This window comes from Priestia sp. YIM B13489 (assembly GCF_042787645.1).
Lineage (GTDB): Bacteria > Bacillota > Bacilli > Bacillales > Bacillaceae_H > Priestia > Priestia megaterium.
The window spans coordinates 1,604,882-1,662,083 of sequence record NZ_JBHZOQ010000053.1 but is presented as its reverse complement, the minus strand read 5'-3'; the positions used below and the strand labels follow the sequence as shown (position 1 = coordinate 1,662,083).

The 57,202-nt window shown below is 33.7% G+C and carries 63 protein-coding genes, 3 pseudogenes and 1 other annotated feature (2 of these 67 cut by a window edge); of the genes and pseudogenes, 27 read left to right on the top strand and 39 right to left on the bottom strand.

The annotated features are described in order from the left end of the window. The 3 genes from ytvI to ACFX4W_RS14365 form a co-directional block, all read left to right on the top strand. Positions 1-366: the 3' portion of a sporulation integral membrane protein YtvI gene (ytvI, locus tag ACFX4W_RS14375; RefSeq protein WP_013055188.1), read on the top strand. Its footprint begins 666 nt before the window's first position; the window shows 366 of its 1,032 coding nt (coding positions 667-1,032); its start codon lies beyond the left edge, outside the window; its stop codon occupies positions 364-366. A gap of 160 nt (positions 367-526) precedes the next feature. Continuing rightward, complete coding sequence (locus ACFX4W_RS14370; RefSeq protein ID WP_377559668.1) at positions 527-1,132, top strand: DedA family protein; 606 nt, start codon at positions 527-529, stop codon at positions 1,130-1,132. A gap of 24 nt (positions 1,133-1,156) precedes the next feature. After that, positions 1,157-1,948, top strand: coding sequence for an EcsC family protein (locus tag ACFX4W_RS14365; RefSeq protein WP_043978111.1), 792 nt, complete (start codon positions 1,157-1,159; stop codon positions 1,946-1,948). A 132-nt stretch (positions 1,949-2,080) separates the two neighbouring features. Here ACFX4W_RS14365 and ACFX4W_RS14360 read toward each other — a convergent pair whose 3' ends face one another. Further along, on the bottom strand, positions 2,081-3,385 hold the full coding sequence (locus ACFX4W_RS14360) for an APC family permease (RefSeq protein WP_377560538.1): 1,305 nt from the start codon (positions 3,383-3,385) through the stop codon (positions 2,081-2,083). On the opposite strand from ACFX4W_RS14360, the pseudogene ACFX4W_RS14355 reads away from it, so the two are divergent. Together ACFX4W_RS14355 and ACFX4W_RS14350 are read left to right on the top strand one after the other, a co-directional pair. After that, positions 3,326-3,472 (top strand): annotated as a pseudogene (locus tag ACFX4W_RS14355) (spore coat protein); the annotation flags it as partial. The gene ACFX4W_RS14360 and the pseudogene ACFX4W_RS14355 sit on opposite strands and share 60 nt — an antisense overlap. 126 nt (positions 3,473-3,598) lie before the next feature. Further along, on the top strand, positions 3,599-4,006 hold the full coding sequence (locus ACFX4W_RS14350) for an STAS domain-containing protein (RefSeq protein ID WP_377559667.1): 408 nt from the start codon (positions 3,599-3,601) through the stop codon (positions 4,004-4,006). Between the two features lie 171 nt (positions 4,007-4,177). Here the strand turns inward: ACFX4W_RS14350 and ACFX4W_RS14345 are convergent, their stop codons facing one another. Beyond that, complete coding sequence (locus ACFX4W_RS14345) at positions 4,178-5,278, bottom strand: type II asparaginase (protein WP_377559665.1); 1,101 nt, start codon at positions 5,276-5,278, stop codon at positions 4,178-4,180. Positions 5,279-5,658: 380 nt separating this feature from the next. Between ACFX4W_RS14345 and ACFX4W_RS14340 the strand changes: the two genes are divergently transcribed. Beyond that, complete coding sequence (locus ACFX4W_RS14340) at positions 5,659-5,997, top strand: VOC family protein (RefSeq protein ID WP_310320923.1); 339 nt, start codon at positions 5,659-5,661, stop codon at positions 5,995-5,997. A gap of 213 nt (positions 5,998-6,210) precedes the next feature. On the opposite strand, the gene ACFX4W_RS14335 is transcribed toward ACFX4W_RS14340, so the two are convergent. From ACFX4W_RS14335 to ACFX4W_RS14315, 5 genes are all read right to left on the bottom strand, one after another. Further along, the gene (locus tag ACFX4W_RS14335) at positions 6,211-6,624 is read right to left on the bottom strand and encodes a MerR family transcriptional regulator (protein WP_310320925.1); all 414 of its coding nucleotides are present in this window, start codon (positions 6,622-6,624) and stop codon (positions 6,211-6,213) included. 99 nt (positions 6,625-6,723) lie between these two features. After that, positions 6,724-7,467, bottom strand: a complete 744-nt coding sequence (locus ACFX4W_RS14330; RefSeq protein ID WP_377559661.1) for an SDR family oxidoreductase — start codon at positions 7,465-7,467, stop codon at positions 6,724-6,726. A 519-nt stretch (positions 7,468-7,986) separates the two neighbouring features. After that, a complete protein-coding gene (locus ACFX4W_RS14325) occupies positions 7,987-9,492 on the bottom strand; it encodes a CoA transferase (protein WP_377559658.1) in 1,506 nt (501 codons plus the stop codon). 39 nt (positions 9,493-9,531) lie between these two features. Further along, positions 9,532-10,500 carry a 3-hydroxyacyl-CoA dehydrogenase NAD-binding domain-containing protein gene (locus ACFX4W_RS14320; RefSeq protein WP_377559656.1) on the bottom strand — a complete coding sequence of 323 codons (969 nt, stop codon included), beginning with the start codon at positions 10,498-10,500 and terminating at the stop codon, positions 9,532-9,534. A 45-nt stretch (positions 10,501-10,545) separates the two neighbouring features. After that, positions 10,546-11,286 carry an acetoacetate decarboxylase gene (locus tag ACFX4W_RS14315; RefSeq protein ID WP_377559654.1) on the bottom strand — a complete coding sequence of 247 codons (741 nt, stop codon included), beginning with the start codon at positions 11,284-11,286 and terminating at the stop codon, positions 10,546-10,548. Between the two features lie 302 nt (positions 11,287-11,588). Between ACFX4W_RS14315 and ACFX4W_RS14310 the strand changes: the two genes are divergently transcribed. Continuing rightward, positions 11,589-12,200, top strand: coding sequence for a TetR/AcrR family transcriptional regulator (locus ACFX4W_RS14310; RefSeq protein WP_377559651.1), 612 nt, complete (start codon positions 11,589-11,591; stop codon positions 12,198-12,200). Between the two features lie 197 nt (positions 12,201-12,397). Here the strand turns inward: ACFX4W_RS14310 and ACFX4W_RS14305 are convergent, their stop codons facing one another. Next, on the bottom strand, positions 12,398-12,778 hold the full coding sequence (locus ACFX4W_RS14305) for a DoxX family protein (RefSeq protein ID WP_377559648.1): 381 nt from the start codon (positions 12,776-12,778) through the stop codon (positions 12,398-12,400). 418 nt (positions 12,779-13,196) lie between these two features. Between ACFX4W_RS14305 and ACFX4W_RS14300 the strand changes: the two genes are divergently transcribed. The 3 genes from ACFX4W_RS14300 (at position 13,197) to ACFX4W_RS14290 (ending at position 14,874) form a co-directional block, all read left to right on the top strand. Continuing rightward, entirely contained in the window at positions 13,197-13,511 is a 315-nt protein-coding gene (locus ACFX4W_RS14300; RefSeq protein WP_289522631.1) for a hypothetical protein, read from the top strand. A gap of 421 nt (positions 13,512-13,932) precedes the next feature. Next, entirely contained in the window at positions 13,933-14,313 is a 381-nt protein-coding gene (locus tag ACFX4W_RS14295) for a UPF0715 family protein (RefSeq protein ID WP_074898156.1), read from the top strand. Between the two features lie 132 nt (positions 14,314-14,445). Continuing rightward, on the top strand, positions 14,446-14,874 hold the full coding sequence (locus ACFX4W_RS14290) for a UPF0715 family protein (RefSeq protein WP_377559644.1): 429 nt from the start codon (positions 14,446-14,448) through the stop codon (positions 14,872-14,874). A 109-nt stretch (positions 14,875-14,983) separates the two neighbouring features. Here the strand turns inward: ACFX4W_RS14290 and ACFX4W_RS14285 are convergent, their stop codons facing one another. The 9 genes from ACFX4W_RS14285 to ACFX4W_RS14245 all read right to left on the bottom strand — a co-directional run bounded on the left by ACFX4W_RS14285 (position 14,984) and on the right by ACFX4W_RS14245 (position 20,880). Further along, positions 14,984-16,243, bottom strand: coding sequence for an MFS transporter (locus tag ACFX4W_RS14285; RefSeq protein ID WP_377559642.1), 1,260 nt, complete (start codon positions 16,241-16,243; stop codon positions 14,984-14,986). 82 nt (positions 16,244-16,325) lie between these two features. Beyond that, positions 16,326-16,578, bottom strand: a binding site (T-box leader). Positions 16,579-16,860: 282 nt separating this feature from the next. Continuing rightward, complete coding sequence (locus ACFX4W_RS14280) at positions 16,861-17,124, bottom strand: hypothetical protein (RefSeq protein WP_377559640.1); 264 nt, start codon at positions 17,122-17,124, stop codon at positions 16,861-16,863. A gap of 49 nt (positions 17,125-17,173) precedes the next feature. Next, a complete protein-coding gene (locus tag ACFX4W_RS14275) occupies positions 17,174-17,956 on the bottom strand; it encodes a GNAT family N-acetyltransferase (protein WP_377559638.1) in 783 nt (260 codons plus the stop codon). Between the two features lie 137 nt (positions 17,957-18,093). Next, positions 18,094-18,453, bottom strand: coding sequence for a YunG family protein (locus ACFX4W_RS14270; protein WP_377559636.1), 360 nt, complete (start codon positions 18,451-18,453; stop codon positions 18,094-18,096). 373 nt (positions 18,454-18,826) lie between these two features. Next, on the bottom strand, positions 18,827-19,138 hold the full coding sequence (locus tag ACFX4W_RS14265) for a hypothetical protein (RefSeq protein WP_377559633.1): 312 nt from the start codon (positions 19,136-19,138) through the stop codon (positions 18,827-18,829). A gap of 19 nt (positions 19,139-19,157) precedes the next feature. Then, positions 19,158-19,565, bottom strand: coding sequence for a hypothetical protein (locus ACFX4W_RS14260; protein WP_318619311.1), 408 nt, complete (start codon positions 19,563-19,565; stop codon positions 19,158-19,160). Next, positions 19,562-19,774 carry a helix-turn-helix transcriptional regulator gene (locus ACFX4W_RS14255; RefSeq protein WP_251532103.1) on the bottom strand — a complete coding sequence of 71 codons (213 nt, stop codon included), beginning with the start codon at positions 19,772-19,774 and terminating at the stop codon, positions 19,562-19,564. Before ACFX4W_RS14255 ends, ACFX4W_RS14260 begins: the two co-directional genes overlap by 4 nt. 320 nt (positions 19,775-20,094) lie before the next feature. Continuing rightward, positions 20,095-20,259, bottom strand: coding sequence for a hypothetical protein (locus tag ACFX4W_RS14250; protein WP_251532102.1), 165 nt, complete (start codon positions 20,257-20,259; stop codon positions 20,095-20,097). A 135-nt stretch (positions 20,260-20,394) separates the two neighbouring features. Then, on the bottom strand, positions 20,395-20,880 hold the full coding sequence (locus ACFX4W_RS14245) for a YrvL family regulatory protein (RefSeq protein WP_377559631.1): 486 nt from the start codon (positions 20,878-20,880) through the stop codon (positions 20,395-20,397). Between the two features lie 345 nt (positions 20,881-21,225). On the opposite strand from ACFX4W_RS14245, the gene ACFX4W_RS14240 reads away from it, so the two are divergent. Then, complete coding sequence (locus ACFX4W_RS14240; RefSeq protein ID WP_377559629.1) at positions 21,226-21,663, top strand: hypothetical protein; 438 nt, start codon at positions 21,226-21,228, stop codon at positions 21,661-21,663. Between the two features lie 84 nt (positions 21,664-21,747). Here the strand turns inward: ACFX4W_RS14240 and ACFX4W_RS14235 are convergent, their stop codons facing one another. After that, positions 21,748-22,305 (bottom strand): hypothetical protein, encoded by a 558-nt coding sequence (locus tag ACFX4W_RS14235; protein ID WP_377559628.1) that lies wholly within the window; start codon positions 22,303-22,305, stop codon positions 21,748-21,750. Between the two features lie 692 nt (positions 22,306-22,997). On the opposite strand from ACFX4W_RS14235, the gene ACFX4W_RS14230 reads away from it, so the two are divergent. After that, entirely contained in the window at positions 22,998-23,336 is a 339-nt protein-coding gene (locus ACFX4W_RS14230) for a hypothetical protein (RefSeq protein WP_377559625.1), read from the top strand. 1,505 nt (positions 23,337-24,841) lie between these two features. After that, positions 24,842-25,024, top strand: coding sequence for a hypothetical protein (locus tag ACFX4W_RS14225; protein WP_075420184.1), 183 nt, complete (start codon positions 24,842-24,844; stop codon positions 25,022-25,024). A 354-nt stretch (positions 25,025-25,378) separates the two neighbouring features. Here ACFX4W_RS14225 and ACFX4W_RS14220 read toward each other — a convergent pair whose 3' ends face one another. Then, entirely contained in the window at positions 25,379-25,960 is a 582-nt protein-coding gene (locus ACFX4W_RS14220) for a type 1 glutamine amidotransferase family protein (RefSeq protein WP_322552720.1), read from the bottom strand. Between the two features lie 464 nt (positions 25,961-26,424). Between ACFX4W_RS14220 and ACFX4W_RS14215 the strand changes: the two genes are divergently transcribed. Then, positions 26,425-26,565 (top strand): hypothetical protein, encoded by a 141-nt coding sequence (locus ACFX4W_RS14215; RefSeq protein WP_377559623.1) that lies wholly within the window; start codon positions 26,425-26,427, stop codon positions 26,563-26,565. Between the two features lie 267 nt (positions 26,566-26,832). Here ACFX4W_RS14215 and ACFX4W_RS14210 read toward each other — a convergent pair whose 3' ends face one another. Further along, complete coding sequence (locus ACFX4W_RS14210) at positions 26,833-27,273, bottom strand: YaiI/YqxD family protein (protein ID WP_377559621.1); 441 nt, start codon at positions 27,271-27,273, stop codon at positions 26,833-26,835. A 743-nt stretch (positions 27,274-28,016) separates the two neighbouring features. On the opposite strand from ACFX4W_RS14210, the gene ACFX4W_RS14205 reads away from it, so the two are divergent. After that, on the top strand, positions 28,017-28,505 hold the full coding sequence (locus ACFX4W_RS14205; RefSeq protein ID WP_322552721.1) for a CBO0543 family protein: 489 nt from the start codon (positions 28,017-28,019) through the stop codon (positions 28,503-28,505). 1 nt (position 28,506) lies between these two features. Here the strand turns inward: ACFX4W_RS14205 and ACFX4W_RS14200 are convergent, their stop codons facing one another. The 3 genes and pseudogenes from ACFX4W_RS14200 to ACFX4W_RS14190 all read right to left on the bottom strand — a co-directional run bounded on the left by ACFX4W_RS14200 (position 28,507) and on the right by ACFX4W_RS14190 (position 31,184). Further along, a complete protein-coding gene (locus ACFX4W_RS14200; RefSeq protein ID WP_377559619.1) occupies positions 28,507-28,692 on the bottom strand; it encodes a hypothetical protein in 186 nt (61 codons plus the stop codon). Between the two features lie 55 nt (positions 28,693-28,747). After that, a pseudogene (locus ACFX4W_RS14195) lies at positions 28,748-29,221 on the bottom strand (L,D-transpeptidase); the annotation flags it as partial. Between the two features lie 166 nt (positions 29,222-29,387). After that, positions 29,388-31,184: a GmrSD restriction endonuclease domain-containing protein gene (locus ACFX4W_RS14190; RefSeq protein WP_377559617.1), complete on the bottom strand. Its 1,797-nt coding sequence runs from the start codon at positions 31,182-31,184 to the stop codon at positions 29,388-29,390. A 695-nt stretch (positions 31,185-31,879) separates the two neighbouring features. Between ACFX4W_RS14190 and ACFX4W_RS14185 the strand changes: the two genes are divergently transcribed. From ACFX4W_RS14185 to ACFX4W_RS14170, 4 genes are all read left to right on the top strand, one after another. After that, positions 31,880-32,989: a SagB/ThcOx family dehydrogenase gene (locus tag ACFX4W_RS14185; protein ID WP_098580469.1), complete on the top strand. Its 1,110-nt coding sequence runs from the start codon at positions 31,880-31,882 to the stop codon at positions 32,987-32,989. 2 nt (positions 32,990-32,991) lie between these two features. Continuing rightward, positions 32,992-34,215, top strand: a complete 1,224-nt coding sequence (locus ACFX4W_RS14180) for an MFS transporter (RefSeq protein ID WP_098580470.1) — start codon at positions 32,992-32,994, stop codon at positions 34,213-34,215. 235 nt (positions 34,216-34,450) lie between these two features. Beyond that, positions 34,451-35,197, top strand: coding sequence for a hypothetical protein (locus ACFX4W_RS14175; protein WP_377559614.1), 747 nt, complete (start codon positions 34,451-34,453; stop codon positions 35,195-35,197). A gap of 154 nt (positions 35,198-35,351) precedes the next feature. Further along, complete coding sequence (locus ACFX4W_RS14170) at positions 35,352-35,750, top strand: hypothetical protein (RefSeq protein WP_098580472.1); 399 nt, start codon at positions 35,352-35,354, stop codon at positions 35,748-35,750. A gap of 526 nt (positions 35,751-36,276) precedes the next feature. On the opposite strand, the gene ACFX4W_RS14165 is transcribed toward ACFX4W_RS14170, so the two are convergent. The 11 genes from ACFX4W_RS14165 to ACFX4W_RS14115 form a co-directional block, all read right to left on the bottom strand. Continuing rightward, positions 36,277-36,837 (bottom strand): L,D-transpeptidase, encoded by a 561-nt coding sequence (locus tag ACFX4W_RS14165; protein ID WP_377559611.1) that lies wholly within the window; start codon positions 36,835-36,837, stop codon positions 36,277-36,279. Between the two features lie 289 nt (positions 36,838-37,126). Continuing rightward, entirely contained in the window at positions 37,127-37,540 is a 414-nt protein-coding gene (locus ACFX4W_RS14160; protein ID WP_377559609.1) for an NUDIX hydrolase, read from the bottom strand. A gap of 75 nt (positions 37,541-37,615) precedes the next feature. Continuing rightward, entirely contained in the window at positions 37,616-38,257 is a 642-nt protein-coding gene (locus ACFX4W_RS14155; protein WP_377559607.1) for a restriction endonuclease, read from the bottom strand. Further along, on the bottom strand, positions 38,250-39,203 hold the full coding sequence (locus ACFX4W_RS14150) for a toprim domain-containing protein (protein WP_377559604.1): 954 nt from the start codon (positions 39,201-39,203) through the stop codon (positions 38,250-38,252). The genes ACFX4W_RS14155 and ACFX4W_RS14150 overlap by 8 nt, the downstream gene beginning before the upstream one ends. A 166-nt stretch (positions 39,204-39,369) precedes the next feature. Then, the gene (locus ACFX4W_RS14145; protein WP_377559602.1) at positions 39,370-39,765 is read right to left on the bottom strand and encodes a DUF6262 family protein; all 396 of its coding nucleotides are present in this window, start codon (positions 39,763-39,765) and stop codon (positions 39,370-39,372) included. Next, complete coding sequence (locus ACFX4W_RS14140; protein WP_377559600.1) at positions 39,758-41,896, bottom strand: tyrosine-type recombinase/integrase; 2,139 nt, start codon at positions 41,894-41,896, stop codon at positions 39,758-39,760. Before ACFX4W_RS14140 ends, ACFX4W_RS14145 begins: the two co-directional genes overlap by 8 nt. A 29-nt stretch (positions 41,897-41,925) precedes the next feature. Continuing rightward, positions 41,926-43,104 (bottom strand): tyrosine-type recombinase/integrase, encoded by a 1,179-nt coding sequence (locus ACFX4W_RS14135; RefSeq protein WP_377559598.1) that lies wholly within the window; start codon positions 43,102-43,104, stop codon positions 41,926-41,928. A gap of 319 nt (positions 43,105-43,423) precedes the next feature. Continuing rightward, the gene (locus tag ACFX4W_RS14130) at positions 43,424-44,446 is read right to left on the bottom strand and encodes a guided entry of tail-anchored proteins factor 1 (protein ID WP_377559596.1); all 1,023 of its coding nucleotides are present in this window, start codon (positions 44,444-44,446) and stop codon (positions 43,424-43,426) included. 170 nt (positions 44,447-44,616) lie between these two features. After that, positions 44,617-45,138, bottom strand: coding sequence for a DinB family protein (locus ACFX4W_RS14125; RefSeq protein WP_043981750.1), 522 nt, complete (start codon positions 45,136-45,138; stop codon positions 44,617-44,619). A gap of 106 nt (positions 45,139-45,244) precedes the next feature. Next, complete coding sequence (locus tag ACFX4W_RS14120) at positions 45,245-45,481, bottom strand: hypothetical protein (protein WP_043981749.1); 237 nt, start codon at positions 45,479-45,481, stop codon at positions 45,245-45,247. A 1,482-nt stretch (positions 45,482-46,963) separates the two neighbouring features. Further along, entirely contained in the window at positions 46,964-47,944 is a 981-nt protein-coding gene (locus ACFX4W_RS14115) for an alpha/beta hydrolase (protein ID WP_377560537.1), read from the bottom strand. An 819-nt stretch (positions 47,945-48,763) separates the two neighbouring features. Here ACFX4W_RS14115 and ACFX4W_RS14110 point away from each other — a divergent pair. Both ACFX4W_RS14110 and ACFX4W_RS14105 read left to right on the top strand, forming a co-directional pair. Continuing rightward, positions 48,764-49,330, top strand: coding sequence for a hypothetical protein (locus ACFX4W_RS14110; RefSeq protein WP_043981748.1), 567 nt, complete (start codon positions 48,764-48,766; stop codon positions 49,328-49,330). Between the two features lie 534 nt (positions 49,331-49,864). Then, positions 49,865-51,166 carry a hypothetical protein gene (locus ACFX4W_RS14105; RefSeq protein WP_043981747.1) on the top strand — a complete coding sequence of 434 codons (1,302 nt, stop codon included), beginning with the start codon at positions 49,865-49,867 and terminating at the stop codon, positions 51,164-51,166. A gap of 66 nt (positions 51,167-51,232) precedes the next feature. Here the strand turns inward: ACFX4W_RS14105 and ACFX4W_RS14100 are convergent. Then, positions 51,233-51,317, bottom strand: a pseudogene (locus ACFX4W_RS14100). Positions 51,318-51,477: 160 nt separating this feature from the next. Between ACFX4W_RS14100 and ACFX4W_RS14095 the strand changes: the two are divergent. The 4 genes from ACFX4W_RS14095 (at position 51,478) to ACFX4W_RS14080 (ending at position 53,480) form a co-directional block, all read left to right on the top strand. After that, positions 51,478-52,260, top strand: coding sequence for a ParB N-terminal domain-containing protein (locus ACFX4W_RS14095; protein WP_377559591.1), 783 nt, complete (start codon positions 51,478-51,480; stop codon positions 52,258-52,260). A 43-nt stretch (positions 52,261-52,303) separates the two neighbouring features. Beyond that, on the top strand, positions 52,304-52,798 hold the full coding sequence (locus tag ACFX4W_RS14090) for an SMI1/KNR4 family protein (protein ID WP_043981745.1): 495 nt from the start codon (positions 52,304-52,306) through the stop codon (positions 52,796-52,798). Positions 52,799-52,869: 71 nt separating this feature from the next. Beyond that, the gene (locus tag ACFX4W_RS14085) at positions 52,870-53,289 is read left to right on the top strand and encodes a hypothetical protein (RefSeq protein WP_043981744.1); all 420 of its coding nucleotides are present in this window, start codon (positions 52,870-52,872) and stop codon (positions 53,287-53,289) included. 11 nt (positions 53,290-53,300) lie between these two features. Then, positions 53,301-53,480 (top strand): hypothetical protein, encoded by a 180-nt coding sequence (locus tag ACFX4W_RS14080; RefSeq protein WP_116733226.1) that lies wholly within the window; start codon positions 53,301-53,303, stop codon positions 53,478-53,480. A 237-nt stretch (positions 53,481-53,717) separates the two neighbouring features. Here ACFX4W_RS14080 and ACFX4W_RS14075 read toward each other — a convergent pair whose 3' ends face one another. From ACFX4W_RS14075 to ACFX4W_RS14065, 3 genes are all read right to left on the bottom strand, one after another. Beyond that, positions 53,718-53,849 (bottom strand): hypothetical protein, encoded by a 132-nt coding sequence (locus tag ACFX4W_RS14075; protein WP_276510979.1) that lies wholly within the window; start codon positions 53,847-53,849, stop codon positions 53,718-53,720. Between the two features lie 212 nt (positions 53,850-54,061). Further along, positions 54,062-54,226 (bottom strand): hypothetical protein, encoded by a 165-nt coding sequence (locus ACFX4W_RS14070; protein ID WP_162213431.1) that lies wholly within the window; start codon positions 54,224-54,226, stop codon positions 54,062-54,064. Beyond that, a complete protein-coding gene (locus ACFX4W_RS14065) occupies positions 54,213-54,734 on the bottom strand; it encodes a hypothetical protein (RefSeq protein WP_052500343.1) in 522 nt (173 codons plus the stop codon). Before ACFX4W_RS14065 ends, ACFX4W_RS14070 begins: the two co-directional genes overlap by 14 nt. A gap of 260 nt (positions 54,735-54,994) precedes the next feature. On the opposite strand from ACFX4W_RS14065, the gene ACFX4W_RS14060 reads away from it, so the two are divergent. Next, the gene (locus ACFX4W_RS14060; protein ID WP_043981743.1) at positions 54,995-55,222 is read left to right on the top strand and encodes a helix-turn-helix domain-containing protein; all 228 of its coding nucleotides are present in this window, start codon (positions 54,995-54,997) and stop codon (positions 55,220-55,222) included. A gap of 776 nt (positions 55,223-55,998) precedes the next feature. Then, positions 55,999-57,003, top strand: coding sequence for a DUF3231 family protein (locus tag ACFX4W_RS14055; RefSeq protein ID WP_043981742.1), 1,005 nt, complete (start codon positions 55,999-56,001; stop codon positions 57,001-57,003). A gap of 194 nt (positions 57,004-57,197) precedes the next feature. Here the strand turns inward: ACFX4W_RS14055 and ACFX4W_RS14050 are convergent, their stop codons facing one another. Beyond that, on the bottom strand, positions 57,198-57,202 hold the end of the coding sequence (locus tag ACFX4W_RS14050; protein WP_116733225.1) for an anti-repressor SinI family protein. It continues 130 nt past the right edge of the window; only the last 5 of its 135 coding nucleotides appear in the window; the start codon falls outside the window, past its right edge; its stop codon occupies positions 57,198-57,200.

Genomic DNA, 57,202 nt, shown 5'->3' with positions numbered 1-57,202 from the left:
CTTTGGCTATTAGATGTTCCGTATACCGCGCTGCTTAGCTTATTAATTGTAATTGTCGATATCTTACCAATCCTTGGGACAGGCTCGGTGCTCGTTCCATGGGGGATTTTTGCTCTTACGCAAGGGCATGACTCATTAGCAATCGGCTTATTTATTCTATTTGGAGTCATTACGGTAGTAAGACGTGTAGTAGAACCAAAAGTATTTTCTACAAATATGGGTATTTCACCTTTGGCTGCATTAGTTAGTTTGTACATTGGATTTAAACTTTTAGGCTTTGTCGGATTATTTTTAGGACCGGCTTTAGTTATTTTATACGATGCTCTTCGTAAAGTAGGTATTATTCAAATTAACTTTAAACTATAAAAGCGCTGGATAAAACTAGCGCTTTTTTTTATTGAAACTTTTGTAGTACGTAATACGTAAAGAGGGAAAGGAAAAAACTATGCCGCGTTGGTTTTTATCTATCAATCGGCTAAATTATAGTTTTGCAGTCTTAGATTTAATGACATGAGGAGGAGAATTTTTGTTAGAGTCGGTTTTACTTTCTTTAATTGAAGCGCTAAAACAGCTCTCTTCTTTTGGCGTAATTCTAGCATTAACGTTTGAGTTTGTCCCGGCAGAGCTTGTTTTACCTTTAGTAGGGTATTGGGTGTACCAAGGTGATATGAACTTGTATCTGGCTATTCTTGCAGGTACAGTAGGCGGTGTTTGTGGACCGTTGACTCTTTATGCACTGGGACGTTACGGTGGACGACCGCTGGTTTTAAAATATGGAAAATACTTTTTGGTGAAAGAAAAAGAAATTGACGCCGCCGATCGCTTTTTTAATAAGTACGGCAGCGGGGTTGCTTTTTTTGGACGCTTTATTCCAGGAGTGCGCACGGCTATCTCTTTTCCGTGCGGGATGGCAAAAATGAATGTATGGCTGTTTTCTATTTATACATTTGTGGCGATGCTTCCAGTAACGGCTATTTACGTATATTTAGGATATAAGTTAGGACCTAAGTGGAAAGAGGTGGGGCCGATTGTGTCTCAATATATGCAGCCTATTGGAATCGGAATTGTTGTTTTAATTGCACTGTTTTTTATCATTAAATATGTGCGGAATAAACAAGTAGGGCAGAGCTGATAAATCGAGGAAAAGAGTGAGGATATGTCAGAGTATGAGCAGTTAAGAGTAGAGTTACGAAAAATTGAAAAGTGGGAGAAAGACCAAAAAGGACTTTTTTTCTGGGAGCGGCTGGCTCGTTTGCCTTTTTCAGCTTTAGATAAAGTAACGCCAAAGTTCATTCATCAAAAAATAGAAAAATTATTAGATGAAATTGCTAAGTATGTTGATAATGGAGGCCAGTATTTAGCTAATACGTCTGCCACGCTAGAAAAAGCATCAGCACAATTACAAGAAAAGAAACAGCTTTCGATAGAGGATATTCAGCATTTATCTCTGCAAGAAATGGATGAATTGGCAGAGCATTTTATTGAAGTCCGAAAAAAGAATGCACAGCTTCAAGGAGCTACAACCGGTATAGGCGGGATTTTCACACTAGCTATTGATGTTCCTTTTGTATTAGGGCTTACACTTAAGACACTGCAAGAAGTGGCTGTTTCTTATGGTTACGACCCCACTGAGCAAGAGGAACGAATTTTCATGGTCAAATGCATGCAGTTTTCGTCTTCTGACATTGTAGGGAAACGTGCGATTTTAGAAGAATTAGCAAGCGGAAATCGAACGCAGAGCTTGCAGCAGCTGCAAGGGTGGAGAGAAGTGTTTCTAACCTACAGGGACAACTTGGGCTGGAAAAAGCTGTTCCAAATGATTCCTATAGCAGGAATAGTATTTGGAGCGTATATTAACAAACAAGCAATTAGCGATATAGGGGAAGTTGGAATGATGCTTTATCGTAAAAGACGTATTTTGGAAAAAGTCTCACAATCGCAAAAATAAAAAGAGACTGGTACGAAAGTATTTTAGTTGAAGAAAAATCCGAACGAGTTTGATTCTTGGTTGAGAATCAAATACGTTCGGATTTTTCCATTGGTATAGTAAATGTAGCTTTCATGTGTTAAGTCTATTTCCTTAATCAAAATGAAAAGTAGGAATGGTAATAGTATTTTTTCGTCTGGCAATCAGTAAATAAATAATTCCGATTATACTCCATACAATACCGATAAATAAGGATGTTTTTTCTAAGTTAAGCCACATAAAAAATAAAAATAAGCTGCCGAGTAAAGGCATAAGTACATATGAAATATATCCACTGAGAGATCGTTTGTTTTGTTGAATAAAATAATGGATAAAAACCGCTATGTTCACTGAACTGAACGCAATTAAAGCACCAAAATTAATTAAAGAGGTAGCTTTTTCAAGAGACAGACCTAGTGAAATTAAAGAGAGGCCACCAATAATCACTACGTTCCAAACAGGCGTCTTTGTTTTAGGGTGAATATAGCCAAAAATTCCCCGAGGCAGATAACCATCTTTCCCAATTGCATAGAGAAGTCTTGATGCACTCATATGTGAGACAAGTCCAGAAGCAATAGTTGAAGTCAAGGCCGCTGCTACAAAAATAGATTGAAAAAGCTGGCCGCCAATTTTATAAGCGATCTCCGCTGATGCACCTTCTAAATCATGAAACAAAGAGGCTGAAGGGAAAAGAAGCTGCGCAGAGTAAGAAACCGTGATAAATAAGGCGCCTCCCGTACACGCAATAATAAGAATCCCTTTAGGAATGGTTTTCTCAGGCTTAAGTGTTTCTTCGGCCATAGTGGTTACAGCATCAAATCCTAAAAAAGAAAAGCATAAAATAGCTGCTCCGTTTAATAACAGAGATATAGAGGCCGATTCACTTATAAACGGTTTAAATGATAGCTCTTGGCCTTGAGTTGTAGCACTTAAAATAATAAAGATAATAGCGACTAAAATTTGAAAAGCAACTAATAGCGTACCAAAAGAAACGGTTAAATGAACGCTGAAAATATTTATTATGGTCATGATGACAACAAAGCTGATAATCCATACGGCCTTTGGAACACCTGGAAACAGAGAGCTTAGGTAAATATTTGTCAAAAGCGCATTAATCATTGGCAGAAATAGATAATCAAGAAGAGCCGTCCATCCTACCAAAAAACCAATGCTTGGATTCATTACTTGCTGTGCGTATGTATAAGAGGAACCAGCTCCGGGAAAAGCTTTTACCATCCTTCCGTAACTAATGGCTGTAAATAAAATAGCGATCAACGTGAATGCATAAGCGCCTGAAACATGTCCATCTGTTGATTCAGTTACAATGCCAAATGTATCAAAAACGGCCATAGGTNATACGAGACACTTATTCAAATACGTAATCAGGACGAGACACGCCAACGTAGTGTGTATGAGTATGCAAAACAAAAAAACTATTATCAACCAGCTGCTCCAGCAAATCCTACTATTGTACAACAACTTAAAAATCAATTACAACAAGGATAGAAGAAACTACCTAATGGTTAGGTAGTTTCTTCTTTACTCTGTATACGATACTCATTTCTAAGTAGCATAGTCACCGTTATCCGATTATGCAAAACCATTCAACATAATAGGTTTTTATAGGTGGATATGGAAGATTATACAGATAAAATCCAATCTGCTCAGTACGCTATAGATGAACTATCTATACCTGCAGTGCGTATAACAAAAGAAATTGGTGTAATTCCTCTTGTAGGGGAGATCGATACACATAGAGCTCAAATTTTAATGGAAAATGCATTGAAACAAGGTAATACTTACAAACTAAGTTGGTTAATTATTGATCTATCTGCCGTACCTATTATTGATACCATGGTTGCAGACCAACTTTTCAAAGTAGTTGCGGCTTTAAAACTTATAGGAATAGATGTTGTATTAAGTGGCATTCGCTCTGAAATTGCGCTTACAATGGTTCAGTTAGGTGTAAATTTAAATGACATCGTCACATTCAACAGTCTTTATGGAGCATTAAACTACATAAGCTCTCGAATGCAGTAGATATGAATAAGTATTTCACATATCAAAAAATGGTTTTAAGTCGAATAGTCTTGCCTATTATGGCTTAGAACGCTGACTTTATAATTAACATTATCATTTTAATAGTTAATTTATATAAATTAACCGAAGTAAATCCTTTGCTATGATTAGCAAAGGATTCTTTTTGATTTATTAATACTCATTAAAATATTCTTGAATTTTTTTAGGATCCTTTGTTTTAGTTAAAGCAAGCATTAAGAGAATACGCGCTTTTTGGGGATTCAACGAATCAGACGTAACAAACTTATCTTTGTCATCTGAGGCTTCATGCGTCACAACCCCACTTCCTACACGACTAGATCTAGTAATAACTACTCCTTTTTTTACAGCATCCCTAGCTCCTGCTAAAGCAGCATCAGATAGTAACCCATTTCCAGCTCCTGCGACTATTATTCCTTTTGCTCCTGCCTTTACAGCTGTATCATAAAAATATCTAGAATCATTTTGATATCCATATATGATGTCTACTTGAGGAAGCTTATCAAATTTTGACACATCAAATACTGATTGTGTTGTATGCTTACGAGTGGGTTCATTATAAAATAATACCTTATCTCCAGCTATTTCTCCTACGTATCCTTGTTCTGGAGATTTAAATGTATCGGCTGCCGTTGTATGGGTTTTCGTAATATAACGAGCTGCACCGATTCGGTCGTTAAGCGCTACTAAAACTCCTTTATTTCTTGCTTCTTTGGTGGTAGAAACTTTCACTGCATTATATAAGTTTAGTGGCCCATCTGCACTTATAGCTGTAGCTGGTCTCATTGAACCAACCACAACCACAGGTTTTTCACTTTTTACTACTAAATCTAGAAAATAAGCTGTCTCTTCCAAAGTATCCGACCCGTGTGTCACTACAATCCCGTCAACATCCTTAGAGGCTAATAAAGTATTAATTCGTTTGGCTAACTTTAACAAAATGGAGTTACTCATATTTTGACTTCCGATATTTACGATTTGTTCTCCACTCACATTTGCTACTTTTTTCAGCTGAGGAACAGCCTTAATTATTGTTTTAATATCAAGAGCTCCTGATTCGTATCCAGTTGTATCCGTGCTACTCTCAGAAGAACCTGCAATGGTACCGCCAGTAGCCAAAATCTTCACGTTCGGTAAATCGTTTTCTGCTGAATTTTTTACTGTCATTTTAGAAGCATTAACAGATGATAAAGTTCCAGAAAATAATATAACGCTTGATAAAAAGGTGATTCCTAATACCTTTTTTAGTTCCATATGTATTTATCTCCTTTTATACAAAAGATATTTTCTGGTATTTTTGACAAGTTACATGTAAAATATCCTAAAACTATTTTTAAATAAATAAAGTAACTCCCCAAAGCATTAGTAGCACTAGAGTCTGTTTTCTCTGTTGCTTACCTACTATAAGAGGAGCATATCAACCAATGCCGAGGTAGCTTTTTATTTTGTTAACGAAATTAAGCACCTTAAAAGTATTGAAAATATTTTTTAAGACTTTAGTAGTAAAAATCATCTGAAAAGACACATCTCTTGATGGATCATAAAGATTAAATATCTATATAAAATATAAGGTAAATGCAAAACGTCTATTGATTAGAACAGTTTAATATACTGATTTAAGAGAGGGTCAAAAAATGAAAATTAATCACCTCAATCTAACTGTTACAGATGTACCGGCTACTCAGAATTTTTTGGAAACCTATTTTGGTTTAACATGTAGGTCAAGTAAAGGAAAAGGCTTTGCAGTAATGTTGGACAATGATGATTTTGTGCTTACTTTAATGAAGGGCAATGAAGTCCATTATCCAAAAAGTTTCCATATTGGATTTTCTCAGAAAAATGAAGAGGAAGTAAACAAAATCAATCAAAGATTGAAAGAAGGAGGATTTAACGTGGAACCTCCAAAACAATTACATCGTTATACCTTTTATGTAGAGTCACCTGGAGGATTCCTAATTGAAGTATTCTATTAACATTATCACTTTTAGGTTAATGAGAACCTCTTCCAATTGAAAGAATATATAAGAAAGATTCTATTAGTCCTCATGAATTTGGGGGCTTTTCTTATATCTATCTTTATGCTACCCAGAATGATGCAATATCAGGTTTTATAACGACGTAACAATTTTCATGGAAGGATAAAAGAAGGAAAGTGGAAAAACAATAAATAATTTTAATTAATATTTTCACTCTGAATTCATTCGATTCTCAATACTTCCTTCTCTAGGACAAACTTTACTATGATCCATATCATTGCTGTACCAGTTAATTTTATGGTCAATCATTGCTTGATAAGACATCAATTGATTTATTTTTGAATTTATGTTTTCATTTTGTTTTTTAAGCATTGATATTCGTTGATCAATTGTTTCATCACCTCGCATTACAAGAGCTACAAATTCTTTTAAATCAGCAATGGTCATACCCGTGGCTCGGAAGCAACAAATATATTTAAGCCATTCAATATCTTTAGCTTCATAAACACGTCTGCCACTTTCATTTCGCTTAATAATCGGAGTAATACCTTCTTTTTCATAATATCGCAAAGTATGAATCGATAAGCCTGTTTGATCTGATACCTCACTAATTGTATAGCTCATAGTTAATACCTCCTGTCTCTTTATTATTTATTCCATATGATTATGGAATAAAGGCCCACTTACAAAAAAGTGAGCCACAAATATCAATATCTTTCTTTATTATATTTCCTGTTTAGTTGGTCTTACAATTATTTCATTGACAGCTATATTATCTGGTTGAGAAATTGCATATAAAATCGAATTAGCAATTGCTTCCGCAGGGAGTCCAAATTCCCTAATCTGTTCTTCAATACCTTTTTTAATTTCTTGATTGGAAATGCAATTGACCAATTCTGTATCCACTGCCCCAGGTGAAATAATTGTTGTACGAATATTATTTTCTACTTCTTCTTGTCGCAGTCCTTCAGTAATGGCCCTTACAGCAAATTTCGTACCTGAATAGACAGCACTTGACGGAAAAGCTATATGTCCTGCAACAGAAGAAACATTAATAATATGCCCTTGTTTTTTTCTTCTCATATAGGGGAGAACCGCAGCAATACCATAAAGTACACCTTTTACATTTACATCAATCATTTGTTCCCATTCTGTCACTCTTTTTTCATGCAAATAAGAAAGTGGCATGAAACCAGCATTGTTAATTAGAACATCAATCTTTCCAAACTTATCTAAAGTAAAACTTGCAAGTTCTTCTACCTCTTGTTGAGAAGCAACATCCGTTACTTTATATTCAACTATACCACCTTGTTGTTCAATTTCTGACTTAAGTTTTCGTAATCGTTCCTCACGTCTTGCTGATAGTACAACTTTAGCTCCTTTATTAGCAAGTACTTTAGCAGTTGCTTCACCGATTCCACTTGAAGCTCCAGTTAAAATAACTACCTTCTCTTCAACATTTAACATTACTGATCAACCCTTTCTATTCTTAAGATGTTTCTCAGTATAATACCTAGAGTGCGCTCTAGCACAAGAGCTTTATAAAAAATTCATTTTTGCTTAAAAGCAAAATAGTCCGCCTTTAATCGGCTTAACTAGCCTTCAGGATTTTTGTTTTTTAAACGAGAAAAAATATAAAAAAACTTTTGCAATTCTAAGAACGAATTGTTATTGAATCTAACTATGCATGGTTCGCCTATGGTGAGGTCTGTCCATTATAAACAGTCCTAAAAGGTACACCTTTTTAGACTATGTAGAATCAAATAACAGAACGTCTATTTAGTTAATAAAATAAACCTTTATGTACGTATAAAAAGTATTTTACCTTTATAGACAAAATGTCACATTCAATTTTAGTTAATATAAAGTTTATCACCGGAAATGAAAAGAGAACCCACAGAATTCATCAATTCCATGGGTTCAACCTGCTAGTAAAATACAAATGCAATTTTTGATTTTTTAATAAGGCCTCTAATTAATTAGTTATCACTTAGTGATCCATTCAGGTTTGCAAGAACCACGAGGTACAAGTACAGGTTCATATTTTCCAGGAGTCTCTGACATTTCAACCTGATCGGTAACTCCACGATATAAGCCTAATGGAGTTTCAGCTTCAAATAAATCCGGTGCAATAAACTCATGTTCCTCTGACGACCCTGCCGTTTTCTTCACAAATTGCTTATCAAAGATCCCCATTGAAAGGATCCATAAAGATACACGATCTAAAGAAACACGTACACGATAGCTACCACCTTCTTTTGCTCTTCTTTCCAATGCCATTAAAGCCCCTACTTCAAGTAGCCAAGAAACAGCATAATCATTCACAATAGAAATTGGAGGTAATTTCGGATTATCAGGTGAACCTTCAAGCGCCATTACACCTGTCACACATCCAGCTGTTTGATCAAATCCATTTCGATTTGCCCAAGCACCTTCTGTTCCATGTAAATTAACCGTGCAATGAATAATACCAGGACGAATTTGAGCACAATCTTCTGCTGATAACCCATATTGTTCAAGGAATCCGTAACGACGGTTCGCAAAGAAGATATCTGCTCCTTCTAATAGTTCTTCTACTTTTTGTTTACCTTCTGCGGCTCCTAGATCAAGTGTAGTAGAACGCATGCCGACATTTGAAGTGGCATATACCATATCATGCTCCCAATCTGTTGGGCGCCAAACGTTTAAAACATCAGCTCCATGTAAAGCAAGAGCTCGTCCAAAACCGGCTCCTGCAATAACATGAGAAAGGCCTAAGGCACGAATTCCTTCTAAAGGAGTAGAAGCATGGTTAGAAAGTGGCTCTGGATCACTTTCACCAATTTTTTCAATTTCAATAAGAGGAAGCTTCGCTACTTCTTCATAAGTAGGTTCTTTCATAAATTCTTCAACTGTACGTACCACCGGCATAACAATTCCTCGTTCAGCAGCAGCTTTCTCTAATTCATCTGCATTCCATTGATGAATTGCGTTAGCTACAGCTCCACGCTCCTCTGTACAATTTAAGAATTTTAGCGTTTCATGTTTAGAGCGTGGGTATGGATTAAGTGGCATTACCCATTTTCCATCTTTTGTTTGATAGAAACTAAAATCAAAAGGGTTATAAGGATCATTAGCAACGCCAGGCGCAAACCCATTTAGTCTTTCCCATTTTCTATCATAGAAAGGCGATAATCTTCGAAGCGCTTTACGCAAGTCCATATGAATATCTTGACCTTTCCCTCCGCGCATTCTCCAAATCTTAGAAACAGCAATTGATTTTGCCACTAAGGCAATTCCTGCAGCTGATGCAAGACGTAATGTACTTAGAGTAATAGGATCTTGTCCATAAAAAGTCACCTTTCCTCCACTGTCTTCCATCGATAATCCAACATCTTTTAAAACTGTATTTAACTCTTCATAAATATCAAAGTTATCAAGATTCGTTAATTTATTTTCATTTGCTTTCACAATAGCATCAGTAAGTTTTTTAACATCTGTATTTGTGGACATCGTAATCTCTTCCTTTTTAATATAATGTAAAAACTTTATTTACTTCTCCTCATTAAGTGCACGTAGCACAGATAATTGTCGACGATCACGCTCTTCTTCAAGCTGCTTTTCAGAAATGCTTCCATAACAAGAGACAGCCTGTTCAGATAATGCTTGAATCGTAGCCTCATCCAAATGTGGCTTACCAAGGTGATCCCAAAGTGCATCCATTCCTGGTCCTAAATGCTTGAGGAAAGCAGGGAACCCTCCTTTTCCACCTCCCAGGTGGAAAGTCAAGAATGGACCACCTGCTGCCCATCGAAGGCCAATCGAACTTGTTACAATTTCATCAAGATCCTTAATCGAAACAACTCCTTCTAATACCAAATGTATAGCCTCGCGAAATAAAGCTGATTGAAGACGATTTGCTACAAATCCAGTCATTTCTTTCTTCAATACAAGCGAGTTCTTGTCTAATGCTTTATAAAAAGTCACAGCTTTTTCAACAGCATCAGCAGATGTGTTCTTTCCAGGAACAATCTCAACCAATGGAACCAGGTGCGGCGGATTAAAAGGATGTCCAATTAACATACGCTCTGGATTTTCCATTTTTTCTGCGATATCACTTGCTTTTAAACCCGAAGAAGATGATAGTAATAATGTGTCTGTGGTCACGAACTGTTCGATTTGCGCATATAACTCCTGTTTAAAGTCGATGCGTTCAGGACCATTTTCTTGTACAACTGCTGTTCCATCAAGTGCGCGTTCAAGTTTTTTCTCAATAACTAATCGATCTGTAAGGCCTTCAGTTGGAAGCCCAAGTTCACGTAATGTTGGGATAATCTGTTCGATCCCCGTATGCACAACTTCTTCTAGATCAGGGCGCACATCATTTACTCGAACCTCTAAGCCTTTTGCAAGAAAATAGGCTGTCCATGAAATTCCAATAACACCAGCGCCAATAACTGTAACAGGGTTGAATCTACGTAAATTCTCAGGTAACTGAGGACTTTTAGTTTTTATATTCATGCTCATTTCTTTCCTTTCTAATTAGGTTTGCCTTCTCTATAATGATTACTTGTTTGCCAGATAGTCGTGTACAACACTTGGAGAAGCCAAGGTAAGATCTGTAAGAATGTGAGAGGTAGACACAACCTCGCGCACAGGCAAATCTGACATTGGTGCAAGGGCATGTGCAAACAACTCTAAGCGTGCAGGACCTGACCAAGCTCCATGAATGGTGATATCTGTAATTTGACTACGGACAAGTTCACAAATTCTTGGGTATCCATCATACCCTGGCATCTTTTTGATCATATAGTTAGGCTTGCAAATTTCTTTACGAGCCTCGGATAAATCCAGAGGACAGTGTTTATAACCCATCGTCGCAGTTGCCACTCTCAAAGAACCATAGTCGAGAGTACCTACTAATGTATCGGAATCCACAAATAAACTAGGTTTACCCAACTTTTTAGGATAAGCACCTATCTCTCTTCCAGAAGCGATAGCAGGATGGCTATCTACATACATAGCATGCAGATATTCGCCTTCCTCACCGTTAAAGCTTACAGGAATTACTTGCCCACACTCTGTATAAGAACCCAATCCAGTTACATCAGGCATCTTCATAATCTCAAAACGAACGAGTGGATCCGTAATCTCTAAAGGTTCAGGTACTATTTTTCGTAAACTATCTATATCTGTGCGATATAAAATATTTAGATATTCTCGATTATGAAATCGATAAGGACCTACCGGAAATGCTGGAGCACCTAATGGTGTAGTAAACTGTTTTATTACTTCGTCTTGTTGCATGTATGCTCACCTTCCTTGTTAAATTAAAGCTTGATTTGCTATTTCCGTGGATATGCTGGTTTATTCCCACTTAAATAACCAGTAACTAGGAAATTTCACTAAAACATCATGTTGTTTAACTCTCTAAGTAAATAATGATTAACTATTTTTGAGAATTTTGTTGCTAAAACAACATTTGTCTTAAATAATTATAACAAGGGCGTTTATAATAACAAGAATCAATAAACAGTGAAATGTTGCTTAGGCAACACCTAGCTAAAATACTGTTGCAAAAATACAAAATTAATTTATGGAGGTTTATTATGGTAAACAAAAAAGTGGACCCTCGAGTACAACGTACTCAAAATCTTCTGCGAGATGCTTTGATTGAGTTAATAGATGAGAAAACGTATGAAAAAATTACGATACAAGATATTACCACCCGTGCAACAGTCAATCGTGCAACCTTTTATCGTCATTTTCTAGACAAAGACGAGTTACTAAACCAAAGCATAGATAAGATGCTCAAAGAGCTGTTTGGGGAGGCATCGAAATTTTACAGTGTAAGTAAAAATGTTGATGAATTGCAAAAATATGTAGCTTCACATATTTTTGAACATATCGCTCGACACAAGAAATTTTTTCAAGTTATGCTTATAGGAAAAGGAATTCCTAACTTTATACATTATTTAAAAGGATTTTTGTTTGAATTTTACGATCATGCAATTTCAGAAGCGAATTTAGTAGAGAATGAACTTCCTGTTGCTAAAGAGATGGTCGTTAGCTATATTTCTGCTGCTTATATCGGTGTTATTTCTTGGTGGTTAGAAAATGATATGTTAGAATCCCCCTCTTCTATGGCTCAACAAATGATCCAAATAAACACTCAAGGTCCTATTCAACTATTAAAAAAATATCAAAAATCTGAGTTATAATATAATTTTTCTCAAACAAAAAAACAGCTAAGATTCAGTCGCTTTTTCTGTTTTCAAACTGTATAAGCTATACAACTTTAGTTACTATAATGTGGATTATAAGAATCAAAAGCCCTTAGAATTAATGATTCTAAGGGCTTTTGATGGATGTGAGTTTGAAAAACAAGAATGTTTTAAATATCTATTTGTATAATCAATTATCCTTCTTTAATTATTGATTTCTGTTTTAAAATTGCTTGATTTCTTATAAATACAATAATGTTTAAAATAAGAACTACTAAAGGCATTAGAGCCATTAATCCTTGTCCAGCATTAAAAAGAGTGAATATCGCACCTATCATGATTAGCCCTAATCCTCCAGAAGCAGCTATTGCAAGTTTTGGCTTCCAATAACCAATAAATAGTCCAAATGCACCCAAGACTTCAAGAATACCAATAGTATACATAAACCCTAGTGAAAAATTGTAGACCTTTGTAAATTCCTGCACCACCGTATTATTACCTGTTAATTTCATAATTCCAGATAATAAAAAATCAATAACTAATAGTCCCTGGATAATTCTTGTAACCCACTTCATAACAGACACCTCCTATAATATTCTTTGTTAAAGTTACTTTGAAAATATATGCTAGATGATTTGTATGTATGTTGCAGACGTTTTTTATTTAAATAAGGAACTTCATCGATACTCATAGAACCTAAGTAGTAATTGTCTATATGAATAATACCTAATAATTTGAGCAAACTACCCAAGACGCCGTGAGGCATCATAAAATAACTCTCCATTCCTTACGGGTGCAGAAAAAGCCACTGATTAGGTCCAGTGGCTTTTCTTGTTTTCAGACTGTATATGCTATACAAAGTTAGTTAACATAACCACCATTTCAGGAACAAAAAAAGAATTACAGAATAGTTCCTTGTTCACTCCCCATAATCAATTAGTGTTATATGAATAGATATAATATAATAAGAACAAAAAGGGAGAAATATCCAATATGAAAAAGCGTTTTTGGAGTTGGGGAATCCTTATTGTGGTTATTATTTCTCTAGCTGTTGGTATACCTAGAATAACAAGTAATGAAGCAAGTTCTTTGAGTTCGCCAGAAGAGAAAAAGCAAGTGAAACAACTTGAAAAAGAGTTTCATCAATGGTCACTTAGACCACTGGATAAATTCATGGTGCAAGGTTATGAGGTTAAACCCAATGGACACCAGTGGGACTCAGTAAAACAAAAGTCAGTTAAAAATTACCGTGTTACCTATTACACATTTTTTGGAATCCGTTATGTAGAAGGGGAAATGGGGAGTTAGTAGAACGAGAGGTAAATTTTTATGATTGCCCTTCAGTTAACAAAAGCGTCTATTCAAATTGTTAAATGATTTTACTTTCTGGGCTTATTGTTTATGAAAATAAAGTGAGAGGACGAAAGAAAAAAATGAAGTTGTTTTATAAAATTCCAAACCTAAAGATTGATCAACTCCTTCGAATATTAAGAAAAGTATTTTATGTATCAGTAGAAGCAGTGATTATGACCATGCTTGTTATCAAATCTTTTACTGTAGCATATGAGAGTGACATCAATCTAATTTTCACACAGCTTAATGAAATAAAAGCTTCCATTGGTGGATTTGGGGTTAACAAACAATTATTTTGGTTTATTATAAAGTGTAGTATTTATACAATCATTTCATTCGATTTCTACTTATATCTCAAAAGAAAGAGAAAATTTTTATGATTAAAAAATATGTACTGACTACATTTCTATCCTCAATTTGCTTATCTTTATTGTATTTAATTACTGAATACGGAGTGGAAGATCTTGTTTCACCTGCATTGCCAGTTAGCATAATTATAAGCACAGTAGTTTACGTCATTTTATATACAGTTTTTGGACTACCTGCATCTCTGCTTTTAACTAAAAAGTTACCCAGATTCAGTATAATAAGTTTACTGTGCTATTTATTAATATCTTCTATTGTTTACTATATTTTTTATACTTTAACATATAACCTGACTTCATTTATAAAAAACTATGAGGTCTATATTTATATAGTTAGTACATCAATCGTTTATTGGTTTTGGGAAACTATTCTAGTCTCAAAACCTAGTTAGTAAAAATAAGCATTTTACCTATTTTCAAGTTGTATATACATATACATGGTTAGTTTACATAGTGGATGTTATCGGAAATAATTCCCCTTAAGTAATTGTTTCCTTTTCATTCATGCATTATAGTAACAGTACGTGCTTGACTATAGACAAGAAGGGCGTGCTCAATCATTGACATTTAAAGATTTTTTTCCATATCATATATTAACAGTCATTTGTTCTAGTGTTTCTTATGCCATATTCATGGTAATCATCGAACCTAGTTATAGAGCTATTATTGCATGTTTCATTATTCCATTTGTTACACTCATTCCTTACTCTATTGCTGCAGTACCCTTGCAGTTTCTTCTAAATAAGTGCCCAAAAAGGTTTAATATCTTTTATTTACTAATATATTGTGTCATGGCAATCGTTTTTCTTTATGTTTCTTATAAACTTGAGGGAGGGTGGTCTACACCAATATTTAATCCTAGGAGGATGATTGTGTGGGCAATCGGTGCAGGGATTACATACTGGTTGTGGGATTCTGTCATTATGCAAAAATACGAATATCCTTATTATTAAAAATTAAAGCTGACTCATTAATTAACTAATTTACATAACAGGTATTATCGGAAATAAAAAAAGGATTTCCGATTTGATATTATCTACTCTCATATAGTAAACAACAAATTTATTGAAATGAATCTTTAAGTTCGGATGAAGTAGAATAGAATTTAGCTTTTGATGATTGAACACTGCTGATAAATAGGACAATAGATACCAAAAACATTATAAATGCTCCTGAAACTACAACAAATCGTATAGATATAAGCTCAGAAGAAATACCAAAGATTGCAGTAACAACAATAATTAAAAAAGCCTCAATAAGCCCGTAAATACTTACAACTCTCCCCATCATATCAACAGGTATATTGTTTTGATAAAACGTGTAAAAACCAGTGTTAGCAAAGGCAGTAGCAAATGACAAAACAAAAACTCCTACAGCTGCTATAAAAAAGGTATTAGAAGATGTAAAAACCATATAACCTACTGCAGTTATTAAAGAGCCCATACCAATTAGCCATGAAGTAGGTGTTTTTTCAATAATTATTGCATTGGAGAGAGAACCTGCTAATACTCCTGCTCCAGCAATACTAACTAAGACTCCATATTCACCTTCAGATAAGGAAAGTATTCTGGTTGCAAAAGCAGCTTCCAATGAATCTGTAGCTGTCATCATGACTATCATCGTACTAAACAAAAGATAAATCATCATGATATATAGATATTTGCGGCTAAATCCAATAACAAGCTTCCAATCATCTTTTAATACCTTAAGAGATAATTTTGGTGTCTCTGGTATTTTTTCTACTTCTGCGGAGGATTCAACATTAGGCATGCTCACTGTGATTAATGCAGATAAAAATAAAGCTGCAGCATTAATATAAATGGCCATATTAGGCGTACCAATTGTAAACATCATTCCTGCTATTGCTGGTCCAGTCAAAAAGGCTCCGGAATCAAGTAGACTACGCAAAGAATTGAAACGTTTTCTTTGTCCTGTTGGTATTAACTTCGTGATATAAGTTACTGATGTTGAGTGATACATAGAGCTTGCTATTGTAATAAGAAAAACCATACCATATATGAATTCTAAAGAAGAGAAAAAAGGTAATAATGCAATTAGTACAGTCTGAAAGATATTTAGTGCTATCATGAGATATTTTTTATTTAAACGATCTACAAGGCTGCCTGACCAAATATTAGTAAACAACGTTGATAAAGCTCTAATAATATATAAACCAGAGACAGCAATAGCAGACTCTGTTATGTTAAGAACGATAAGGTTTAGAGCGATAAAGTAAACCCAATTTCCAACACTTGAAACACCAATGCTAAATAATAAGATAGATGGATACCGCCAAGTTTCCAATGTTTTTTTAAAACTCAATTGAATTCCTCCTAAAATAGAATCAGATAGAACGCAAAACTTGAAACAAAATAAAAAAATCCCACCCCCAAGACTAAAATGTCTTGGGGACGAGATTATAGATCGCGGTACCACCCCAGTTTATTAATATGTCGCCATATTAACCTTATCAGGTACAACAAAAATGCTTATACCCTAGCTCTGTAACGGGAGCACCCGTCACACTATCCCCCTATAGTGGGTTCCAATGTGCTGCTCAGAGTCTTGGTTCAATAAAAAAATTCTAACCCTTTTTCAGCTACCAGGGTTCTCTGTATAGAATTTACTTTATTTACTCTTCTCTTCGTCGCTTTTAATTTCATATATATTAGCATTATTGGGTATATATTGTAAATATGTTTTTTGTATATCCTATACAACCTTAGTTACCATAATCAATATTCTAGATAGTAAAAAAGGTGAGAAGGTATTTTGAAGTTAACAAAATACCTTCTCACCTTTTTTTCTTACTTAACAAAACAACGATCCATATTAAAGCAATCGTATTGATTAATTCCAATAAAGGGCTAATCCTTGCTAAAAATAAACTAACAACATTCCATAACATTTGCTTTTCACAACCTTCCAATCCAACATTCTTACCAGTTATACCAAATAAAAAACCCAGCTATTATTAAAGGAAAACAGGCCATCAATACTCCATAAAAGGAGAACTCGAATTTCTCTGGATTACCCATATAAGACCTCATTCCTGCTCTATCTAGACTCGGCTTTTCAATTTCTGATTCCTTTTTCTCCTTATCGGACATACTAATCACTTCTCTTCCAAATGATATAATTACTATTTTGTTAGAAAATGGATTTCCCAGGTGTTGTATACCATATTCAATTTCAGTTAACATAATACCAATTCTCTGCACAAATAAAGAAAGCCCTATGATAGAGGGCTTTTCACTTTAATACATATAGAGCGTAATTCTCTTCATTAGAAAATCCAAGTTTATTGGCTAACACTTTCGATGATTCATTGTTGTTATCGCAATCCCAAGCAGGTACAACATTTTTTTCTACACATTTATTTATAAACTCTTGACCTACTATCCTTCCTAGTCCTTGTCCTCTATAGTTAGGATTAGTAACAATATCTATTTCAGCTATTTTTCCACTATGAAATATAGACACACATTCAGCTATAATATTTTCTTTATGGATAAGACAAACTCCTAAGCCATTTTTAAGAAAATTACTCTCTGATCCCCAATATTCCAACATATATGGTTCATTGAAATTCTCACTTTCCCTTAAAGTATCGGAGTTAAAATCTTTTAACTCATAGAGATTAGATAGGGTGTATTTAGAGTCGACTCCTGAAGAAATAAATCTATATTTGGAACGTATCATTTTCTTTACATAAGTTTTGAAAGTTTCGTCAAAAAAAGTCTCCCACTCAGTCGAAGGAGTAAAAACAGTAAACCGTTTTTCCTTACCGTAAATGTTCTCAACAAAATAGCGATAGAAAGATTTATTAAACACCAAGTCATTTACTTTACCAAATACATGATACACACCCGAACATGTTCTAACAAAACCTGATGATGGCTCTATAACATCATTTACGTACACAGATCCTTGAATAACATGATTAACGACAGAAAAAGCAAATGTGGGAGTCTTACACGACTCTTTTAAAATGTTATGTATCTTACAGTAATCTTTTGATTCTAAACAATGCACCTTTATCTCACCCCCCTCAATAAAGTACAACTGTCTTAATTATACAAGTGTATAGGGTATACATCTTTAGTGAACATAATGTAATTTACAGAAACCTTTGCTATAAATAAATCATTCCAATTTTCTAATCTCTATATTTATAAAAGATGCTCATTTAGGGAAGATAGTTCATGATATACTTTTTTTCTCAGTGCGTTATATTGATGTAAATTCGTATCTGAAAAAGCTTCTTCCCTACTAGAAGGAATATCATCATATTCAATTGCCTCTGGAAATTGTTCTTCCGTAAAGTCGTAACATGCACCATTGAGCTTATTATAGAAATGCCAGCCTCCTATACACTTAGTCTTTAATATTTCGCCCCCAAGTAAATCATTTACTACTAAAGCAGTTACGCCACATTGTCCTATTGCAGGGTTTTCCCTGGTCCATTTGGAGCTGGATTCAAGCGACCAAGACTTATATAATGCATTTCTTACACTTTCAATACTCACCATAATGAACGGATCTCCTTTTATGAAAAATTAACTAGAATTATATAATAATCTTCATTTTAATTAACACAGCAAAAACCCTAGGTAGTAAATAAAAGAAGCTATGTAAAAAAGCTTCTTAATCTAATTCTATATTTTTTTAAGGAGCAAACAAGTGAGGTAGTAAGGTTCCTAAGGACAAAACAACTAATAATCCTGTAATCATTATCCAAACAACTCTACCAAAATTTTTAACTTGCATAAAATAAGAAATGATAAACAATGCAATTACAATATACGGTAGACTATTACTTCCTCTCAAAATTACTAAATTCATTGAAACAATAATAATTATCCCTGCTATGATATTAAAAATGTGTATTTTCTTCATTTTTAGTTATACTCCAAAAATTAGAGTTCCAAATATATTATAAAAAATTGGTACTAAGAACATTACAATATTAAAAATAATCCCCCATAAGGAAAGTTTACCTTTGTTTATTCTATATCCAATAAAGCCTATAATCGCTCCAATTGGAGCCAAAACTAGAGGCATAACTATCGGTAGTCCTTCTAATTTATCCAACGGGATTAAACCAGTTAGAAAATTTAATACTAATGCTGCTAATACGACTGCGAATGCAATTGAAGTTCCACCTAATACACTGCTTTTCCCTTGTTTTTTTACTTCTACGTTGCTGTTTACCATTTAAAGTTCCTCCAGTTTATTATTCAAAATAAGTAAGATATGCTTTCGTACCGTAGTAAATTACAATATTTAAAAAGACAACTGTTACTAATGCGTATACAGGGCTAAATATCTCTAACCCAAACGAACCAAAAAAGAAGAATAATAATGCCAAGAAGCCCATATTTGACCAACACGTAATATAACCCACCTTATATTTGATCATTTGATCTCTTTCGTCTTCTTCATCCTCCTTTGACCACTTTTTTCCTTTTTGAATCTGAATTGCATTAACTATCGTTAACACACCCAAGAAAATTGTGATAAAAGGTAACACCCAAGATAAAATTCCTGGCTCTCCGGCTTCCATTTTCCATATGTGAAAAGTGGTTTCCATTAATAAAAGGCTAATTGCTATTTTGATTAAAAAGTTGTAAAGATAGTTCAATCTTTCTTCACCTCTGTAAATATGTCCTCAACCGTACAGTTAAATGTTTTGGCTAGTCTCATAGCTAAACCAACACTAGGCTCATACTTTTCTCGTTCAAGAGAAGCAATTGTTATTCTTTTCGTTCCTACCTTTTCAGCTAGTTCAGTTTGAGTCAATCCTGCGGTTTCCCTACGTGCTTTTACCTTATTTGTGGTAACGATCTTCATTTCATTTAGGACCCCTCATTCCATTTTGAATTACTAAGTGTATAGTATTCTATATATTATGTGTATAGAATACTATACAATGGCTAGTTATGTAAAGAAAATATTACCTATTTATATAAAATAAACCATTAGTGGTAAAATACTAATGTGTATTCTCGTTTTAAAGAATTTTTATGAATGTAACATAGAGATTTAGTTACCATACTCACATTTCTCGTTAGTAATATAAAAAGCAGCACATCATATTTGATGTGCTGCTTTTTATGAAATTAATTTATAATACTATAAGAATATTAACGTTTATTTTCCTATATTGTTCGCTAAGGCATAAACGTTCCGCCAAAAAAATAACTCACTACAACGAGAAGTACAGCAAATAAAATGAACAAGAACCAACCTCTAGCATATGTGTGTGATTCTTGTTTGTTTTGTATTTTTTCTCTGTATTTTCGTTGGACATCATGATGTTTCGATATCTTTTTCATTAACATCCACCTCTTGAATAGTTAACAAACAATTGGAGCCAGTGTTATGAAATATAAAACATAATGTACGTTCTCTTTTTTCCTTAATACTTTCTGTTAGGTTAAAATAACCTTTGCACTAGCCTCCCACAAACCTCAAGGAACCAGTGAGCTCTTATTACTTTCCCCGTTGCTATTCATATCCATTACCACTTCTAACAAAAAGAGGAGAAACACAGCTATAAGCTCAGTTATAGAGGGAATAGTAATGCTTCTAATTAATTCATCAGCAGTATGTATAGCAAACCAAGAAAAGCTACAATCAATGACCAGTCTCACGAGGAATTTTCTTTTAGAATTTCTAATTTGTTGAGAAAATGTATTAATAAGAAATATTGATAGTAAATCAACTATAAATCCAATAATAAAAAATAGTAAGAGGAATATTAATAGAGATAGAAATGAGTCGTATTGTACCCCAAATATTTTAAATAAACCAATAAATCCAAACACAAATGCTCCTAGCATTAATGAAATAGCAATAATAACAATTAAAGTTATAAAAATAACAGTAAATGCTTTAGCAAAAAAATTAGATATATTGTGAGAGAGTCCAGTTTTCTTTGCTTTCAAGTTAAACATTCACACCCCTTGCTGCTAATTTTTCTTTAATGTATTTATCCTAGCCAATTGTGCGTATAAGCTAGTATTCCTAAGATGGCTCCAATTCCAGCTCCAAATAAAGTAGACTTTACTAGTTTTAATTTATTCTTATTATAAGTCATAAAAAACCTCCTTTTATCCAATTATATACAAAAATGGTTTTTAGTAAATGAATCTCTTTAAACGATATAATTAATATGTATATACATCCTTAGTTAACATAAAACGGCTTAGAGGAATCAATATTTTCATTATGGCTTAATCCATGTTTTAACAAAAACAGGGAAATATTACATAATCAAGTATAAAGAAAGTGGAGATAAAATGGAATTTACTCAAGCTGAAGTTAAAAATAAAAAGAGAAGAAAGCTGCTATCTTTTAAACTTTTAGGTATCATCTTTATCGTTTTAATTCTATATGTGATCTACTGGATGGATTTTAAAGAGACCCCTTTCCTAACAAGTGAATCTCCTAATAAGGTTAATCAAGTAGAAATTGATGAATATGGGAACAGTTTATGGAACGGTCCTCATAAGGTAAATATCTACTTTAAAGACCAATCTAGAACGATAGTAGATAAAGAACAAATCGAAGTAGCAAACACTATGAGACAAAATGGCCAAGATCAATATAAACTTGATTGGCAAAGCGATCAGCAAGTTAAAATAACCATGAGATATGAACATAAAACGGAAGTTATTCGATATAACTTTAGTACACAAGAAATCAAACGCAGCTCTGCACTTGAGCAAAATTTTTAACTTGGCAAGAACTGATACATAAAACAAAAAGAGCCTTTCCAGGCTCTTTTTGTTTAAATTCACGATATTAAAAAACATTTATCACTAATTACTTTCAGATTCTCCATAAAAGGCGTTAGCAGCATAGTCAACATCTTTTGAGTGCTTACCTCCAGCAAAGTGTGAATAGCCACTTTTTCCTTTCTGTTGTGTATGACCGTTCATAATATCCTCTATATCCTGTAGAATGCTCTGGGCATCAGATAATTTTTCACCATCTGGAGCTTCATAAATAAAAATACTATACAGACCGACTACATTTTGTATATCTTTGCGTATTTTTTCATTATGAATATTATAAGTTTGATCTGCAATTAACTTTTGGTCTTTAATTAACTGTGAACGATTAGTCTCTACAAAACTGGTTGCTTGTTCTTCTGTATAACTATCCATCATATTTGACAGAGAGTTATTAACTTTACGAATAGCTTTCTTTACATTATCATCTTCACGGTTTGCTATATCCATCTTTTCATTAACCTGGGCTGCTTTAGTTTCCATAGCCTCAGATTTACTGTCCATAAAATTAAGGATATTTACGGCACCGAAAATTAACAACCCTGTTACCACTATACATACAAATAGCAATCTTAAGTTTTTCATTATTTTCTCCTCATACCTGTAATGACTTTCTTTCTGTAAATATGTAATATATTACAAAACTAGATTAATTTTATCATAAAAGTCATTTTATGAATTGAATATATTGTAAAACGCTAGTTACCATAATGTGATTTCTAGATAGTAAATAAAAAAGAAGCTCTCTAAAAGAGACTTCTTTTTAACCTTTATCGAAGCTTTTTATTTTTAAAAGAATACGTTACTGAGTTAATGAGACATAAGGCCACTATTATTAAAAACATATAAGTTGAAATCCTATCTCCTGATAGATTAAGATCATCTACAATTATCCCTTCTAAGAAAAGGATTAAGCCTGAAATGAATAAACTAATGATTGCTATAGTGATTACATGCAAACCAGTAACTAATTGCTTCTTATTTTGCATTAAAATTGTGATGAACAAAGCAAACAATACAACAATGAAAAATATAAATAATGGTCTTGAATACAAAAGGCTTATAGCTCCCTCACTATTACTCCATATATACATATTAAACCTCCACTACTACCTTTATTTTTCCATTTTATCAATAATATTGATTTAAATCACTATGTATATATGCTTTTAGTTAACATAAAACGTATTATCAGAAGCAAAACACATGAATAAAATTTAATAATCGTATATATCATTTCATAAGGAACTGCCAAAGGTTATAGGGGGTCAAAAATAATGAGTGAGTTACTAGACAGACTATTTATATGGCTGTTTCTCCTGTTGGTAAGCATATTTTTAGTCCTTATTTCTATTCTCTTGCCAGTTACTATTCATGAGAGTGAAGAGCTACGAGTAGCAATGTTTGGTTTTCCCATTCCATTTGCTCAACAAGATTTAATGAGAATTTACAGAGATTATGCAGTGGACTATCCCCATAAGTTTACCATTAGCTTTGGTATGTTAGAAAATGTAAGTGACATTTATTTCTATAAAATCCCCTTTTTCTTTTCAGTTCTTATTGTTTATATAGGATTGCTAATTATAAGATATCTACACAATCGATTCTTGTTGTAATTAATCCTAATAAAGACTGTACATACCTTATAAAATCTTAGTTAACATAATGTAATTTTTCGGAACACTTTAAAAAATAAAAGAAGAAAAAAGAATTTCATATATTGATATAAACCTTGGTATATAAGGGTTTATAAGGTTTTTTCGAAAGAGAATAATAACTCATATACAAGTTAGTTTTAACCCCTATGAGGGTTATTCTTAACTCTAATAAGGAGTTGATATTAACTATATAATAGCCTTTAAGGCTATAAGAGCAGGCTTAAGCCTGCTTTTGATACATCTCGTATCAAAAATAATACAAGATGCATCATTTTCTATACATAAATGTTTCATAGCTGGTGAAACATTTATGTGAATGATTTATATCCTAATTGAGCACACTATTGAAAAGTTGGAGAGATGTTCATTTTCAATCCTTCATTGTGTACTATGAATAAGCTAAAAGAAAAACCTACTGTCTATGTTCAGTAGGTTTTTCTCTTTTCTATACATGAGTTCTTACTAATTTGAACAAACTAATCCAGAGGTCAATATATGATTTCAAAAACAACTTCTAATTACTCACTATTCACAGAAAAAACTACTGGAGCATGGTCAGTAGTTTTTTCTGTTTTTACGCTGTATATGGTAGACATGTTAAGTTAACATAAGGTCAATAAAGTATAGAATCCCCTCAAGAGGGCAGACTGCTAAAGTTCGTTGGATCGGATCATATACAATACCTGTTGTATGTAAATAGCTTTATTTCTTGTTCCAGTTGCAGACTTCCTAACAAGTCTGTTTCTTTTTATTTAATAATTATAAAAATGAATAACAAATAACATCTTGAGCAAACTAATAAAGTCAACGTGATCTGTTCTTTATAAGAACGGAACATAAAAAACCACTGGTTATGTGCCAGTGGTTTTTTCTTTTTGATACATAAGCTATTTATAGCTTGGGCAAACTACCCAAGACGCCGTGAGGCATCTACCACTTTTCTTATTTGAATTCTCAACAGAAAAAAACTCCTGATCGCCTATGGAGTTTTTTTCTGTTTTTAAGCTGTATACGATATGCAATCGTAGTTAACATAATGTCTCTTAACGGAAGATATCAAAAAAGAGAAACCTTGGGAGACAAGGCTTCTCAAAAGGGTTCTCTTTATGAATTATGCAGCTTTTTATTCATCCTTGATATGACGGCCTTTACTCGATACCCAAGTGGGAGGAGGATGTATAAAAAGTGCACATTTTATTCATATGTTACCCCTATAAAAAATTGCCTATATGTGAAAAATGTGATGAAAATAGCTTATTCTATACATCAAATATGTATGAGATCTACTAAAAGCAGCCGAAATAATCAAGGTTGCTCTTTTTTTGCCTAAAATCGTGTTGCTAGCGAATTCATATGCAAAATTAAAAGTCTTTTCGTGAGTAGTTAGTTGTATTAGTAATTTCCTCATACTACCTCTTATTTTCTTCAATACAAATCAAATAATACGTTTAGGAGGTGTTTTTATGCCAGAACACGGTTTCAATGAAACACATGATAATAACAATCATAGCAATAGTTATGATACAAACGGTGGAAGTATCCAACCAGTAGATGTACCCCAATCTGTCGGAAATAAAATTCCTGCTGAAAACGATGGAATAACTGGAAAAGTAAATGCAAACCTCGGATACCATCCAAAAAAATAGCACGAAAAAACCGCCCTACAAAAGTAAGGCGGTTCTCCGATAAGCTTTATCTTACAAAACTAAAATCATGTAGAATCTTTATATTTTGGAAATTATACCATTTAACAAAAAAAAGAGCAATCCTAAAGTACTCTTTTTCTCAGTAAAAACTAACACAAAATGTGTGCATTGGTGCTCAAGGAGTGTTCAATAAAGTATAGAAAAGAACACCTTTCTATCGAGAAAAGTGCCCTTACTCCAAGATAACATGTGCGTGCAAATTAATTATAGCATGATATTTCTTTGAAAATTAATACATATTATAAGATTAAACTACTCAAGATACCGAGAAGTACCTCCACTCTAGAATCTCATTTACCTTTTAATAAAACCAATCTTAAATAAATCGTACCACTCTTCTAATTCTTTACCTTTTAGAACATCTAATTTTTCTAAAATATCTCTCGAAAATTCTAATGCACCACTTCCATTAGCAGTAATTAGGCAGCCATCACTAACAGATTGTGCTTCTATATAGTTTTCGTCACCTCGATAATTAGGTGCTCCTTCTTTTAAATAAGGTAATGAATTTCCTGTATGTTTATTTTGATCAAGAAACCCATAATTGCCTAAAAAGGTAGTTGCATCACAAATCGCTGCAACAGGAATATTATGTTCAAAACAAAAACTCACAAGCTTCTTTACCTGATGATTTTTCTCTTCTCTCCATCCAGTTCCCCCAGGAATAATTAACATAACAAACTCCAATTTAGAAGAAAAGTCGTGTAAGCTGTAATCTGGAAGAACAGTCAATCCTCCCATTGAAACCTTAGGATTATTATCAATCGCAATTGTTTGAACTTGAAATCCTGTGCCGAGTTTATTTAACTCAGCTGTCACATAACTGGCTTCCCAATCAGCAAAACCATCTGTAATAAAGACCAACACTTTTTTCATCTATATGTCCTCCCTAATTCTTGATTGGAAATATAACCAAGTACATTACTAATCTCCTAACTTAATTTACCATATTTTATATATTCCATAAAATAGAAAATTATATCGTTTGTAAAAGTATACTTTTGCGGACTTTTATTTGATTTTAGTCCAATACTTTAACATATACAGTCTCTTTCTAATTATTTAATTTTTTAGCTACTTATAAGAATTTTTCATGCTGTCCCTAATACTGCTATAAAAACAGAATATTCAATTATTTTAATTTATTTCGTAAGCGATTACATATATAATGAGAATAAGGTTGGATAGCAAGCTTGGCTATCATTGTATATGGCGTAGGCGGGGCCAGTACAAGATGAAAATAGCTTATCATATAAAATATTTTGTTAATTTGTATGTATAAGAGATTGCTAGTTGGACAATAATAAAAAATAGGAACTTGCATAAAGGAGGTCAAACTATTGAGCGAATATAAACAGGTTTTCTCTACATTTATTAATGAAGAACGATTTGATTTACATTCATACCTTACTTATTTATTTATCAATGAATGTCAGGGAGATGTAGTAAATCAGTTAGAACAGAAACATGTAAACCAATAAATTTATAAATAGGAAAAAGGAAAGGGTAAATAATAATGACTGGAAAAATCGTGTAGGTGACTTTATCTTTCTGAGCAGAAGGAATAGGTCGCCTATTGGTATTTCTACTTAAGTATTTAATACACTAAATTCAATGTTAAATCTTTTTAAAGATTAAAGGGCTTATAACAGAAGTACTTTATTATTTACTTAAGCTAACGAGGCAGGTTAGTTTAATATTTGGACAATTTATTTTTCTGGGGTTTTCTTGAAATGGATGGTTCTTTTTTAACGTGAAATTGCTCTTTTAAAAAGCCCCTTAAATCTCTCTCTATCTTCGGGTGTAAATGGTTTTGGCCCCTTTGTACGCTTTCCGCTTTTTCGAGCCATTGCACTCAGATAACGTGTTTGTAATAATTGGTCAATGTTTTCATTTGTATAGCTAGACCCATTATGGTGAAGTACCACACACCCTTTTGCTAAACCTAGCGAAGCAAGACCATAATCTTGCGTAACGATTATATCCCCTTTTTCTACTAACCCCATAATCCGATAATCCGCAGCATCTGCTCCAGAATCAACATAAATGGTTTCCACTCCTGATGGTTGTTCCACATTAGAAAAATGAGAAAAGCTAGTAACAAGGATAACAGGAATTTCAGCATTCGTACCTTCAGAGATAATGATATCTTTTACCGGACAAGCATCTGCATCAACATAAATTTTCATCTTTACCTCTCCCCGTAAATAAGTTTGAGTTGATGATAATGGAAGATTTAGCCTTTGTCAAACGATAAAGATATTTTACCTAAAATTATTAAAAACAGTTGTTGTATTAAGGCGCGCGTTTGATGCTCTCTTTTTTAAAAGGAGAAGCTAATTTGATCTCACGTAACCTTCTAAAGTATGAAAAAGATGTTATTATCACTTATGAAACCCATAATAATGATGTGGTTTCTATTTATTAGGAGTGTGATGATATTTGTTTTTAATTGATTTATGTGAACCTTGTAATGTTGAGGAAATAATAACTCAAATAGATCCTTTTTCTACAATAGATGTAAATACTAAAGTATCTATAACAAAAATAATTTATCATTTACTTAAATAAATTAACGAGTTTTTAATTTAGTATAAATGTTATTGCATATCCTAAATGTTTACGAAAAAATAAGGTATGAAACAATAAATACATAAAAGAAAGAATTAGCCTACCTTAATAAGGCTATCTCTTGGTGCGGAAAATGCCTAATTCGGGGTAAAAACTCCCAAAGCCATTATCATAAGTACTAGCTTTTTCTTCAATGGACAACACTCCTATTCAGTTTTTTAATACCGAACGAATGTAACAATTTGAGAAAAATTTTAATGGTTTATTTTGTTACATTTGCATGACATAGGAAAAACTGTTGCATCGTAAATCATAGAACAGCTAATACTAATTTTACGACTAAGAAAGGAGATGAAACTATATGAAAAGTAAAAAATTAGAAAGACAATTTCTAAAGTGTATAACCGTCATATTTTTAGGTAGCTTACCCTTCGTTTTAAAGAAAACCCCTGTCAAAGACTCACTGTTGGTCTTGTTTATGAATGGATATACAAATGCTATCGTTGACAGATTTCTAGTTAATCGTCAAATACTTCAATACCCTATACGCTTTATACCTAAAGAGTTTAAATCGAATGTTTTATTTGATTTCTTATGTTTACCAACTGTTTCTTTATGGCTTTATCATTTAACAAAAAATGATAATCCTTTTAAAATTGTATACAAGATTGTACTTACCATCAGTTCATTGTTTTTAGTTGAGTTATGGGCAGAAAAATATACGAAATTAATCAAGTGGCAAAAAGGATGGAAATGGTATTACAGCCTTATTAGCCTTAATGTAAGAGCTTTATTTAGTCGTTTAGTAATTGCAATTATTAACATTATACAAAAGAAACAAGAGGGTTGATCTATGCTCCTACTAAAAAAAGTGATCTTGTATCTCCCTCTTGTTTTATAGGTGGAGACTCAACTGGTTCTGCTTCTTCAAAGGTGAACAAATCTAATGGTTCAGTCTCGAATGAATTACCGGATGTTTCGCAACCAGTTAATGCACGGAACAGACCTTCATTTTCCCATCCTGTTAAGCTACCCACAATAGATACTTCACTCACAGGAGCATGAGAAGAACTTGGGAATGCTACTCAGGTATTAGTTGTTTTTCATTTTATAACCTTTGAATTTATAACCATATACGCCCGTAAGATCAACAAAACTCTTATAGGAATAAGTAATCGCAACAGGCGTACCTACTTGAACTTTATCATAAAGCTTTTCAATATCTGCATTATGCATTCTCACGCATCCTTGACTCACGTACTTTCCAATGCTGCTTTCATTTTTGTTGCCATGAATACCGTATGTATCACCATACGTACCGTTAGCATTTAATCCTAACCAACGTTTTCCTAATGGGTTGCGAGGATCGCCCCCAGGAATATGTCCTGTATAGTAAGGGCGGTTTTTAATCTTGTTCACGACTTTAAAAAAGCCAACTGGTGTTTTGTCCCATGTTTTCCCTGTTGCTACTGGATCAACGATTTCAATATAGCCATTGTGAAAATAGGCAAGCTTGTTGTAGTACTTGTTAATAATAATTAAATCCTGATTCGCTGGCTTGCTTGCTTCTCCTGTTTTCCCTTATGTTCCTGCATAGAATACGAATACAAATTAGATTTTTTTCATTTATCTTCAATAAAAGAAAATAGTAAAGCTCTTTGTTTCTATTAGATAGTTCACCATTTATTTATTATAACTCCACTTAAAATAGAGAAACCTATTACTTAAATATTTACAAATTCAAGTAAAAATCTCGAATCTTTTTCGCCATTAGTCTACGTCTCTCTTCTAAAAACAGTTCATAATTTGAAGCGTTCATTGAAAAAATACCTGACGGAATACAATTGACTTCAAGATTCTCTAGAAGCTCATCGATATTTTGAATCTCACCATATTTTACTGTTTTTTTGTTACATTGCTCTTCGACTTCTTTCATATAAATGTCTGGAGATTTGTGCTTGATTACAATGTTTATCTCTTGTTGTGTGTACACATAATTAGCAATTTGATTATATTGATTACGATTGTTGAAACCATTCGACTGTAAATACTTCTTTGGAAATATATGATGAAGATCTCCACGCTCTTCAATTAGATGTTTAATTTCTGTTGCTTTTGATAAAAAAGCTTTATCATTACTTCTGATTTGGGCCATTAAAAACACATGGAAAAATGGGCTACTTGTTACAGAAGTATTTAGACGTGATACAAGGATATTTGACCAAAACGCATCTGATAGTTCTCCCTCTTCTGTATGATGAAGATAATCCTCTATGTCCTTTGCTTGATTAAAACGTCGTACATCAAACTCAAAAGTGGATTCTGGTGAACTCGAGTAACGCGCCGTTAATATAGACAATACAACCCATTTCCTAACGACTTTATTAATCTTTGCTTGTTCAATTCCTTTATCACGTAATAATAAATAAAGAATATAACCAAAATTCAGGACGTGTTGTGAACGAATTAAGCTACTGTGAATGATACCCGTTGATTTAACGATCATTAAAAAACGTTTGAAATTTGTTTCATTTACAAAAGCTAGCACTCCCTCTTCTAGAATTTTAAAAGAATCCTCAGCAATTTCTTCTTTATATTCACGTGTTTCAAAGTCACGTCCCGATAACAAACTTACCAAGTTCGCTAACTTTCCACGTAAGAACTTAAACGTAAACGCGACTCGTAGTAAATCAGAATAATCAGGCACATATAATGATTCGGTATGATTCTTGATCCATCTAATCTTTTGAAAATAGTCAGTAGACGAAAATGTCGTATCATTCGCTCTTATAGCTTCATAATCAGCAGGATTTTTTGCTAAATGGCAAAAATAATCAATCATTTTCCGGATGTTAATACCATTGTAGCTTTCGTTTACAGCAATTTTAGACATGACAAAATCTGCTTGGCTAAGAACAACACCCTGAGAGTTAATACGAATAAAGATTTCTGTTACCGTTTCAATATCAAGTTCATGCGAAAGCTCAATCATTCCCAAACTACTAAAACGAATATTTACTAAATGATTTACCACTTTTCCTATTTGATTCGAATCCACACCTTCATTTTGTTGACAATAATTGTTTACAAACTCAAATAAATTAAACTGGGGTTGAAAAAAAGATGCAATATCTGAAATCCACGCTGAATCCTTTTCAATTGCCGGATTTGCCACTTCAAAGCGCTCTTCAATTGGGTTAAAGGCAATACGAATTCGTTTCTTTTTATAATCCGCACGTACCACTTCCTGACCTAATAAGGCAGCTGTCAAAGCCGTAATTCGCTGCTGACCATCGATTAAAATCTTCTTCCCTATTGCCTGTGTACCATCCTTTAATTTTGTATCTGGATTGCGCCAGGTAATAATATATCCTACAGGAAACCCTTGATATAAGGAATCCATTAAATCACGAACTTTTGATGCATTCCATACAAAAGGGCGTTGTATCTCAGGAATGGCAATTTCTCCTGCATGAATCCAGCCAAGAATGGATTCAATTGTACTATTATTAACCGTATATTTAGACATAATTAATCTCCTTATAATGATTTATCGTCTTCTTTTGTTTAGCCCCTTTTAATTCTTTAGACATTTTTTATCTAGAAGTAATATACCCTTCTCTGCTTGTTAAAACTATCAATAAAGAATATTAATGAAAATATTTATAATTTTCGAACTTGGATATTTATTAGATAGTTCATGTATATGAAAAAACGTATAATAAGGTCTATTATTTTTTATTCGTTGAAAAAGGTTTAATTTTGAGAGTTAATAGACGTTCTGCCATCAGGTTTTTAACTGTCTAAATAGGTGTACCTTTTTAGACTATAGAAATTGAACAGTCTTAACCATAGATTATGTATTTTGTCCTCAATCAATGTAAAAAGCTGGTGTTTTTTGTTACTAAGATAGCCGTAGTATTTGGAAAATCGACATTAAATTATCTATTTTTATTATTTTCAGACAACTAATTGACAAAAAAATCTCTTTGTGGGAAAATAAACCATGTAATATATTACAAATTATCTAAAGGGGGATGAACCATATGACAGTTTTTAAGCCATGCGAAAATGAGTATAAAATTCGTGTTAATTTAGAACACGGTGAAACTTCTCCATCAAAATAATTGTAATATTGAAACCAATTGATGGCTGCCTTTTAAAAGGCAGTCATTTATTTTTAAAATACATATTCTATATCTATTATATTAAGAGGAGGTTATTATGAAATTAAAAGTATCAGACAACATTATTCACTTTTGGAAAGACGGTCATTTTATGGTAGACGATTTTATAAGACATGAACAATACAGCTTAGAACCGTCTATGTTACCTATCTTAAGTTTATTCAAAGAATGGACAAATCCTGAAGATGCATATTTACAATTACAACAAGAAGGAAACATAAAATTTAAAGAAAAAGAGATTAAAGACATAATTACAGCTCTTAAAGAAGTACATATATTAGTAGAAGAGAATAACGAGGAAGAACTAAAATTATCTAATTGGAAAGAATGGGGAACTCCAGCTAAATATTTTCATTTTAATACAAGACTTCTACATAAGGATAATTACTTAGATGTAAACCAAGACTATGATAGGTTAGTTGCTAAAAAACAAAGCATAAAATCTCCGCCCCTATATAAGACTTACCTAGGGGGAAAGGAAATCAAGCTTCCACTTCCAAGGTTTGAGAAGAACCGAGAATTTATTGATACCCTTTTAGAAAGGCAAACTGTTCGTTCTTTTTCCAAAGAACCTATAACTTTAACAGAATTGTCGACTATTCTCTACTTTGTGTGGGGAGCACATTCTTGTAAAAGAGATTCTGGAATAGGTAAGAACCTTTTTAAAACAAGTCCTTCTGGTGGGGCAAGACATCCTATTGAAGTATATCCTTATATATCAAATGTACAAGGATTAGCAAAAGGCTTATATCATTACAATGTACAGAATCATTCCTTGGATGTAATAAAGGAAGGAACTATATCTGATATCGTGGATATGGCAGCTGGACAGGAATATGTCGAGAATGCATCTGTTCTCTTTTTTTATACGGCAGTATTAGAGAGACCTATGTGGAAATATAACAGCCCACGAGTATATAGGATTGTAATGATGGATGTAGGACATTTAAGTCAAACCTTTTACTTAGTGGCTTCATGGCTAAAACTTGGAGCGTTTTTTACAGGACATCTTAAAGATGAATTAGTGGAAGAGAAATTATGTATTGATAAAGAGAAAGAGATCGTCTGTGGGCTTTCAGGGTTAGGACATTTGAGCAGTGAAGTAAAAATGCAAGGAAGAGATTTTAGATTTAAGAAAGAGAGGTAGAAATGAACTCCTTAAAAATTATATTAAAGAATAAAAATTTGAGCATTGTTTTGGGAAGCCAGTTAGTATTCCAGATGGGAATATGGTTTGGAACCATTGGTAATTTACAATTTTTACAAGAACATATTGAATCTCATACCCTTCAAGCATTTTTTCTTGTTATTGGAGGAATTGTAGGGGTAATGATTGGACCATATGCAGGGCGTTATATAGATGCTACCTCCAAAGTAAAAGTATTAAGGCTAGTTGGATTAATGAGGATTACTTCTGTTATTGCTATGTTAATTGCGATATACACAGGTTCAATTTATTGGATGCTCGTATATAGCGTAGGCATTGGTTGTTCAGCCTCTTTTTTTAACCCTACTATACAGACCATTTTACCATCTATCGTTAATAAAGATGATTTAATTACGGTTAATGCTATTAATATAAATATTATTACATTATCTCGAATTTTTGGGGCTGTATTAGCTGGTTTATTGTTAACCATTGCCCCATTATACGTCTTGTTTATCATCGCCCTGATTGCTTATATCACTCTTTATTTCATCAACTTTTTGCTATCTATTTCTGACGATTTACGATTAAAGAATAAAAAAGTTAAAACTAAGTTTACAGAAATTTTCCCTATCATTTTAAAAAATCATGCAATAAAGATCGTATTGGTATTATCTGTGATTCCTTTAATCTTTATTTCAGGTTTTAATTTATTTGTTATTGAAGTTGGTAAAGGACAACCTAGTTTTATTATGGGAATACTTTATTTTGTAGAGGGAGTAAGTATTTTGGTTGCTGGACTATTTATAAAAAAAATAATAAAGAGATATCAAAAACAGGTATTAATCCTTCTGTTCGCTTGTGGGGTGATGGGGGGAGCACAACTTTTGCTTTCATTAACGAATCTCTATATAACGGTTTTAGCATTTGGGTTATTTGGTTTGGCTTATGGTATGTTTAATCCTCTCCTATATACATATTCCCAACAAAAAGTGCCCTCAGACATCCATGGAAGATTTTTTTCATTTAAGACCATGATTGATCGAACCATTATGCAGTTGTGCCTTGTGCTAATTGGATTTTTACTTGATCAAATAGGATATGGCAGCCTAATGATGTTATTAGGCATATGTACTTTTACTTTAGTTATATCTACTTTTATCAATTTAAAAATAAACTCTAGACATACTTTGAATAGAGAAATAAATCATTCTTCAGATTTATAAGGATAAAAAATCTTTTATGAAAATATTTTAATTATATGGAGGGGATTTATGTGTTTATAGGAGATTATATTTATAATTTTGCAGTTATCATTTTTATTATTATTGTAATTTGTTTACTAGTTTTGTTTTGGAAAAAGATATCAAAAAAATAGAAAAAATAGCTAAATTGATATTCCAATTAACCCTTATTTTGCTGTATAATCATACAGGAAGTTACAAAAAAGGGGGAAAAAGGATGAAAAAACTAGTTTCAGCAATAGTTTTGGGGGTTTTAGTTACTAGTGGATCACTGTTTTCAGTAAGCTCGGCTAGTGCAGCTGAAAATGTAGAAGTAAGTCAAGAGGATCTGGCTGCAGTAAAAAGTAATTTTGTAGATTTAGGTATTGATGAAAATACCATAGAAAAATTACTTGAAAAATTTAAAAACGGACAAGAAATTGATGCTGATGTATTGGATGTAGGTCAAGCAGTGAGCAAACATACAGTGCGTGAAGGTGATGTTAGTACTACTACATATACTTTTGCTGATGGATCTCGTTCCCAAACTGAGGAAGAGAAATTGACTTTAAATGAACTGCCTAGTGGTTTAAAGCCGGTTTCTACTAATAGTGGTGGTTTTTCGACTATGAGTATATCAGGTGGAAAATGTACATCAGGTAGTGGCTACAGTAGTTGTAGTGGTAGAAAGGTCAGTTATAGAACAGGAACATATGGATATAGCTTCTATGCATCATATTCATTAGCTAATGGAGCATATGACAAAATTACTTCAGCAGGAAAGTGGAATGTTTGGACAGCAGGTGGAACAGTTACTAATCCTAAAATGCGCACTATCCGTGCTAATGAAACAGGTAATAATAAAGCTGAGGCTAGATTATCAGCTGTGCTTAACTTAGGTAACAGTGCAGGTTCTCTAACAAGAAGCCTTTCTCTAATTGTTGGTTCCGATAAAGCTTATTCCAGATGGAATTCATACTATTAATAAATTAACTGTTAGGCCCTATCAATTTTGATATGGCCTTTTACATTTTTCACTGAAAAGGATACCTTATTTTAGAATACTTAAAGAAAAAATATTGAAAAAATGATATTATATGGTTATATTTTTAAATTAAATTAGTAAATAGGGGGAAGAGATGAGAAAGCTTTACGCATTTTTAATAGGAATTTTATTGTTAATTTCATTGTTCGGATGCCAAAATGAGAAAAAGAGTCCTCTAGACTTCACTGGTAAAGGGGAACATTGGTCGGCTAATGTTACAGTATATCCTGGTGAGGATAAAGAAGAAACTAAAAAAATAAATTTAAATTACACAGACGATGACCCAAGGTCTGTTAAAGATCTTGAATTTAAGTTAGATTCCCAAAATGGGCAGTTGGTAATGGGGGAAGCAGACGTAGAGTTAGATAAAAATGGCGGACTTGAAGAAAAAAGTAATACTAAAGTTAGTAAACAAACAACCAATTCAGATGAATTTGTTTTAACAATCAAATGGAATAATCAATCAGAAGATATTGTTTTAAAAAATAAATAGTTTGTAATAAAAAACAACCATGCAATAATGGTTGTTTTTTATTATCTTTAATTGGGTATATTTTCAGTGCTATCGCAGGTTCAATTATGGGAAAAAGACGTAAAAGATTGCATAAAACCCCCGCGAAGCTGTTTTATGTTAACTAAACATAAATAACATATATAATTAAAAAAGAAAAAACTAATGTCCCTCACTAACAGTAGTTTTTTCTCATCTAAGGGATAGAGAAATTATGTTACGAATGCCGAAGTCGGAAAGCATTCTGATCACATTTTGTTCCAACCACTTGAAAAATATACTAATAGCAAATAAAGAGGTGAGAAACCATGATAAATCAACATCTCTCATATGAAAAATTATACAAACTTCGCATAAAAATTGAATTCATCATTTAATTTCAGAATATTTAATTTATTAACTTGTTTTTAGGTTAACACATGCTATAATACAGATGCAGATACAAAAGTTCTATCCTTGACAAAAAAGAACATCCCTATGTGTGGACATAGGGATGTTCTTTTTTTGGTTAGTTACCTTCCATATGATAACCCTTAAATTTGTAGCCATACACTTTCGTTAACTCTACAAAGCTCTTATAGGAATAAGTGATAGCAACCGGTGTGCCTACTTGAACTTTATCATAAAGCTTTTCGATGTCTGCATTATGCATTCTCACGCAACCTTGGCTCACATATTTTCCAATGCTACTTTCATTGTTGTTGCCATGAATACCGTATGTATCGCCATACGTACCATTTGCATTTAATCCTAACCAACGTTTTCCTAATGGGTTGCGATGATCGCCCCCAGGAATATGTCCTGTATAATAAGGACGGTTTTTAATCTTGTTCACTACTTTAAAAAAGCCAACGGGTGTTTTGTCCCATGTTTTCCCCGTTGCTACCGGATCAACGATTTCAATATAACCGTTGTGAAAATACGCAAGCTTGTTGTAGTACTTGTTAATAATAATCAAATCTTGATTCGCTGGCTTACTTGCTGCTTCTGTTCTTCCCTGATTTACTCCACATAATGCGACCATTAATAATGTAAGAACGGTCATTGATTTCATAAACATGTTCTTCATAAAAACTCTCCTCTTTTTTATATTTTTATAAGAAACGAAAAAAGCACCTTCCAATTAGAAAGATGCTTTCTCGTCACAATCATTTATAAATAAAAACCTAGTTAATTTACGACTTTGACATGCAGAGAAACGCTCTCTGACGAAATTAACTTATATTTTGCGTATAACTGCCCATTTGATGCAAATTTCAGCACCTCAAAAATACATATAAAAAAGACCACTCATGGGAGAGAGGTCTCTTCGTATTGAAATACTAGTTTAAAAATGATCAGAACTATTTTTATCTTCTTTATACTGTTCCTTGGTTGTAGTAAAATGCATGCCCTTGTAAGAGTTTATTAATTCCTTCTAAATAGTAAGGAGCACGTTGTTCCACTTGTTCAATATCGACCCATGCAAGTTGGAATATTTCTTCAGGCATCTTAATTTCTTCAGTTCCACCTACAATATGTCCTTCAAAAGTAAAGAAGATAGCGTGATGATCCCTTTTTAAAAATTTCCCCTCGTTGATGGCTAATATTTTTCCTGGTTCAATTGTCAATCCAGTTTCTTCAAACACTTCTCGAATTACGGCTTCTACTAATGACTCACCAGCTTCCACTCTTCCACCTGGAAAAGACCAATGTCCTTCATGATTATCAACCATTAAGATCTGATTGTACTTATTTTTAATGAGGGCATAGACTACTTTTACTTCTTTCATGAAATACAAATCCTCCTAAGCTTACCGATGCAACATATATAAATTTTAAATGACCTCATCGTCATTCTGGATTTTTTATTGCTTATTGATTTTTTCTGTATGACGACAAGAAGGAAAAGAGGAACAGCCAAAAAAACGAGTACCATTCCCATCTCGTACGACTAGATCTTGCCCACACTTTGGACATTTACGAGGTTCTGGTGTGATATTTTCAAAGATTTCCCGTGCCTTAAAAACGGGATTTACCTCATTAATAAACTTTTGAAGATCCGCCCGATCCAATAAGGTCACATCACATGCAGCTGCAAGCTCTTTTGCTTGTTTCGTAAAATAACTATTGGTCACAACCCATGCTTGACTCGCTTTATAATACGCTTTTGCTGCGTACACTTCTTGTACTGCTGAAAGGCTAACTCTATTTTTAGCGTTATACCGTTTGGCCTGAATCACAATCTTTTCTTTTCCTTTCATCACCAAGTCAGCTCCAAAGTCACCAGATGATGGTGTTACTTGTATCTTGTACCCTAACTGTTGGAAAAGAGCCTGCAAGTAAAATTCAAACTGCCTCCCATCCATTTTATCAATATAGGGCATGCCTGATTGGGCTAACTCTTTCATATACCTCCGTTCACGAATGACACGGTAAGCAAATTGAGAAAGCTTAAATAAAATGATAATAAGAAAAAGATAAAACACGCTTTGAAACACTTTATCCATTCATTGAAAGCTCCTGTTCTGTTTGTTTATTCCGGAGACGTGATGCTACAGGTTGAATGTTTTTTCCATTCTTCTTTAATACGTCGTTCCAATCTTTCGCTCCCTTTGGAATATCTGTTCTTATTAAATCAGCATTAACGATTTGGTTCATTTTGTCAATAAATTCTTTTCCTCCTTGGTCATTATCGACAGCTAACACCATTTCTTGAATGCTTAAGCCTTCTCTTCGAGCTTCGATATAAGATTGAGCAACAGTTTTAGGCTTTAAGCCATTCATACTAATAAGGCGTGTATTCTGCAAACTATTCTCTTGTATACTCCAATAAGAAAGAAGATCAATTGGGCTTTCAAAGAAATGAATCTTATTTGGGCGACCAACATCAACTGAAAAGCCTGTATGTGGGTTATCGTTCGGTAAGACTTGTTTAAAAGAACCTCGTTTATTTTTTATCGAAGCTGTTCCTTGTCGATCTGCCCCAATCACTTTTCCCTTGCCTCCATGTTCTCGCCATTTAAACACCACATTATTTCTTTTGTCTTGGGCGATTAAGTCTTTTTGAAGGAGCCAGTTAACTAATCGAGGATCTATTTTACGTTCTTTTATGAGATAATCTTTTACTTTGCTTTGATCCTTTACCTCTAACTCTTTTGGATAGCGAAAAGGCTCTTTTGATGGTGAAACCGACGGTTGCTCATGTGACTGAGAAAGCTCTTTATAATCGCCTTTATTGATATCTAATACAGCTTGTGGAAAAGACATCCCATAATACATTTGAGCGAAACTGATTGCTCCGTATCCTGTTTCATTCCGGCTATTCCAAGCGTACATATTTCCTTTGATGAGTAAGCTATCATGTTCCGTATGACGATAATACTTTCCTTCTTTTACAAAGGTTTCGCCTTTGGCTTCCAGATACGACAACAAATCAATATCTCGCGCTTTCATAACCTCCTCCTCCTTGACGTGTTTTCGTTCTCCCACCTAAATCCCTCCTTCACTCCACGATATGAAAAAAGAGAGCTTTTCATTATATTTAGGTTAAATAAGTAAATCACTAGAAAACAAAGGGACCACACATATTAGATATGTCTAATATGTATAGTCCCTTTGTTTATAACTTCATAAAATATTCAGTGATTTTTTTATTTTCTTTTTCGCGTAATTGTTTATTTTCTTCCTCCAACTGTTTGTTTTTTTGCTCCAACTTTTCAATTCTTCTTTTGAGAGAAGCGATCATCGCATTTTGGTTATTTTCATCTCTTTTAATACGCGAATCTACAAATGCTCTTTCTTGTTGATTTCGCAAAAAATCAATGCGTTCTTTAAGTTCTGTATGGTTGTACAGAGTAGCTTTCGCTACACCTGCTTCTTTAGCTACGCTGTTAAAATTAATTGCTTTAGAACCCTTCTGAAGACGCTGAATTGCTTCTTCCACTTTGGTTATAGTATTTTGCTTTCGTTTTTCATGTAGTTGCCTTAATTGCTCCTCACGGTCAAAATTAGCCATGTGTAACACCTTTCTCTTTCTTACGTTCTGCTTGCCTCTTTATTCTCTCAAAACGTCCAAAAATGACATTTCCACTTTTAATAGTGTCATAGATAGTTTGGTAACGTTCTAAGTTCTTTTCATTTGTCTTGACCATATCTTCACGTTTGTATGCTTTGGACGCTTCAATCCATTTTGTAGTAGTGTCTATTAGAAGCTCATATTTTTTGAGATCAAAACTCGTCATACCTACGGCTAAATCAAAACAAGGCTTTCCATCGTTTGCTGTGAGACAAGGAGGCTCTGCTGCTAAGGGACAATTCCCATTTATCCTTGCACGACAGGTCCCGTAAGGGTTGTCAATTGCGTTTATCTTCTCGTCTTTCCACATCATATCTATAATGTCCTTAGGGATATCTTCAGATTCTGAGACCAGATGAATCTCCCCGTCTAGGTCAAATGTAAATACACCTTGTTTAACAACCTTCTCAAACGCCTTGCGTTTTGTATCATCTAATAAACGTGCGTATCGCATCGTCATTTCAGGAGAGGCATGGGCCAATAACTCCTGCACCGTTAAAATATCAGCTCCACCATTTAACATTTTCACTGCATAAGTATGCCGAAACTGGTGTAATTTAAAGTGAAAGATATTTCCGTTTTCGTCGGTAATGTTCTTCTTAATTGCCAATTCGTTAAGTTTATCTTGTACCCAAGTTTGTGAAAAGGGCTTTCCCTTGCGGGAACCCCTGTATCGAAAAAAAACATATTTATCAGGGTTGTTATCTTCATTACTGTATTCTTTCGACTTATGAATTAAGGCGGCAATCATATTTGCTAATTGTTCATCGATTGGGATGTTGTGGCCCTTTACATATGTTTTTTCAACATCAGTATGAATAGAATATTTCCCATTTAGGCGAATTAAACAGTCCTGTGTTAAGGTCAATACGTCACCTATGCGTAATCCAGTTTTAAAAGCCGTCCATACGACAGGTTGCACTTCTGGATGAAGATCATTAATGTTCTCAAATAGTTGTTCCAATATATAATCTGGAACGTAATCAATGTCATCATCCGATTTCTTATCAAATGTAGGATAATCCTCAGAATAAAGTAGCTTATAAGCTGATTTTTCAGGCGCAATACTGTATTCAAAACGTTGGCTATCTCTTAAAAATGTATAGACGCATTTTAAGCTTTGAAAGATAAAGTTATCAGGATTGTTATTTTTTTGCTTTGTTACTTTATTTTTCGAATAATAATAAAGATAGTCCAAGTATTTCTCGGTATGCTTTCTTTCTAGTTTTTTTAAATCGTTCCATTCTGGCTCTAACCTACTGATGAAATTAAAGAATCTGGGGACATGTTGTGAATATTTTTGAGCAGTTCCCCAAGAAAATTTCACTCCACCTAGTAATCTATTTTTAATGTATCCTTTAAAATATTGTTTATAAACCGTATTTTCAACACCTGAAAAATCAATATAATACGATGTTGTTGAGAAATTATAGTTCACTCCATAAATGGCATGTAATACCCTAATATTCCATCTGTCCTTTTCCCATTCTTCACGAGTATCTGTTAGGGTTAATAATTTTTCATATATGGAACGGAAGAAGTTTGCGGCTTCTGTTTTTCCTTTAAATTCACCATATTTAATGTTTTTGTAAATTTTAACTGTTTTTACACCTTTGCTGTTCAACCACCAAATCCACTCTTTTTCTGCTTTCTCAACATCTAAATCAAGAAGAGATTGGAGACAAGAATGCTTTTCATTGAGAAATTCAAACAATCTATTCAAATTTGTTTTAGTACCTATAAGGAGGCTAGAAAAACTAGGTACCTCGTGAAATAATTTATGATAAAACACAAATTTGAGCTCTAAGCGAATGGTATGATTTTCGGTAGAGAACTTTATATTCTTACCTGCCCCTTTGTATTTATTAAATTGCTCTTCAAAGTTAGGAATTTTACCAATCTTGTTTATATCCCAAACATCATTAACTAGAAAATAATCATCCTCCACAAGCTTTCTTCTTATCTTTCCATTGTCTGAGATATTCTTTACCTCGTAAGAGGAGAGAGTGAATGTTATCAAATTCCAATATTCACCTTTTGGAATTGAATTACCTGTCGTGATTTTATCCAATGGCTTTCCTCCTAAAATACCAATCTCGTTTAAAAAGGAACTGTTTCATCAGGGATACTTAATTGAAGGTCTTCCCCTCTCCCCTCTTTGATTCGTCCAATTTCAAAGGCATGAGAGGCTTTCTCCCAATCTTTACGGATATCATCTTCGGAAGGGTGGATATATTGGTTCATCGTTGTTTGTATTTGTGCGTGACCTAAACGCTCCTGAACCATCTTAATATTCTTCGTTTGAAGATAACAGATAGTCCCATGAGTATGCCGAAACAAATGCGGAGTAACATGTATTCCTGTTTTCCTTTTGATTTCTTTGAAAGTGGCATATACATCCGAATAGGTCAAAGGCTCTCCACAATTCTTACCCCAAATCTTCACAAATACAAAGTTATGATCTGGTTTATATTCGTCAATCACTTCATACAAATAATCGTCATATAAATCCATGAGGCCTTGAGAAATATCTAACCTCCGTTCCCCAGTCTTTAACTTTCCTCCATTTGGCAATTCACCTCTATCCTTTAGTTGAATTTTGTGTTTCCTTTGTTTGGCATCGAATTGAAAGTCTTCGAGAAACAAGGAGATGGCTTCCCCAATACGCAAACCACTTTCAAAAAGCAACCGAATTAGAAATCTATCCCTAATATTTGTGGCAGCACGATAAACAGCATTGACTTCCTCCTTAGTCAACACCTTTACTCTTTCTTTAGGTTCATCTAATTTAAGGACATTTTTTGAACCCGGTTTATCCTCATTTACATGATGTAAAAACCCCTTATACCCATTGCTTCCAGCCCCCATAAACAGCTTTCTCATTAGCTTTTCAACAATGTCTGAGTCAATTAACTCGTTTCTATATAAATAATCATAAAAAGATGTAACTACTGTCAGATAACTATTTACTGTCCTCTCGCTACGTTTAGCTTTTTTCTCCTTATGAGGTATAACTTTATTATTCTCATATGGATTTCTAAGCCAACCAATAAAATTAGATAACTCCTGGAAGTTAACTTGTTGATAATCAATATTTACTTGTTTGAGATAGGTAAAGTAATGTTTTAAAGCTGTACAATAGGTCCTTAAAGTATTGCTACTGCCTTCTCTGTTATGGAGGTATTTCATATACTGTGCAACAGGTTCAACAGGCAACCCATTTGTATCCAACAGAAGATAGGCTTTTCTATTGTCAACCGATATTTTTTCCACTCTCAAGCAGACACTCTCCCCCTAATTATTATTTTTAATAGTATTTCTATCCCTACTGATTACTGTTACTGTTGCTTTTAGGTCCTCGAACCTAACGGTTCTGTGGAGTGCTATCCTCGCACCGAGGCTACATCCCCTATCTAAAAACATGCTATCATTCTTATTTACATATTAAACCATTTATACTATATTTTAAATCATTGTTTATTCAGTCAATTATGTGAATATAAAAAGAGAATTAGCCTCATATTAGACTAACTATCCTATAAATTAATACCTAAATTTAATTTTCAGCCCTCTCATCCCCTTAAAACTTTTGCCATTTTTATCGTTCCATTTCTTGTGTCTGGTCCCGTTTCTTTGAAAAAAATGCTCCATTATTCCGTGCAAAAAACTTTGTAAATCCATTTTGCGATTTCTCTTCTTTTTTCTGCTTGTCGTGATCCTTTTTCTCCGTGTCCAACGCTTTTTCAAGCTTCGTTAACTTCTCACGTTGAGAATCAGTCAAATTCAGCTCTTTTAATTCCTGCAGCACCTCTTTTTTCAATTTGTACACCGTATCAAAGGAATGTTTTTGTTCAAATTCCTTCATTTTGGCCACACGCTGTTCTTTCTCTTGAGGTGTTTCTTGTTTTTCGACAGGAGCCTTTTCTGCTTTAGCTTCCTTTTTCTCTTCTTTGGAAGAATCTTTTTCATCTGATATGCCTAATTGGGCTAACAAGCTTTGTTTAAATAGTTGCTTATACTGTGTTTCTTCACTAGGCTGCTGCATAACTTCTAGTACTTCTTGTTTGTAATCTTCTTGATATTGCTCCTTTTCTTGCGCTTGTTTTCGTGCTTGAAACTGATGAGAAAGTTCATTTTCCATTCCTTTCAATTGGTCAGGGGTGAACTGTTTTTCCTTTAAAGCACTTGATTTCAACATCACATAATCGTTTTCTGCATTCACACGGGCTAACATACTATCAATATCTTGAGGCTTTTCTTTTTCATGCGCTTGTAAAAATGTAAGATAGCTTGTTTTAAGCTGCGTTTCTCGATCTTTTTCTAAAACAGGATTCACATCATGACTTCTCAAAAAATCCACTGTTGCTTCACTTTTATAGGCTTGTTTTTGCCCTTTTTCATCCGTAGAAACAAGTAAAACTTGCGGTTTTTCCTCTCCTAGAGCTGATTGTGTTAAGTAAACAGCACCAGAAGGAATGTCTTGCAGCTGTTTCTCACTAATGTTCGCCCAATCTGCCTCGATTTTTTCATTGTGTGGGTGCTTCATAAACTTCTTTAATTCTCGTTTATCGGAAACAATCGTTTTAAATTGGTCATTTGAAAGAGACGTAATTTTTTTCATCATTATTCCCCCAAGTAATTAGTATTTAGATAATAAATAAATTCCAAGTTGCATGAGAAAAAGCAGAGGAATAAACAACCTCTGCTTTTTTACATTTAATTTTATTAAGTTAAATTTAGATGATCGATAAAGTTTGTTACTTTCAAAAGTGGAACCTTTAACTAACTCCCTTATTCCTTACTTGAAGCAACTGATCCAACTTCCTTGTCAGGTAGACCAATTATGTCTGTATGTTTAGGGATATGACCTAATAAACGTAACATGGCTACAATTTGTCCCTTATGGTGGAACTCATGTGTAATTGCATGCATGAGCAATTGTCGAGGAGTCTTTCTTATACTATTAACCTCTGGTCTCCAAGCAAGTTCCCCTTCAATAATGTCATCGAAATTATCTCTAAATTGTTGGAATACAGCATCCACATATGCATCTGCTTGTTTAAAATAAAGTTGAATATCACTTATCTGCATATTATTAATTACTTCTTTTGGTAAAAGAGGCGATTTCGTTCGTAGAAGAACAAAAGACCCCAGCCAAGCATGATAGCAACCTGCAATATGAATCAAAGAATCTCTTACACTCTGAGAACCAAATCCTAGTTCTTTTGTAAAATCATCTTCATTTAACTCTTTACATTGTGCTAATAAGATTTGACGTGTTTGCTTTACCCATTCATACTCTTGGTTTTCCATACTCTCTACTCCTTTTATTTGAATATTCCCACTTATATTATAATGTTCATTGTACCGCAAACGAGAACAGCCAACATTAATAAAAAAGAGAGCTCTTTACGCTCCCTTACCTTTCGAGTTCCTGTTCTTCTTTTTTCTTTTTGATGATACCTGTACGTTTTTGGAATTGCATTTGACTGCCCACTTCCATACAGTCTTGAAAAGTAAAAGATTGTTCCTGAAAAACAGCTAGTGTTTCAATTTGAGCTTTTAAGAATTCCTGACGAGAAATCTTTTTTTCTTTTGCGATTTCATCTATTTTTTTAACGGCAATTGGATCAATATTTCGTAAAAACATATCCATGACATTCGTTCCTTTCCTGTAAAGTGTGGTTCCCCACTACAAAGGAGAGAAGAGCATAAGGGGTTTTTGCCCCCACCATAGGTGTGGGGATAGGCAGAGCCTAGCAAAACCGTGGGTACAAAGAAAATCACTAAATGTCCCCTTTGCGTCCCTTTTTTTTGTTGTACGTCCCTTTTACGTCTCCCTTTAAAATCCCAATGTCCCCTTTATGTCCCCCTATTTTGAAGCCATGTCCCCTTTACGTCTCCATGGGTTTTCTCATTTCATGACTAAAACTTGTTACTTTTCTTGTAAGCTTTTATGTCCAGCCGCATTGAGCTAAATGCTTTCATTACTAGATTGAATCGCATCTTTTCCCATCGCAATCTTTGATTCCGTAGCAGCCTTTCCATAGTTTTTTTATTTTCTTTTTTACAACATCTTTTTATAACTCATATGAACCTGCTGTGAACATGAAAAAGATAAATGTTAATGGGCCGTGATCCTTCATTTTTTTAGAACAGCCATCGTTTATAGAATAAAAATCGATTCATAAATGATAAAAAGGCACGCGTAAATCACTTGTATTGTAAGTAAAAACAAATGGCTGTTTTAACCATGAACATGTAAAAAAAATGAAAAAGATTGCTTGCTTCTGTCTTATTCTTTCAAAAAACACCTCAAAACGAAGTGACCCCTGAGGGGACATTTATCAACTATGAAGGGTCGGCGAAGGGGTTTCTCGCACAAATGTTGTAATCACTAAAGGGCCGGTGAAGGGACTATCCCTTAATTTGAGGGTGCGCTGAGGGGGTTCCTTGAAGTTTTTGTATGATATCATGGTTTTGCTAGGCTCTGCCTAGCCTATCACACTCTGTGATAGCAAAAACCCCTTATGCTCTTCTCACTATTTTTTAAGAGGCACCACTATTTTAGAGAATTGACATAAGTTATGAGAAATTAAAATAAGAAATGTTGATTCTATTACTGTTAAAAAAATTGATGAGCTAGCAAAGAAACATGATTAATTTTGATATAAATACACAAGTTAATATTTTTCTTCTTTTAATAATTGGACGACCTTCACGCTATACGGAGTATATCAATAAAATATTAGCTGCTACATATGGTACTACCCAAATCGCTAAAATACGAAAATCAACTCTAAACTCTGAGTACACCTAAAACATAGAATACATTATAAAAATTGGAGTTAGCAGAAGCAACTTTGATATGTTTCGCTTTCGTACATTACAAATGACATCTGAATAAACTATTGCAAAAATCAACATACCGTATGGAGTGAAATAGTGGCCTATCGATGTAAACATCCCATCCAAGTGTAATACCTACTTTGGCCGTTTTATCCCTTTTCCTAGTAAAGCTCCTATCCCTCCAAATAACACTTGCCTATATAATTTGTTCGTTTTGAGGATTTCTAAAAAAAGAATTGAACTCATTAACCACAGTAAAGCCACCATTATAAACATAAACATATGCCCATTACCTCTTTAGCTTATTTTGTAGAAACGAAATCGTATCCTTTGCAATTTTTTTTCGTTTAAGTACTATTCCTGCATGCCCACAATTATAGACACAACGTGTAGGTTTACCCCAAGACTCCCATAACAGATCTGCATCTTGAATATGAACGTACTGATCATGTTTAGCAGAAATTAGTAGTATATTTTCTTTATTCATTTTTGGAGGTGCTTGATTTGGCTCGGTTAATTCCCAATACTTCACCAGATCGTTGTAATTAACTCCATGAGACTCTAAGTCCCTTCTTATATACTTACCAGGAATCGTATTCCATATTGAATAACTAAGGCGATTAGAATAGAATATAGAAACTAATGCATCAATTTCTGACTCAAGTGTAGCAACTAAATTTGAGATAAAGCCACCGAGACTAACACCAATTATAATTACAGGACCTTGTTTGTTATTTTTTACCCATCGAATTAGAGCCCTTAAATCAACGATTGCTTGCCTAGTAGATTCAACAGTCCTATTAACATTGGCACTAACCATAAGTTCTCCACTGTAAAGTGATGCTTCTGGCTGACGTTCTAAATGGTAAGGAAGTGTATAGTAGTACATATTCCACCCTAAATTATTCATAATTGAATCATGAAAAATCTTCTTTACCCTATCAAACCCTTTCATTCGCCAACCATGTACAAAAATAACATTAGGCTTACTTCCAGCTTCATTTAAGAAAGACTCACCTCTTACGTAATCATTGGAATGATCCCCAGAAGGTATCAAACTTTCAAATCCAAATGGTCCTATGCTGTAGCCATTTTCTTTAGAAGTTACATTGAAATCAACATCTGCAAGTGATGATGGTAGTTCAAAAAAAATATCTCTATCTATATTCGTTTGTGCATGAGCAGAATCAATATGATATTGATTCTCTTTACTGCGGTCTTTATGTAAATCATGCAGAGCATAATAATCTATCAATTTTGAAAGTAACAAGTTAATATCTCCCCCCAGTCGATTCTTTATGTTTTTGTTATTTTTTACATTATTTCTCATGATATCAAACTCTCTACTATATTTACATGAATCAACAATCTCTTTATTTCTGATATACGAGAACCAATTAATCTCTTTTTGTGGACATTAAGATAAATAAAACTATTTTTTACCATTTTTTGAATCGTGTGATAGTCTATAGACCTAACTTTTACAAAAAAAGAATTTTTGTCACTTTAATTAATGTTAAATGTCCCACTAACTGAGTAGACATTCTCTACATTTGGAATAGAAATTATCTTAATTCCATCCTAAAAATAGATAATGGCCTATTATTAGTTCATTGCAGAACCCACCCTATTTCTTTAAAGTAGAAATTGGCTCCATTCAAAACAACAAGTTTATCTTTAGTTGAACTTAATTTGAACTTAATAACTATTTTTCAAGCAACCAAAGGATAAGTTCAACTAAACCCACCACAAGTTCACCATGCATTCACCACAAAACCCACCAACATTCATTTAAGTAGAACTTAAGTTAAATTAAAGTCATAACAGTTCATAAAATAAGATATATGCGCAAACTCCAAACAGGAATTGTTGATTTTTTGTCGAAATCATATAAAATTAAATGAATAGGTGGCTGTGAATTGAGTGAACACAGATAAACCTGACAGGTAAATAACCGTGAACTGAGTGAACATAATTAAATAAGACGAGTGAATGACTGTGAACCGGATGAACTTTCATAAAACTCGCAAATGAATGACTGTGAACTGAGTGAATGTACATAAAACCCTAATAAATGGTGGTGGATTACATGAATAATTCTGAAAGTGCAAACTTCATTGGTGTACCAGAAGCATCTGAATATACCAATATTCCTCCTGAAACATTAAAAAGGTATTTAATTAACCATGAACAGTTTTTGAATTTCAAAAAAGAAGGTAGACGTTATAAAATAAGTATTGAATCGCTAGATCTATTAAAGAAAATCCGTGAACTCTATAGCGAGGGGTTACTAAAAGAAGATGTAAACGATAATTTGGCAAGTGATGGACTTCCTATAACTATTACAGTCAAAAATCAAGAAGAAAAAGGTTCTATCTCTATAAACGATGAACTAAGTGAAATAAAAAAGATGTTACAACAACAAGAACAGCAGATGACACAGCAGATGCAATTTAATCAAAAGTTAGTAGAAGAGTTACAGAAAGTTAGCCAAACCAATCAAGAATTAAAGCAAATGATAAATAGAAAAGATACTGAGTTGATAGGAGAGTTAAGAAAAGGATTATCAGAAAGTAAAAGGATGATTGAAGAAGCTTCTGCTAGTGCAGAGTTAGAAAAGAAAAAAACATGGTGGGAAAAATTGATAGGTAAATAATAAAAAGCTTCTACTAGTGGGTCAGTGCCCGAGATAGTAGAAGCTTTTTATTGTTATGTTGTAATTTGGTTATAAAATTCGTTGATTATAACACATTTTTAATAGATTGAGGAGGGTTATTTTTTTGACCCTCCTCAATCTTTAAAATGAATTGTATAATAAAATAAATTTATTATTAAGGAAAAATAGTTAAAAAGAATTCTTTTGAGATATATTACTAATTTTTATTGAATTATGAGATTAATTAACGCTATAATAAAACTAACAAAAATGACCGGAATAGAAAAAAGACTTCAACTGTTTAAGTAGTGCGACCAACACACTTAAACCGTTCCCCCTAATTGCAGTAGGGAAAACACTTGTCGAAGTCTCTTGTTAATAGATTTAGTTTTCTATAAAGTAAAACTTATGTTTTTATTTTATATGAAATTAACATCTATTTCAAGGGCTTAGTTCATCAAAATCAAGGCATTGTTTTCCTTTCTTAAGGGAAATAGTGTCTTTTTTGTGTTCCTTAAAGGAGAAGATGAACAAATGACAAAAATATTGACCTGCTATTTAAAAGATGTAGACACCTTCAACGGAAGGTTTAAGTGGTTATGGAAGAACAAATCCATACTTCGGAAAAAGAAAGAAGAGTTTTTAGAAATTATTCGTACCCATTACAAACAGAACCAATCAGCCATACATAAAGAATTTCCTAAAAAAAGAATGGAAATGCTCGATCATGTCATCTATAACCTAGTGGCTACAGGCATCCAAGCCATTCGTTCTGAAACGCTCATGAAGAAATTTGAAGTTTCTAAAAGTACGGTTTCTCGTTTTGTACGTTCGTTAAAAGCGACGCCGTTTGTCCTTGTAGCACGTTACATTAAAGAGGATGCAACAGGTACTCACCCTGATAGCTATGTATTTATTCTTAAAAGCCATAAGAACTTTAATCAGATTTGCGACGAAATCTTTTTTGCTCATGATACAACAGGTATACAAACGGTCCAACAAGATGAAATGACAACTCCTGTGACGCTTCCTGTGATGTATCCAGAAAGTGCGGAAAACGTTGATACACCAAGCTTAAAGGCTGATAAATCACCTGGTGCCTTTATTAACCTTGATTTACCTGTAAATCATATAAATAATCATTTAATGTCTGCTTCACAGTCATTTACTTATATCAAAGGTGTTCCTAAAAAAGTTAATCAAGTCTACGCAGGTAAGTATGGTCATCAATTAAAAGACTTTTATGCCCGCATTCAAAATGCTGCAAAAACGGTCAAACGAGATACAGAGATTGATATTACCAAAGGGCAAGTACATGAAATTGCATATACATCGATTATTGGATTGGACAAATATGTACATGAAGCTAATCACAAAGGAAAGTCTTTGTCCTTAGATAATATGTGCCAATTACTCTACAAAATTGCGAAAAACCAATTCTATCAGTTGGTGGATCCTAGAAACCAGGATTATTCATCAGTATATCCAACTCATGAGGAAGTTATACATAAAAACGAGTCATCAACAAAATTGCTTATACCAAAACATATTATCCGTAAGGAAATGGTTCCTGATTGGTTAAAGGCTGAGCAGGATCAAGAGAAGGGTACAAAGAAAGTAGAAATAGTTTTAGAACAACAGCTTGAAATGATTCAGTTAAAGCAAGACCTAGGGCAAGAACTTACACCAGAAGAAGAATGCTTGCTGCAAGAACAATGCTCTACGTACAGTTCATTAGAAATGGCGGAACTTAAACAAGATTTAGGACAAGTATTAACACCTGAGGAGCAAGAATTATTGCATCAATATGCTAAATTAAAAGAACCAGCTTCTTAATGTTTAAAAATAGTTAAAGCATAGCAAGGACTTTCACCATTTTTAACGTATTCAGTGTTTTAAGAGAGGACTTGGCAGGATTTGAACCCGCAAGACGCCAAAGTTGTATAGTGTAATACGACTGGCTGCTCTGCCATTGAGCTACAAGTCCATACTCAAAGTATGCGCATCGTCTCTGTTTATATGTACGATAGGAGAAAATGTAAAAAGTAAAGAAATCCCTTATAAGCTGAATTATTATTAGGATATGTTTATTTAGAACAGTGTTCTAAATAATAAATAAATCTATATCTACGCAGGAGGAGAACATTATGCCACATAAAATTACGTTAACTGGATCAGCCACAGGACCACTACGAGAATACGATCGCTATGTTGCCTTTGATATGCGTGAAAAAGGGTCACCATCTGCGCCTAAAGGCTTGAAGAAGAGTACGTTTATTTCGTACACGGTATTTGTTGCAAAGAAGGCTTTTAACAAAACAGGTCTCACGAAAAAAAGTATTATGCAGGAAAAAATCTTAATTCAAGGAGAACCAACATTAGACATTCCGATTGATGAATGCCCTGGTGAAGTAGGTGTAATTTGCTTCCAGATTACCGTTCTCCCGAATAAGAAAGACAAAGAAAGCAATGAATCAAACGATAAAAAAGAGGCCAAACAAGAGGCTTCTGCAGCGCAACAAGAAGTTGCTGCTACCAAACAGGAAGAAAAAACGGTAACTACTTCTCAACCTGTAGCAAAAGAAGAAAAGAAAGAAACAAAAGCTGTTCACCCAGAAGTAAAGCAAGAGCCTACAGAAGAGAAAAAGGCTGAGCCTAAAAAGAATACACTACCGGACCAACCTAAAGGGACACAGGATTTGTTGAACTTTGATGATATTATCGTACCTGAAGAATTCTTAAAGACACGTCCAAATCCTGTAAAAACCCAAAAGGTCATTGATTTTGTGAAACGTACAGGACGCTTAGATGAGCCATTGACGATTGAAAAAGGATCGAATATCTTAAAAGACGGTTACCGTCGTTATGTTGTAGCTAAAACCGTTAAAATGGATCAAGTTCCAGTTATGTATGAATACCAAAAGTCATAATGTATTTCCTTGAAGATGAGCTATTGCAAGGAGACTGATAACAATGAGATTGGTGAAGGAAAGCATCATTTATCCATTGCCAGAGGATCATGACATTGCAAAAATAGAGGCTTCTTTTCGCATCCAATTGCCCAATGCGTATAAAGAATTCTTGAAACAATATACCGGATGTACAGTAATAGATTCTACACCACTAACAATCATCAATAAGAGGTGTCAAATTGAACGTTTTTTAGGCATTATTAAAAACTTTAGTGAGCATCCTTATGGTGTGTATGATATTGGTTGCTGCGAAACTTCCTTAGGAGAACAAGGACGGAATTTTTATGATGAAGACCTTATCGGATCTGAATTAATTCCAATTGCGAAGCTAGCATGGGGAGATTACTTATGTTTAAACTTTCACTATGATAAAAACAATCCGTCTGTTGATTTTCTAGATTACGAAGAATCATATGAGTGTGATCCAGCTACATCAAAAGTGGCTGAGAACTTTCAAGAGTTTTTGAGTATGTTATTATCTAAGGATACGAAATAGCAGAAAATGCTATTTTGCAATGAGATCATCTACTCATTTTGATTTTCAATCATAAAAGAGGAAGTGTCGACATGAAAAAATGGCTTTGGATCATGTTATCCTTTGGAGTAATTTTTCTCGTATTTATGATGAATTACTTCTTGGATAAAAACGAGCAACAGCCAAACATGATACGTAACGTCTCACTTACGACCAGCACATCTCCTAATAAACAAAACATTGTTGAAGTAAAAAAGATGTATAAACAAACCACTGATTACTTTGATTATGAGCAAAAACAAAAGGCTGATTCTCTTAGAATGTACTACGGACAACCCGGAAGCACTCTGAACCAATATAAAGAGCTTCAAGGAATTCAACCTTCTATGATTCATGATGTGAATGTGCATTGGAAAAGTGAGCAACATGTCATCATCAACATTATGAAAACGAATCACCAACACAAAAACAAGGTATACAAACGATTTAACTATAACCTTAGCGAAATGTAGGCTTCGGATCTATGGTTTTACGTGTCTTCATCGTGAGTCTTATGTGTGGTCTTACAATAGGAATAGTTGCTATCATTAGCTTTTTTATGGTGGTTTTCCGCCAGGATAAGCGAAGTTTACACGATTCGATGGCAGCTACCTATGTGAAACGTGTAGATCCTACCAAAGTAGATAGCTCTAAACTTATTTAAAGCTTTTTTTAAAAGAGCAATGTTATGTATTTTATTATTAGTGGATAAACAAGCATTTATAGATTAATACTTAATCAACAATGCCGAATACCTTCTATTTCTAATCTACTATTGGGGACTATTCAAACCTCCTACACATTAAGGTGTAGGAGGTTTTTCTGTGTAGCAACTACCAGTTTTGAGTAGAATAGCTACACATCAGAAAGTTTCTTGAAATATGAAAAGGTTAACTGTAGATTATTGAACATACTTATTACTTTCTTTTTTCACTATCCATGCAAGTAACTCTTTTTCTTTGTCATTTAAATGTCGATCTAAACATTTCTCAAAATCAGAAACTAATTCTCCAAAACGAGGGCTATTTTCCATCTACATTCCTCCTATGTCACAAGTATAAAAAGGTACATTTAATATATCTCTATTTCCTTATTTTTCGTTACCGAAATCATTTTCATTTTCCAAACGTTTTTAATCATATTTAGAACAAAGACCGCCCATTATGTATCAGTTTATAAGGCGGTCTTAACTGTATTCATGCTATATGTTTATGACCAAAATATCGACACTATTCTAAAAAGACGTCAGGTGAAAAAGGCAATGGCTAAAATTGCTGCGACACAAGCTAAATAGATATTTCCACTCCAGTCCCTCTTTTCTTTTTCATTCACCGCATAGCTATTATAAGAACCTTCAATCGGATCTATTTTTAGTTTTCGTTGTATCTCGAATTCTTCATCTAAAATCAAGTCTAATTCCTCCATTGTTTGATAATTGTAAGGTAGGAATCTCCCTTGTTCGTCTCTTAATCGGTTGCTGACGTCTTGTAACCCGCGCTGTCTTCTCATTGGTGGAAGACTGTCGGTCGGGTTGAGTAGTAGTTCCTGACACTGATTGGCCATCTGTTGGTGTTCCAAGTAACGTAGAAGTGTTTGTAAGCGTTCCTTTTCGCTCAAGATCATCATGTTCTCCTCCTCCTTTCTTTTCGATGTTGGGCTCTTGTTCCATCCATAATGGGTGGGAAGAAGGCTGCCACGGAGATGAGGGAAGAGGGACGTCTCTCATTTTATACTGATTCATTAACGCTAGGAAAACAGGATTGTGCGCTGCAGTAAAAAGTGCACACCTTATAATTTGATTTCGGTCTAACTCGGTAGCCTGAAAAAGGCTATCTACATATGTACGGTAAATAGAATGATACCGCACAGTCGGTCGATAGGTGTCTACTTGATTTTGGGCCTTCTTATTTTTCTTCATACGCGTTTTTCTCTTTCAAAATGACCTCTAACATCTGTTTGCCTTCTACCGTTAAATAGACGTCTTTTCGACTTAATAACGAGATTGCTAATTCTTTTGTCATTTGATTCGCTCCATTCCTGATGATTATCCTGACGTCTTGAGGTGACGTCTTACTAAATGATATGAACGATAACTTGTCCACTATTCCGATATTTTCTTCAAAAGTGTATGAAACTTCGAATTCTTGGACAAGACTGATACTAAAAAGGTGATTATATATGTTTGGGTTAGGTAAGCAACGTAGTAAATTAGGAAAATGGTTAGATCAAAGAGGAATTTCGCAACAATGGTTAGCGAGTACTTCAAAGGTTAGTAGATCCACTGTTAGCGAACTTTGTAAGAGAAATGTAGAACATGCACCTACACAGCGAACTATGACCAAAATACTCAAAGCTTTAAGGAAAATAGATCCAAATTTAAAGGCACATGATTTTTTTGATATGTAGATAGAAAATATTATAATTCTCTTGGAAACAATGCATAAATTTATCGACTTTAACGTAGCAGAAAAGCCTACTTGGTCTTATACAAGTAGGCTTTTCATGTTCATTGTGAATAAAGTTAGATAGATAATGAGAGAAATTTCTTTCTGTTTAGTTGGTGAGAAAAATATTTAAGGTGGTCAAAATCATCCTGAGAAATAGTTGATTGTTGATTCAAAGTGTTTTTTACATCTACTAATATACATAGGTCGTGTAATTCATGGTCAGTGAAGATACCTTGCAGAAGATTTAATCGGAATAATAAGGGGAGATTATCGGAGAGTTGAGTTCCACCTTCAGCGAAAAAAATTTGTCGCCATAAATGTCCATAATGTGAATTATCAGAAGCAAAGTAAGTTTTATAAAAATAATCATATTCCATGTTTCATTTTCAATCAAAAGGGTAAATTATTATGTTGGAGTGGAATTTTAAAAGAAACAGTCTTTTTAGATCTGTTTCTTTTTTTATTTAAGATTATAAAACGAATAATGAATAGCAAATTGAGCAAACTACCCAAGATGTTACTAAATATAGACTCATACAACTAAATTTTGCAACAGAAAAAACTACCTCTTTTGACTGGGAAGAGATAGGTTTTTCTGTTTTTAAGCTGTATATGACATACAATCGTAGTTACTATAATGTACGTTATCTGAAATTACAAGCTAAAAGCCATTTTTGTTAAGATAAAATTCATATCTATTAATAAATTAGTAAATATTATCCATGAGGTGATAATATGGATAAGAATAAGTTAAAACTCACATCTTCCGAAATAGGGACACTATGGGGAGAGTATGTAAACGGAACAATGACAGATGTAGTAAATCAATATATGTTCTCTATTATTGAAGACGAGTCAATAAAGGCCGTTTTTGAAGATGCTATTAAGACCTTCGCAAACCAAAAGAAACAAATTGTAGCTTTTATAGAAAACGAAGGGTTTCCAGTTCCAATTGGATTTACTGAGTTTGACCTCAATAAAGGTACTAAAAAATTATTTACTGATATATTCTGCTTGAATTATTTACATATCATGACATTACATGGCTTGCTAGGACATACAACCTCATTAGGTGTTTCTGTCAGAGAAGACTTACGTTACTTCTACGATTCATGTGATAATGAGGCAAAAAGGATGTATCATCAAACGATTGAATTATTACTTGAAAAAGGGGAGTTTCAGAGGGACCCTTATTTTTATCCTGCTAAAAACCCTGAATATATTTCTAGCCAGGATTTTTTAGATGGATTTTTCGGAAAAGGCAGACGCTTAACGGCACTAGAAATCATAAGTATTTCCTTCAACCTTAAGAAAAGCATTATGGCTAAAACTCTTTCTATTGGATTTAGTCAGGTCTCTCAATCAAAAGAAGTAAGGGGATTTTTAGAGGATTCGGAGAAAACAGCTGATGAACAAATACAATCCTTTTCAAAAATAATGCACGCGGATAATTTACCAGTTCCTAAATCGTGGGAGACAGAAGTAACAACTTCAACAGACGCTCCTTTTTCTGATAAATTAATGATGTATCATATTGGTTTCTTGTTCCAAGCTGCACAAGCGTATCATGGAACAGGTTTAGCATCAGCCATGCGAACAGATCTTGTAGCTGCTTATGAAGGCGTTATTCTAAAGAATTTAATGGTAACAAAAAAATGGTTTAATATTATGATGAAAAATAAATGGTTAGAACAGCCACCACTTGCTCCTAATAGAAAAGAAATTGCAAAAGAAAAATGATAAAGAAATGAATACAAACGAATCTATTCAGCAAACTAATCAAGATGCAATAGAGCATCAACTGAACATCTATATTTTAACGACTGGAAAAAACCACCTCTTTCCCGATGGTGGTTTTTTCCCTTTTTAAGCTGTATAAAGTCTACAAACTTAGTTAACATAGAGCACTTTATAAGCGCAAAAAAAGGCCTGAGTCATT

What these genes read in the sequence shown, in the direction of transcription:
- ACFX4W_RS14130 (WP_377559596.1), bottom strand. Translation starts at nt 44,446, where the DNA reads ATGAAAAAAATTACGTCTCTTTCAAATGACCAATTTAAAACGATTGTT.
- ACFX4W_RS14340 (WP_310320923.1), top strand. Translation starts at nt 5,659, where the DNA reads ATGAAAATTAATCACCTCAATCTAACTGTTACAGATGTACCGGCTACT.
- ACFX4W_RS14155 (WP_377559607.1), bottom strand. Translation starts at nt 38,257, where the DNA reads ATGGATAAAGTGTTTCAAAGCGTGTTTTATCTTTTTCTTATTATCATT.
- ACFX4W_RS14085 (WP_043981744.1), top strand. Translation starts at nt 52,870, where the DNA reads ATGAAAAAATGGCTTTGGATCATGTTATCCTTTGGAGTAATTTTTCTC.
- ACFX4W_RS14330 (WP_377559661.1), bottom strand. Translation starts at nt 7,467, where the DNA reads ATGTTAAATGTTGAAGAGAAGGTAGTTATTTTAACTGGAGCTTCAAGT.
- ACFX4W_RS14185 (WP_098580469.1), top strand. Translation starts at nt 31,880, where the DNA reads ATGAAATTAAAAGTATCAGACAACATTATTCACTTTTGGAAAGACGGT.
- ACFX4W_RS14220 (WP_322552720.1), bottom strand. Translation starts at nt 25,960, where the DNA reads ATGAAAAAAGTGTTGGTCTTTATTACAGATGGTTTTGCTGATTGGGAA.
- ACFX4W_RS14150 (WP_377559604.1), bottom strand. Translation starts at nt 39,203, where the DNA reads ATGAAAGCGCGAGATATTGATTTGTTGTCGTATCTGGAAGCCAAAGGC.
- ACFX4W_RS14065 (WP_052500343.1), bottom strand. Translation starts at nt 54,734, where the DNA reads ATGAAGAAAAATAAGAAGGCCCAAAATCAAGTAGACACCTATCGACCG.
- ACFX4W_RS14110 (WP_043981748.1), top strand. Translation starts at nt 48,764, where the DNA reads ATGAATAATTCTGAAAGTGCAAACTTCATTGGTGTACCAGAAGCATCT.
- ACFX4W_RS14365 (WP_043978111.1), top strand. Translation starts at nt 1,157, where the DNA reads ATGTCAGAGTATGAGCAGTTAAGAGTAGAGTTACGAAAAATTGAAAAG.
- ACFX4W_RS14335 (WP_310320925.1), bottom strand. Translation starts at nt 6,624, where the DNA reads ATGAGCTATACAATTAGTGAGGTATCAGATCAAACAGGCTTATCGATT.
- ACFX4W_RS14210 (WP_377559621.1), bottom strand. Translation starts at nt 27,273, where the DNA reads ATGAAAATTTATGTTGATGCAGATGCTTGTCCGGTAAAAGATATCATT.
- ACFX4W_RS14320 (WP_377559656.1), bottom strand. Translation starts at nt 10,500, where the DNA reads ATGAATATAAAAACTAAAAGTCCTCAGTTACCTGAGAATTTACGTAGA.
- ACFX4W_RS14165 (WP_377559611.1), bottom strand. Translation starts at nt 36,837, where the DNA reads ATGAAGAACATGTTTATGAAATCAATGACCGTTCTTACATTATTAATG.
- ACFX4W_RS14060 (WP_043981743.1), top strand. Translation starts at nt 54,995, where the DNA reads ATGTTTGGGTTAGGTAAGCAACGTAGTAAATTAGGAAAATGGTTAGAT.
- ACFX4W_RS14265 (WP_377559633.1), bottom strand. Translation starts at nt 19,138, where the DNA reads ATGGTAAACAGCAACGTAGAAGTAAAAAAACAAGGGAAAAGCAGTGTA.
- ACFX4W_RS14245 (WP_377559631.1), bottom strand. Translation starts at nt 20,880, where the DNA reads ATGTTTAACTTGAAAGCAAAGAAAACTGGACTCTCTCACAATATATCT.
- ACFX4W_RS14345 (WP_377559665.1), bottom strand. Translation starts at nt 5,278, where the DNA reads ATGGAACTAAAAAAGGTATTAGGAATCACCTTTTTATCAAGCGTTATA.
- ACFX4W_RS14080 (WP_116733226.1), top strand. Translation starts at nt 53,301, where the DNA reads ATGGTTTTACGTGTCTTCATCGTGAGTCTTATGTGTGGTCTTACAATA.
- ACFX4W_RS14055 (WP_043981742.1), top strand. Translation starts at nt 55,999, where the DNA reads ATGGATAAGAATAAGTTAAAACTCACATCTTCCGAAATAGGGACACTA.
- ACFX4W_RS14280 (WP_377559640.1), bottom strand. Translation starts at nt 17,124, where the DNA reads ATGTTAACTGAAATTGAATATGGTATACAACACCTGGGAAATCCATTT.
- ACFX4W_RS14230 (WP_377559625.1), top strand. Translation starts at nt 22,998, where the DNA reads ATGAGTGAGTTACTAGACAGACTATTTATATGGCTGTTTCTCCTGTTG.
- ACFX4W_RS14235 (WP_377559628.1), bottom strand. Translation starts at nt 22,305, where the DNA reads ATGAAAAACTTAAGATTGCTATTTGTATGTATAGTGGTAACAGGGTTG.
- ACFX4W_RS14120 (WP_043981749.1), bottom strand. Translation starts at nt 45,481, where the DNA reads ATGGATATGTTTTTACGAAATATTGATCCAATTGCCGTTAAAAAAATA.
- ACFX4W_RS14075 (WP_276510979.1), bottom strand. Translation starts at nt 53,849, where the DNA reads ATGGAAAATAGCCCTCGTTTTGGAGAATTAGTTTCTGATTTTGAGAAA.
- ACFX4W_RS14305 (WP_377559648.1), bottom strand. Translation starts at nt 12,778, where the DNA reads ATGAAGTGGGTTACAAGAATTATCCAGGGACTATTAGTTATTGATTTT.
- ACFX4W_RS14105 (WP_043981747.1), top strand. Translation starts at nt 49,865, where the DNA reads ATGACAAAAATATTGACCTGCTATTTAAAAGATGTAGACACCTTCAAC.
- ACFX4W_RS14310 (WP_377559651.1), top strand. Translation starts at nt 11,589, where the DNA reads ATGGTAAACAAAAAAGTGGACCCTCGAGTACAACGTACTCAAAATCTT.
- ACFX4W_RS14160 (WP_377559609.1), bottom strand. Translation starts at nt 37,540, where the DNA reads ATGAAAGAAGTAAAAGTAGTCTATGCCCTCATTAAAAATAAGTACAAT.
- ACFX4W_RS14325 (WP_377559658.1), bottom strand. Translation starts at nt 9,492, where the DNA reads ATGTCCACAAATACAGATGTTAAAAAACTTACTGATGCTATTGTGAAA.
- ACFX4W_RS14090 (WP_043981745.1), top strand. Translation starts at nt 52,304, where the DNA reads ATGAGATTGGTGAAGGAAAGCATCATTTATCCATTGCCAGAGGATCAT.
- ACFX4W_RS14170 (WP_098580472.1), top strand. Translation starts at nt 35,352, where the DNA reads ATGAGAAAGCTTTACGCATTTTTAATAGGAATTTTATTGTTAATTTCA.
- ACFX4W_RS14095 (WP_377559591.1), top strand. Translation starts at nt 51,478, where the DNA reads ATGCCACATAAAATTACGTTAACTGGATCAGCCACAGGACCACTACGA.
- ACFX4W_RS14295 (WP_074898156.1), top strand. Translation starts at nt 13,933, where the DNA reads ATGATTAAAAAATATGTACTGACTACATTTCTATCCTCAATTTGCTTA.
- ACFX4W_RS14125 (WP_043981750.1), bottom strand. Translation starts at nt 45,138, where the DNA reads ATGGAAAACCAAGAGTATGAATGGGTAAAGCAAACACGTCAAATCTTA.
- ACFX4W_RS14225 (WP_075420184.1), top strand. Translation starts at nt 24,842, where the DNA reads ATGCCAGAACACGGTTTCAATGAAACACATGATAATAACAATCATAGC.
- ACFX4W_RS14205 (WP_322552721.1), top strand. Translation starts at nt 28,017, where the DNA reads ATGAAAAGTAAAAAATTAGAAAGACAATTTCTAAAGTGTATAACCGTC.
- ACFX4W_RS14250 (WP_251532102.1), bottom strand. Translation starts at nt 20,259, where the DNA reads ATGAAAAAGATATCGAAACATCATGATGTCCAACGAAAATACAGAGAA.
- ACFX4W_RS14315 (WP_377559654.1), bottom strand. Translation starts at nt 11,286, where the DNA reads ATGCAACAAGACGAAGTAATAAAACAGTTTACTACACCATTAGGTGCT.
- ACFX4W_RS14300 (WP_289522631.1), top strand. Translation starts at nt 13,197, where the DNA reads ATGAAAAAGCGTTTTTGGAGTTGGGGAATCCTTATTGTGGTTATTATT.
- ACFX4W_RS14175 (WP_377559614.1), top strand. Translation starts at nt 34,451, where the DNA reads ATGAAAAAACTAGTTTCAGCAATAGTTTTGGGGGTTTTAGTTACTAGT.
- ACFX4W_RS14255 (WP_251532103.1), bottom strand. Translation starts at nt 19,774, where the DNA reads ATGAAGATCGTTACCACAAATAAGGTAAAAGCACGTAGGGAAACCGCA.
- ACFX4W_RS14240 (WP_377559629.1), top strand. Translation starts at nt 21,226, where the DNA reads ATGGAATTTACTCAAGCTGAAGTTAAAAATAAAAAGAGAAGAAAGCTG.
- ACFX4W_RS14145 (WP_377559602.1), bottom strand. Translation starts at nt 39,765, where the DNA reads ATGGCTAATTTTGACCGTGAGGAGCAATTAAGGCAACTACATGAAAAA.
- ACFX4W_RS14190 (WP_377559617.1), bottom strand. Translation starts at nt 31,184, where the DNA reads ATGTCTAAATATACGGTTAATAATAGTACAATTGAATCCATTCTTGGC.
- ACFX4W_RS14180 (WP_098580470.1), top strand. Translation starts at nt 32,992, where the DNA reads ATGAACTCCTTAAAAATTATATTAAAGAATAAAAATTTGAGCATTGTT.
- ACFX4W_RS14270 (WP_377559636.1), bottom strand. Translation starts at nt 18,453, where the DNA reads ATGGTGAGTATTGAAAGTGTAAGAAATGCATTATATAAGTCTTGGTCG.
- ACFX4W_RS14350 (WP_377559667.1), top strand. Translation starts at nt 3,599, where the DNA reads ATGGAAGATTATACAGATAAAATCCAATCTGCTCAGTACGCTATAGAT.